The organism is Pandoraea pnomenusa (assembly GCF_000767615.3).
GTDB lineage: Bacteria > Pseudomonadota > Gammaproteobacteria > Burkholderiales > Burkholderiaceae > Pandoraea > Pandoraea pnomenusa.
On the sequence record NZ_CP009553.3, the window covers coordinates 230,687 to 288,357 of the forward strand.

At 66.1% G+C, this 57,671-nt stretch carries 48 protein-coding genes and 2 pseudogenes (2 of these 50 running past the window's edge); 28 read left to right on the forward strand and 22 right to left on the reverse strand.

Going from position 1 to position 57,671, the window contains the following annotated elements:
- The 5 genes in view from LV28_RS25085 to LV28_RS25105 are tightly spaced (at most 19 nt apart) and all read right to left on the reverse strand, a layout consistent with a single transcriptional unit that may run on beyond the window.
- Positions 1–25, reverse strand: partial view of an acetyltransferase gene (locus LV28_RS25085; RefSeq protein WP_038619210.1) — the 5' end (the start) only. 611 nt of this gene lie to the left of the window's left edge; the window shows 25 of its 636 coding nt (coding positions 1–25); its start codon is at positions 23–25; its stop codon lies off the left edge, out of view.
- Positions 25–786 carry an SDR family NAD(P)-dependent oxidoreductase gene (locus LV28_RS25090; RefSeq protein WP_174234936.1) on the reverse strand — a complete coding sequence of 254 codons (762 nt, stop codon included), beginning with the start codon at positions 784–786 and terminating at the stop codon, positions 25–27. Before LV28_RS25090 ends, LV28_RS25085 begins: the two co-directional genes overlap by 1 nt.
- Positions 779–1,837: a ketoacyl-ACP synthase III gene (locus LV28_RS25095; RefSeq protein ID WP_038619205.1), complete on the reverse strand. Its 1,059-nt coding sequence runs from the start codon at positions 1,835–1,837 to the stop codon at positions 779–781. Before LV28_RS25095 ends, LV28_RS25090 begins: the two co-directional genes overlap by 8 nt.
- Positions 1,834–2,055 carry an acyl carrier protein gene (locus LV28_RS25100; RefSeq protein WP_038621804.1) on the reverse strand — a complete coding sequence of 74 codons (222 nt, stop codon included), beginning with the start codon at positions 2,053–2,055 and terminating at the stop codon, positions 1,834–1,836. The genes LV28_RS25095 and LV28_RS25100 overlap by 4 nt, the downstream gene beginning before the upstream one ends.
- A gap of 19 nt (positions 2,056–2,074) precedes the next feature.
- Positions 2,075–3,094 (reverse strand): 3-oxoacyl-ACP synthase III family protein, encoded by a 1,020-nt coding sequence (locus LV28_RS25105; RefSeq protein WP_038619202.1) that lies wholly within the window; start codon positions 3,092–3,094, stop codon positions 2,075–2,077.
- Positions 3,095–3,529: 435 nt separating this feature from the next.
- On the opposite strand from LV28_RS25105, the pseudogene LV28_RS25110 reads away from it, so the two are divergent.
- The 5 genes and pseudogenes from LV28_RS25110 to LV28_RS25130 form a co-directional block, all read left to right on the forward strand.
- Positions 3,530–4,651, forward strand: a pseudogene (locus LV28_RS25110) (cytochrome c oxidase subunit II); the annotation flags it as partial.
- A 473-nt stretch (positions 4,652–5,124) separates the two neighbouring features.
- The gene (ctaD, locus tag LV28_RS25115) at positions 5,125–6,957 is read left to right on the forward strand and encodes a cytochrome c oxidase subunit I (RefSeq protein WP_038619198.1); all 1,833 of its coding nucleotides are present in this window, start codon (positions 5,125–5,127) and stop codon (positions 6,955–6,957) included.
- On the forward strand, positions 6,954–7,589 hold the full coding sequence (locus LV28_RS25120; protein ID WP_048806477.1) for a cytochrome c oxidase subunit 3: 636 nt from the start codon (positions 6,954–6,956) through the stop codon (positions 7,587–7,589). Before ctaD ends, LV28_RS25120 begins: the two co-directional genes overlap by 4 nt.
- Positions 7,590–7,641: 52 nt before the next feature.
- Complete coding sequence (locus LV28_RS25125) at positions 7,642–8,334, forward strand: heme-copper oxidase subunit III family protein (protein ID WP_023598470.1); 693 nt, start codon at positions 7,642–7,644, stop codon at positions 8,332–8,334.
- 8 nt (positions 8,335–8,342) lie between these two features.
- A complete protein-coding gene (locus LV28_RS25130) occupies positions 8,343–8,708 on the forward strand; it encodes a cytochrome C oxidase subunit IV family protein (RefSeq protein WP_038619195.1) in 366 nt (121 codons plus the stop codon).
- Positions 8,709–8,711: 3 nt separating this feature from the next.
- On the opposite strand, the gene LV28_RS25135 is transcribed toward LV28_RS25130, so the two are convergent.
- The gene (locus tag LV28_RS25135) at positions 8,712–9,644 is read right to left on the reverse strand and encodes a LysR family transcriptional regulator (protein ID WP_023598472.1); all 933 of its coding nucleotides are present in this window, start codon (positions 9,642–9,644) and stop codon (positions 8,712–8,714) included.
- A 219-nt stretch (positions 9,645–9,863) separates the two neighbouring features.
- Here LV28_RS25135 and LV28_RS25140 point away from each other — a divergent pair, with 219 nt between their 5' ends.
- From LV28_RS25140 to LV28_RS25185, 10 genes are all read left to right on the forward strand, one after another.
- On the forward strand, positions 9,864–10,670 hold the full coding sequence (locus LV28_RS25140) for a putative hydro-lyase (protein WP_025250144.1): 807 nt from the start codon (positions 9,864–9,866) through the stop codon (positions 10,668–10,670).
- 353 nt (positions 10,671–11,023) lie between these two features.
- A complete protein-coding gene (locus LV28_RS25145) occupies positions 11,024–12,349 on the forward strand; it encodes an MFS transporter (protein WP_023598474.1) in 1,326 nt (441 codons plus the stop codon).
- Positions 12,350–12,598: 249 nt separating this feature from the next.
- Complete coding sequence (locus LV28_RS25150; protein ID WP_038619189.1) at positions 12,599–16,261, forward strand: hydantoinase B/oxoprolinase family protein; 3,663 nt, start codon at positions 12,599–12,601, stop codon at positions 16,259–16,261.
- Positions 16,262–16,663: 402 nt separating this feature from the next.
- Positions 16,664–17,023, forward strand: a complete 360-nt coding sequence (locus tag LV28_RS49065; protein ID WP_031627493.1) for a hypothetical protein — start codon at positions 16,664–16,666, stop codon at positions 17,021–17,023.
- 11 nt (positions 17,024–17,034) lie between these two features.
- Complete coding sequence (locus LV28_RS25160; RefSeq protein ID WP_025250147.1) at positions 17,035–17,559, forward strand: hypothetical protein; 525 nt, start codon at positions 17,035–17,037, stop codon at positions 17,557–17,559.
- A 69-nt stretch (positions 17,560–17,628) separates the two neighbouring features.
- Positions 17,629–18,255, forward strand: coding sequence for a hypothetical protein (locus LV28_RS25165; protein ID WP_023598478.1), 627 nt, complete (start codon positions 17,629–17,631; stop codon positions 18,253–18,255).
- Positions 18,252–18,788: a type III secretion protein gene (locus LV28_RS25170; RefSeq protein WP_023598479.1), complete on the forward strand. Its 537-nt coding sequence runs from the start codon at positions 18,252–18,254 to the stop codon at positions 18,786–18,788. Before LV28_RS25165 ends, LV28_RS25170 begins: the two co-directional genes overlap by 4 nt.
- On the forward strand, positions 18,785–20,317 hold the full coding sequence (sctE, locus tag LV28_RS25175; protein WP_081326786.1) for a type III secretion system translocon subunit SseC family protein: 1,533 nt from the start codon (positions 18,785–18,787) through the stop codon (positions 20,315–20,317). The genes LV28_RS25170 and sctE overlap by 4 nt, the downstream gene beginning before the upstream one ends.
- A 71-nt stretch (positions 20,318–20,388) precedes the next feature.
- On the forward strand, positions 20,389–21,087 hold the full coding sequence (locus LV28_RS25180) for a hypothetical protein (RefSeq protein ID WP_038619183.1): 699 nt from the start codon (positions 20,389–20,391) through the stop codon (positions 21,085–21,087).
- A 113-nt stretch (positions 21,088–21,200) separates the two neighbouring features.
- The gene (locus tag LV28_RS25185; RefSeq protein ID WP_023598482.1) at positions 21,201–21,614 is read left to right on the forward strand and encodes a secretion protein; all 414 of its coding nucleotides are present in this window, start codon (positions 21,201–21,203) and stop codon (positions 21,612–21,614) included.
- 83 nt (positions 21,615–21,697) lie between these two features.
- Here the strand turns inward: LV28_RS25185 and LV28_RS25190 are convergent, their stop codons facing one another.
- The gene (locus LV28_RS25190) at positions 21,698–22,834 is read right to left on the reverse strand and encodes a methyl-accepting chemotaxis protein (protein WP_023598483.1); all 1,137 of its coding nucleotides are present in this window, start codon (positions 22,832–22,834) and stop codon (positions 21,698–21,700) included.
- Between the two features lie 242 nt (positions 22,835–23,076).
- Positions 23,077–24,552, reverse strand: coding sequence for an SLC13 family permease (locus tag LV28_RS25195; protein WP_038619180.1), 1,476 nt, complete (start codon positions 24,550–24,552; stop codon positions 23,077–23,079).
- Between the two features lie 265 nt (positions 24,553–24,817).
- Between LV28_RS25195 and LV28_RS25200 the strand changes: the two genes are divergently transcribed.
- On the forward strand, positions 24,818–25,630 hold the full coding sequence (locus LV28_RS25200; RefSeq protein WP_023598485.1) for an AraC family transcriptional regulator: 813 nt from the start codon (positions 24,818–24,820) through the stop codon (positions 25,628–25,630).
- Positions 25,627–25,980 carry a GIY-YIG nuclease family protein gene (locus LV28_RS25205; protein ID WP_081326787.1) on the forward strand — a complete coding sequence of 118 codons (354 nt, stop codon included), beginning with the start codon at positions 25,627–25,629 and terminating at the stop codon, positions 25,978–25,980. The genes LV28_RS25200 and LV28_RS25205 overlap by 4 nt, the downstream gene beginning before the upstream one ends.
- On the opposite strand, the gene LV28_RS25210 is transcribed toward LV28_RS25205, so the two are convergent.
- Positions 25,952–27,226 (reverse strand): serine hydrolase domain-containing protein, encoded by a 1,275-nt coding sequence (locus LV28_RS25210; protein WP_038619178.1) that lies wholly within the window; start codon positions 27,224–27,226, stop codon positions 25,952–25,954. The genes LV28_RS25205 and LV28_RS25210 overlap by 29 nt on opposite strands.
- 457 nt (positions 27,227–27,683) lie before the next feature.
- On the opposite strand from LV28_RS25210, the gene mprF reads away from it, so the two are divergent.
- The 3 genes from mprF to LV28_RS25225 all read left to right on the forward strand — a co-directional run bounded on the left by mprF (position 27,684) and on the right by LV28_RS25225 (position 33,605).
- Entirely contained in the window at positions 27,684–30,413 is a 2,730-nt protein-coding gene (gene mprF, locus LV28_RS25215; protein WP_231107040.1) for a bifunctional lysylphosphatidylglycerol flippase/synthetase MprF, read from the forward strand.
- Positions 30,410–32,140, forward strand: coding sequence for a virulence factor family protein (locus tag LV28_RS25220; protein ID WP_023598489.1), 1,731 nt, complete (start codon positions 30,410–30,412; stop codon positions 32,138–32,140). Before mprF ends, LV28_RS25220 begins: the two co-directional genes overlap by 4 nt.
- Positions 32,141–32,297: 157 nt before the next feature.
- The gene (locus LV28_RS25225; RefSeq protein ID WP_023598490.1) at positions 32,298–33,605 is read left to right on the forward strand and encodes a solute carrier family 23 protein; all 1,308 of its coding nucleotides are present in this window, start codon (positions 32,298–32,300) and stop codon (positions 33,603–33,605) included.
- Positions 33,606–33,869: 264 nt separating this feature from the next.
- On the opposite strand, the pseudogene LV28_RS25230 reads toward LV28_RS25225, so the two are convergent.
- Positions 33,870–34,742 (reverse strand): annotated as a pseudogene (locus LV28_RS25230) (LysR family transcriptional regulator); the annotation flags it as partial.
- A gap of 338 nt (positions 34,743–35,080) precedes the next feature.
- On the opposite strand from LV28_RS25230, the gene LV28_RS25235 reads away from it, so the two are divergent.
- From LV28_RS25235 to LV28_RS25245, 3 genes are all read left to right on the forward strand, one after another.
- Complete coding sequence (locus LV28_RS25235; RefSeq protein WP_023598492.1) at positions 35,081–36,751, forward strand: DEAD/DEAH box helicase; 1,671 nt, start codon at positions 35,081–35,083, stop codon at positions 36,749–36,751.
- Positions 36,752–36,952: 201 nt separating this feature from the next.
- Complete coding sequence (gene panS, locus LV28_RS25240) at positions 36,953–37,906, forward strand: ketopantoate/pantoate/pantothenate transporter PanS (RefSeq protein WP_023872535.1); 954 nt, start codon at positions 36,953–36,955, stop codon at positions 37,904–37,906.
- Positions 37,907–38,183: 277 nt separating this feature from the next.
- Positions 38,184–38,945 carry a peptidylprolyl isomerase gene (locus LV28_RS25245; protein ID WP_023598494.1) on the forward strand — a complete coding sequence of 254 codons (762 nt, stop codon included), beginning with the start codon at positions 38,184–38,186 and terminating at the stop codon, positions 38,943–38,945.
- Between the two features lie 96 nt (positions 38,946–39,041).
- Here LV28_RS25245 and LV28_RS25250 read toward each other — a convergent pair whose 3' ends face one another.
- Complete coding sequence (locus LV28_RS25250) at positions 39,042–39,848, reverse strand: class I SAM-dependent methyltransferase (protein ID WP_023598495.1); 807 nt, start codon at positions 39,846–39,848, stop codon at positions 39,042–39,044.
- A gap of 177 nt (positions 39,849–40,025) precedes the next feature.
- On the opposite strand from LV28_RS25250, the gene LV28_RS25255 reads away from it, so the two are divergent.
- Complete coding sequence (locus LV28_RS25255; protein ID WP_023872532.1) at positions 40,026–40,829, forward strand: helix-turn-helix transcriptional regulator; 804 nt, start codon at positions 40,026–40,028, stop codon at positions 40,827–40,829.
- Positions 40,830–40,852: 23 nt separating this feature from the next.
- Here LV28_RS25255 and crcB read toward each other — a convergent pair whose 3' ends face one another.
- Positions 40,853–41,251, reverse strand: a complete 399-nt coding sequence (gene crcB / locus LV28_RS25260) for a fluoride efflux transporter CrcB (protein ID WP_023598497.1) — start codon at positions 41,249–41,251, stop codon at positions 40,853–40,855.
- Positions 41,252–41,397: 146 nt separating this feature from the next.
- Entirely contained in the window at positions 41,398–42,087 is a 690-nt protein-coding gene (locus LV28_RS25265) for an orotate phosphoribosyltransferase (RefSeq protein WP_023598498.1), read from the reverse strand.
- A 353-nt stretch (positions 42,088–42,440) separates the two neighbouring features.
- On the opposite strand from LV28_RS25265, the gene LV28_RS25270 reads away from it, so the two are divergent.
- Together LV28_RS25270 and LV28_RS25275 are read left to right on the forward strand one after the other, a co-directional pair.
- Entirely contained in the window at positions 42,441–43,679 is a 1,239-nt protein-coding gene (locus LV28_RS25270) for an MFS transporter (protein WP_023598499.1), read from the forward strand.
- Positions 43,680–44,003: 324 nt separating this feature from the next.
- Complete coding sequence (locus LV28_RS25275) at positions 44,004–46,283, forward strand: NADP-dependent malic enzyme (RefSeq protein WP_038619175.1); 2,280 nt, start codon at positions 44,004–44,006, stop codon at positions 46,281–46,283.
- A gap of 165 nt (positions 46,284–46,448) precedes the next feature.
- On the opposite strand, the gene LV28_RS25280 is transcribed toward LV28_RS25275, so the two are convergent.
- Positions 46,449–50,015 (reverse strand): indolepyruvate ferredoxin oxidoreductase family protein, encoded by a 3,567-nt coding sequence (locus tag LV28_RS25280; RefSeq protein WP_038619172.1) that lies wholly within the window; start codon positions 50,013–50,015, stop codon positions 46,449–46,451.
- Positions 50,016–50,682: 667 nt separating this feature from the next.
- Here LV28_RS25280 and LV28_RS25285 point away from each other — a divergent pair.
- Positions 50,683–50,895 (forward strand): hypothetical protein, encoded by a 213-nt coding sequence (locus LV28_RS25285; RefSeq protein ID WP_023872528.1) that lies wholly within the window; start codon positions 50,683–50,685, stop codon positions 50,893–50,895.
- Between the two features lie 227 nt (positions 50,896–51,122).
- Entirely contained in the window at positions 51,123–51,611 is a 489-nt protein-coding gene (locus LV28_RS25290) for an Lrp/AsnC family transcriptional regulator (protein WP_023598503.1), read from the forward strand.
- Between the two features lie 93 nt (positions 51,612–51,704).
- Here LV28_RS25290 and LV28_RS25295 read toward each other — a convergent pair whose 3' ends face one another.
- From LV28_RS25295 to paaA, 8 genes are all read right to left on the reverse strand, one after another.
- Positions 51,705–52,361, reverse strand: coding sequence for a GNAT family N-acetyltransferase (locus LV28_RS25295; RefSeq protein ID WP_023598504.1), 657 nt, complete (start codon positions 52,359–52,361; stop codon positions 51,705–51,707).
- Between the two features lie 263 nt (positions 52,362–52,624).
- Positions 52,625–53,281, reverse strand: coding sequence for a TetR/AcrR family transcriptional regulator (locus tag LV28_RS25300; protein ID WP_023598505.1), 657 nt, complete (start codon positions 53,279–53,281; stop codon positions 52,625–52,627).
- Positions 53,282–53,290: 9 nt separating this feature from the next.
- Entirely contained in the window at positions 53,291–54,088 is a 798-nt protein-coding gene (locus LV28_RS25305; RefSeq protein WP_025250156.1) for a DUF1835 domain-containing protein, read from the reverse strand.
- A 278-nt stretch (positions 54,089–54,366) separates the two neighbouring features.
- Complete coding sequence (gene paaE, locus LV28_RS25310) at positions 54,367–55,455, reverse strand: 1,2-phenylacetyl-CoA epoxidase subunit PaaE (protein ID WP_023598507.1); 1,089 nt, start codon at positions 55,453–55,455, stop codon at positions 54,367–54,369.
- Between the two features lie 103 nt (positions 55,456–55,558).
- Positions 55,559–56,134: a 1,2-phenylacetyl-CoA epoxidase subunit PaaD gene (gene paaD / locus LV28_RS25315; RefSeq protein ID WP_038621784.1), complete on the reverse strand. Its 576-nt coding sequence runs from the start codon at positions 56,132–56,134 to the stop codon at positions 55,559–55,561.
- A gap of 34 nt (positions 56,135–56,168) precedes the next feature.
- Positions 56,169–56,972 (reverse strand): 1,2-phenylacetyl-CoA epoxidase subunit PaaC, encoded by an 804-nt coding sequence (gene paaC / locus LV28_RS25320; RefSeq protein WP_023598509.1) that lies wholly within the window; start codon positions 56,970–56,972, stop codon positions 56,169–56,171.
- 40 nt (positions 56,973–57,012) lie between these two features.
- The gene (paaB, locus tag LV28_RS25325) at positions 57,013–57,309 is read right to left on the reverse strand and encodes a 1,2-phenylacetyl-CoA epoxidase subunit PaaB (protein ID WP_023598510.1); all 297 of its coding nucleotides are present in this window, start codon (positions 57,307–57,309) and stop codon (positions 57,013–57,015) included.
- A 49-nt stretch (positions 57,310–57,358) separates the two neighbouring features.
- A protein-coding gene (gene paaA / locus LV28_RS25330) for a 1,2-phenylacetyl-CoA epoxidase subunit PaaA (protein ID WP_025250159.1) crosses the window boundary here: on the reverse strand, positions 57,359–57,671 show its 3' end. It continues 695 nt past the right edge of the window; the window shows 313 of its 1,008 coding nt (coding positions 696–1,008); the start codon falls outside the window, past its right edge; the stop codon is at positions 57,359–57,361.

Here is a 57,671-nt window from a genome sequence, read left to right on the forward strand (position 1 = left end):
CGCCCACGATGACGTATTGCTTCATCAGCGCACCGTAAACCCGCCGTCCACGACCATCGTGGTGCCGGTAATCCACCGTGCGGCAGGCGAAAGCAGGAAGGTCACCGCGTTGGCGAGATCGTCCGTCGTGCCGAATCCGAGCAGGTGCTTCTCTTCGTAAGCCTGCATGGCGGCCGGCGGGAGGCTCGATGCGAGACGGCCATGCATGGCCGTCTCGACGGCACCGCTCGCCACGCTGTTGACGCGAATCTTGCGCGGCGCCAGTTCGACGGCCAGCGAGCGAGCCAGTCCATCGATCGCCGCCTTGGACGCCGAGTAGGCCGTCATCCCTGCCTGACCGCGCAATCCGGCGGCCGACGACATGAGCACCAGCGAACCGCCATCGCGAATGACGTCTTTCATGGCCATGGCGCGGGCGATGCCGAATGCCGTATTGACGCTCGCGGCGAAGAGCTTGTCCAGGCTCGCCTGCTTCGTCATCTTGATCGGCAGGATCAGCTCCAGGCCCGCGGCGTGAAAGATGCCATCGACGCCGCCGGCGGCGACGGCGGCTTCCTTCACCTGTTGCGCGGCGGCGTCGGCGTCGGCAAAGGCGACCACGACGGCCTGGTGCTCGGCGCGTGTACCGAGCGAATTCACGCATTCCTGCGTGCGCGCTTCATCGCGACCCATGGCGACGATACGCGCCCCGCACGCCGCGAGCATCTGCGCCGTGGCTCGGCCGATGCCCGACGACGCGCCGGTCACCAGGAAGGTCTGGCCGGAGAGGGCCTGGGAATCAAAGATCATGGAACACCGTTTCGTTGCATGCGAGCGGGCCAACGCGCATCAGCGCGGAGCCCCACGAGTACCCGACGCCGAAGCCGGCCATCAGCAGTTGCTTCGGCTCGGCGAGCGCGTCGCGCAGGTGCGTGCTGAGCAACAGCGGAATCGATGCACAACTGGTATTGCCGTACTCGCCGATGTTGATGTGGAACTTCTCCGCCGGAATTTTCGACTTCCTCGCCAGGTGCTTCAACATGAACTCGTTGGCCTGGTGATAGAGGAACCCGTCGACGTCGTCGATCGTCTGTCCGGCGTATTGCAGCGTGTCCGCGACGAGGCCCGGAACGGATTTGAGCGTGAAATTGAAGATCTCGCCGCCGTCCATGTACAGGCAGGCCGGATCGCGGCCTTCGAGGCGAGGATCGTCCGGCAGCGTCGTGCGGAAGCCGCCCTGCGGGATGATGAGATTTTTGGCGCCCGCGCCGTCGGTGCCGATGACGAAGGTGCTGGCCTGCGCGCCCTCGTCGTGTTCGACGGCCGTGGCGGTGCCGGCGTCGCCGAACAGCATCGCAGTGGCGCGATCGTCGGGCGATACCGTACGGGTGATCGTGTCGCCGGCGAGCAGCAGCACGCGGCGTGCGCCGCCCGCGATCATCGTCGAGGCCAGCCACAGTCCATACGTGTACCCGGAGCATCCGAGATTCACGTCGAACGCGGCACATGCCTTGTCGAGACCGAGCTTGCCGTGCAACGCACAAGCGGTGGCCGGCAACCGGTAATCGGGCGTTTGCGAGACGAAAATCAGGGCGTCGACGCTGTCGAGCGCCCATCCCAGGCTCGACAGCAGCTTTTGCGCTGCATGGTGACAAAGGTCCGCGGCGGTGGTCTTGTCGTCCACCCAGTAACGCCGCTGAACTCCAATCATCTTGACGACGTCACGCACTGCATCGGCGCCGAAGCGCGCTTCGAACCCGTTGTTGTCGACTTCATTGCGCGGCAACACCGACACGACGCCGCGAATGGCGACGTTGCCGATGCGGTGTGCGCGACCGAACGTCAAGCGATTGTTCATGCCTTGGCCTTTTCAATCAGCGCCTCGATATCCGAGACCTTTTCACATTTGCCCAGGGCCGAGCCGTCGAGCGTCACATTGAAGATCTCGTCGACGATGGCAATGGTCGAGACGATCGCCAGCGAATCCCAGTTGTGGTCTGCCAGCGCCATATCCGGGCCTACGGTCGCGGGATCGATTTCCAGCACTTCTGCGAGTTCGGCGTAAAATTTTTCCACTTGTTGCACTCCCTTCAAATCAAAAATCAATAATGGTGCCGGCCCATGAGAGCCCCACGCCGAAACCGACCACCATGACGCGTCGGCGTCCGTCGGCTCGACGGGGCAGCGAGGTCAGGGCGATCGGGATCGTCGATGATACGGTATTGCCGTAGTGGCTCATGTGCACGACGAACTTCTCTGCCGGAATCTGGCACTTCTTGCGCAGGGTTTCCAGAATGAACGTGTTGGCCTGATGGAATACGACATGGTCAATGTCGTCCATGGTCAGTCCGGCCTTCTCGAGCAACCGGCGCACCGCATCGGGCACTGCGCGCAGCGTGAATGCCATGACGGCCCCGCCGTCCATGAACAGATGGTCGTCGGTGCGGGTGTTACCCGACTCGTCGCTGTACTCGGCCGCGCTGGCTTCGCTGCGCTCGGTGCGTGCGCCCCCCGTCTTGACGATCAGGTCTTTGGCGCCCTTGCCGTTCGTGCCGAAAATGAACGGACCAATCGCGTTGGCCCCACTGGCGTCGTGATCGTCGGCCTCGATGAGCGTGGCGGCCGCGCCGTCACCGAAAATGGTGCGTACGCTCTTGTCCTTCGGATGGATGAGCTTGGTATACGTATCCGCCGTCAGCAGCAGCACACGGCGCGCGTTGCCGGCCTCGATCAGCCCCTTGGCGAGCGAGAGGCCATAGACGAAACCCGAGCAGCCCAGGTTGAAGTCGAGCGCGCCGATGTCCTGACGCAGCCCCAGGCGTTCCTGCAGCACGCACGCCGTGGTCGGCAGGATGAAATCCGGCGATTGGGTGCACAGCAGCAGAAAATCGATCGACGCGCGATCGATATCGTGAGCGTCGAAAAGCTTTTCGGCTGCCGCAGCCGCCAGATCCGAGGCCGTCTCTCCCTCGGCTGAAATGCGGCGCTCGGCGATGCCTGTCTTGGCAAGGATCTTCTCCGCCGTCCACTCGGGGAATACTGCCGCCAAATCCTCGTTACTGATCACTTCTTCGGGGAAGTGGGTGGCAATGGCGGCAACTCTAGCTTTCGTCATCTTGTAGTCGTCAGTCGGACGTCGATATCCGTCTCAATGGCTGAATCCGCGTCAACGAAGCACGCTAATCACGACGGAACCGACGCCAGGGGTTGCGCAGTATGCCGCAAAAAAACGACATGGATAACCGCAATGTTGCGTCGCACGCGGCTATCGCCGTCGAAGCTCGCATTTTGCATGATCGACCCGGCGTACGCTCGTTCCGAACCGAAACAAATATTGAACCGGGTCAAGGAGATACGTGATTTCGCGCGAGCGTTCCCGGTGCCGGATATGACAGTGCACGGACTTCAAGATTCCGACCGCTGAAAACGGGGTCTCGCCGAAGTGACATTATAAACGACTGCTTAAAGGTCAGAAGGCGGCCGGCAACGCGCAAACCTTGACACCGCCGCATCGCGAACTAGCCTTCAAGACAAGTGCGTCACCGAGATCATGGCCCTCCCGATCCTCCTGATCGTCGTCGTCGTCGCCGCGCTCGCGTTTCATTTCTGGAGTCCGTGGTGGCTGACGCCGCTGGCGTCTAACTGGCGCCAGATGGACGATACCCTCACCCTTACGCTGGTGATCACCGGCGTGGCCTTCGTTGTCGTCAATCTTTTCGTCGCCTGGGCCATTTTCCGCTATCGCCACCGCGACGGGCACCGCGCCGCCTACGAGCCCCACAACCGCCGTCTCGAAATCTGGCTCATCGGCATTACGACCGTGGGCATCGCCGCCATGCTTGCGCCCGGACTTTTCGTCTACGCCAGACTCATCAGCCCGCCGGACGACGCGCGCGTGGTCGAAGTCGTCGGCCAGCAATGGCAGTGGCGCTTCCGACTGCCCGGCCCGGACGGACGTCTAGGCACATCCGACCCCAGCTACGTTACCGCCGACAACCCCCTCGGCCTGAATCCGAAAGACCCCGCGAACCAGGACAACCGCATCGTCGACGCGCCCGAGCTGCACCTGCTCGTCGGGCAACCGGTGAAATTGCTGCTGCGCGCCAAGGACGTCCTGCACGATTTCTACGTGCCACCGTTTCGCACCCGCATGAACATGGTGCCCGGCATGGTCACCCAGATGTGGCTCACGCCCACCCGCATCGGCCGGTTCGACATCCTCTGCGCCCAGTTGTGCGGCGTGGGCCACGCGAACATGCGCGGCGTGGTCGTGGTCGACGACAAACCGGCCTACGACGCCTGGGTGGCGAAGCTTCCCACGTTTGCCTCGTTGCAGGCGCGGCACGCCGGGGCGTCGTCGTCCGACCCACTGGCCGCACGGGGCAAGCTGCTGGCGCAGCAAAAGGGCTGCGCCGCGTGCCACACCGTCGACGGATCGCAAGGCGTCGGGCCGACCTGGCATGGGCTGTACGGCAAGACCGAAACGTTCCAGGACGGCACTTCGGCGCACGTCGACGATGCCTTTCTCGCCACCTTCATCCGCAACCCGACCGCGCGCGTGCCCAAGGGCTTTGCGCCGATCATGCCGAAAATCGACCTGACCGACGACGAACTCAAGGCGCTCGTGGCGTATATCCGGACCCTGGGCGCCGCCGCATCGGCCACGCCTGCCCCATCCGCCACGCCTGCCGCTTCAGTCACGCCGACCCAACCCGGCCCGACAGCAGTCCCGGCGGCCGCGCCGGCATCGGCGCCGTCCGCCGCCGTCGCGGCCGCGACGCTGCAACTCGCTCAGAACACGCTCCAGCCGCCGCGCCCGCCCGCGCAATATGCGCCGCTGACACCCGCCGCGCCACCCGGCCCGAACGGCACCTCGTCAGATCCAAGGCCGCCCGCGCGCCGTCAGGGGCAGGCGCCGGGGCTCGTGCTGCCGAACGACTCGCGCACCAACATGCCGCCGCTGGCGGTGCCTCCGGGCTCATCGGGCAATCCGTCGCCGCCGGGCCCCGCACGACCGGGCGTGCCGATGATTCGACCAACGCCCTAGACCGGTGCCACATCGCGGCAGGCATCATTTCGTCAGGCAAGTCAGAGGAACGGAACGCATCCGCAAAACACGCAGTACCCAGATCAGGGAGACGACTCATGACCGGCGATTCCGACAGCACGGCCCATGCCGGCGGTTATCACGGCGGCCCGCAAAGCTTCTGGACGAAATACGTCTGGAGCCAGGACCACAAGGTGATCGCGGTGCAGTACGCGTGTACCGCCATCGCCGTGGGACTGGTCGGACTGGTCCTGTCGAACCTCATGCGCATGCAGCTCGGCTTCCCCGGCAAGTTCTCGTTCATCGACGCGAATCATTATTATCAGTACGTCACCATGCACGGCATGATCATGGTGATCTACCTGCTCACAGCGCTGTTCCTCGGCGGCTTCGGCAACTACCTGATTCCGCTGATGGTCGGCGCGCGCGACATGGTTTTCCCGTTCCTGAACATGCTCAGCTACTGGGTCTACCTGCTGGCGGTCGTGGTGCTCATGGTGAGCTTCTTCGTGCCGGGCGGACCGACCGGCGCCGGCTGGACACTCTATCCGCCACAGGCGATTCTGCCCGGTACCCCCGGCGTCGAGTGGGGCATCGTGCTCATGCTGATCTCGCTGGCGATCTTCATCGTCGCGGCGACCATGGGCGGCCTGAACTACGTCACCACGGTTTTGCAGGCGCGTACCGAAGGCATGACGTTGCTGCGCATGCCGCTCACCGTGTGGGGCATCGTGATGGCGACGGTGCTCGCATTGCTGGCGTTTCCGGCGCTGTTCGTCTCGGCGGTGATGATGTTGCTGGACAAGACGTTGCATACGAGTTTCTTCATGCCGGCGCTCGTGTCGATGGGGCAGCCGCTCGCGTATCGCGGCGGCAGTCCGTTGCTGTTCCAGCATCTGTTCTGGTTCTTCGGGCATCCGGAGGTGTACATCGTGGCGCTGCCCGCCTTCGGCATCGTCTCGGACCTGATCAGCGTGCACGCGCGCAAGAACATCTTCGGCTATCGCATGATGGTCTGGGCGATTCTCGCCATCGGCGCGCTGTCGGTGGTGGTGTGGGCCCACCACATGTTCATCAGTGGCATGAATCCGTACTTCGGATTCTTCTTCGCGACCACCACGCTCATCATCGCGATTCCGACGGCCATCAAGGTCTACAACTGGGTGCTCACGCTATGGCGCGGCGACATCCATCTCACGGTGCCCATGCTGTTCGCCATCGGCTTCATCAGCACTTTCGTGATCGGTGGCCTCACGGGGCTGTTCCTCGGCAACGTCAGCGTGGACATGCCGCTGTCGAACACGTACTTCGTGGTCGCCCACTTCCACATGGTGATGGGGGTCTCGCCGCTGCTGGTGATCTTCGGGGGCATTTACCACTGGTATCCGCTCATCACGGGGCGTCGGCTGAACGACCGGCTCGGGCAGTGGCATTTCTGGATCACGTTCCTCGGCACTTACGCCATCTTTTTCCCGATGCACTACCTGGGCGTGCTCGGCATGCCGCGCCGCTACTACGAGTTTCGGAACTACAGCTTCATTCCCGATTCGGCGCACACCATGAACGCGTATATCTCGATCGCGGCGTTCGTGGTCGCGCTCGGGCAACTGTTGTTCCTGTTCAACCTCGCCTGGAGCGTGAGGCATGGCAAGCCCGCCGGGGCGAATCCATGGCGGGCCGCCTCGCTCGAATGGCAGACGCCCGACATGCCGCCCGTACACGGCAACTGGGGGCCCGTGCTGCCAACGGTCTATCGCTGGCCTTACGAGTACAGCGTGCCGGGCGACATCGACGATTTCGTGCCGCAGAATCTCGCCCCGGACCCGCGCCGCCCCGCCACGCTGGTGCAGGGCGATTCGGCGGCGCTGCACGGTGGCAAGGCGACGCCACCACCGCCGCCACCCGAGTCGCCCAAGGGAGCCACGCCATGAAACCCGTGCCCTCCTGGCCGTCCCTGCCGCCCGGCGGCGTGCCTATCGTGCAGCCCCGACGGCGTGCGCCGTCGCAGATCGCCCTGTGGGGGTTGATGGGGGTCATCGGGATGTTGTTCTCGCTGATGCTCGTGGCCTACGTGATGCGCATGAGTCAGGGCGACTGGCGTCCGCTGCCGCCTGTCAATGCGCTCTGGGTCAACACCGGCGTGCTCGCGGCCGCGTGCATCGTGATGCAGTCGTCGGCCTCGCAGGCGCGGCACGGCGAGCTGCGGCGATCGCGGCGCGACTGGGCGCTTGCCGGCGTGCTGGCGATCGCGTTCGTTGCCGGACAGCTCTGGGTCTGGCGCGACCTGACCGTGCGCCAGCTCGGTGTGGCGGGCAATCCCGCGAACAGTTTCTTCTTCCTGCTCACCGGCTTGCACGCGTTGCACCTGCTGGGAGGGCTGGCGGCCTGGGCGTGCCTGCTGCCGCACCGGCTCGCGCACGCGATGCGCGCGCGCCGACTGTCGTTGACGGCGCAGTACTGGCACTTCCTGTTCGTGCTCTGGGTGGTGCTGTTCGCGGCCGTGGTCAACCTCACGCCGGAGATCGCGCAGCGCCTGTGCGGCACCGGGGGCGTGAGCCCGTGAAGCACCGATCCGTCGTCGCCGGCGCAATTGTCCAGAGGCAAGGAGTCCGATCGTGAACACGCCATCGTCCGTCGCATCCTCCGCAGCCGAGCCGCCCGGCGGCTGGCGCGGCGTCGTCACCGACTGGTCGTCGGATCGCGCGACGTTCCGCGTACCGTGGGGCAAGGCGATGATGTGGATCTTCCTGCTCTCGGACACGTTCGTGTTCAGCAGCTTCCTGATCGGTTACATGACGGTGCGCATGTCGACCACCGCCCAATGGCCGAACCCGGCCGAGATCTTCGCGCTCGACGTGAACGGCCACCCCGTGCCGCTGCTGCTGATCGCCATCATGACCTTCACGCTCATCACCAGCAGCGGCACGATGGCGATGGCGGTCAATTACGCGTACCGGCGCGACCGCGACAAGACGGCCGCCTGCATGCTGGCCACGGCGTACATGGGCGTCGCGTTCGTCGGCATGCAGGCCTTCGAGTGGACGAACCTGATCGTGCATGAAGGCGTCCGCCCTTGGGGCAACGAGATGGGCGCGGCGCAGTTCGGCGCATGTTTCTTCATGATCACGGGCTTTCACGGGCTGCACGTGAGCGCCGGCGTCGTCTACCTGCTCACCGTGATGCGCAAGGTGCTCAACGGCACGCTGGAGCGCCGCGGCAATTATCAACTCGTCGAGATCGCCGGCCTCTACTGGCACTTCGTGGATCTGGTCTGGGTGTTCATCTTCGCGTTGTTCTATCTCTGGTAGGAGGAGCGATGCAAACCTCTGCGACATCGACTTCCACCGCGCCTCACGCGGCGACGTCCTCCGACGATCACGGCGCGCAGCAACACCCGGTCGGCATCTATCTCAAGGTGTGGGGGCTGCTGTTCGTGCTCTCCACGTTTTCGTATCTGGTGGACTACGCCAATCTGCAAGGCTATCTGCGCTGGGGGCTGATTCTCGCGCTCATGGTCGCGAAGGCCGGACTGATCGTGGCGGTGTTCATGCACATGCGCTGGGAGCGCCTCGCGCTCATCTACGCGATCCTGATTCCGCCGCTGGCGCTGCTGGTGTTGATGAGTCTGATGGCGGCGGAGGCCGACTACACGTTCCTCACGCGGCTCGCCCACTTCCGCTAGGCATCACAGCAATTCCACAAGGCGGCGGTCGCTGCGGGCACAGTATTCCGAGCAGGCCGTGCGCGCGGCCGTCGCCGCGCCGTGCACGAACAGCGGCGCGTCGGCGCGACGCGACATCGACACCACGATGGAGGGCGGCGCCGGCTGCAAGGGCAGCTCCACGACCTCGCCCCGCTTGATCAGGTCGTCGACGAATAGCCGCGGAATCGCCGCCACGCCAAATCCGTCCTTCACCAATTGCACGATCACGGCGATCGACGGCGAGCCAGTGATGCGCGTCTCGGAGAGCGCGACGCCGTGCACGCCCGCCAGTTTCGCCACGATGTCCTCCAGCGCCCGGTGCGGCGCGGTGCCGCGTCCGTAGGTCAGGATCGGGTGCTGCAGCACCTGCTTGGCCAGACCGCTGCGTACATTCGGGAACATGCCCGTGCGTGCGATCCAGTGCACCGGATAGTTGGCCAGCGCATCGCACACCACGCTGCTGTCGTCACTGCCTTCCACCCGAATGATGAGATCGAGTTCGTCGGCGATCAGTCGGCGCTGCAATTGCACCGAGACGTCGACGGTCAGCTCAACTTCCAGCGCGGGATAGTCGGCCGCGAGACGTCGCATGTAGTTCGGCAGCCAGCTATGGACGACCGTCTCGATCACGCCCAGCCTCAGGCGGCCGCGCAACGTGCTCTCGCCGGACGCCGCCGTTTGCAGGCGCCGCGCCGCTTCGACCACGGCCCGGGCATAGCCGAGCAGGTACTCCCCGTTCGGCGTGAGGCGGAACTCCCGGCTGTCGCGATCGACAAGCGCCGTCTTCAATTCCTCTTCCAGCGCCTTCAGACGCTGTGATATCGCCGCGGGCGTGGCATGCAGCGCGGCGGCCGTGGCGCGGAAGTTGCGCAGCTTGGCCAGCGTGACGAACGTTTCGAGAAATCGCGTGTTCATGAGATTCGGCCGGCCGGGAGGCTGCCCAAAACCGGCAATGAGACGATGAAAATAAATGCAACGAACCTCGGGAAAACCCGCGAAGTTGTTAAGAAATTCTATACAAAGGCGCGTAGAAAAACTCGTTAGCGACAACATTTTTTTCTTTCTATGCTTCACCCATCCGATGCCGTCACGGTGTCTTTCCTTCCCGCCGGAACCGCCATGAACCACCCAGCCATGCCGAACGACTTGCTTGCGCAACGCGAAACCCTCACGCCCTTCGAATTCCGCCAGGCCGTGCGCAGCGCGCAGTTTCGTGGACCGACGGCCGGTTACTGCGGCGACTTCGCGCAAGCCAATCTGGCTATCCTGCCGGTGGCGCATGCCCATGATTTCCTGCGTTTTTGCCAGAGCAATCCGAAGGCATGTCCGCTGCTCGGCGTGGGCGAGCCGGGGCAATGGCATGTGCCGGCGCTGGGCCGCGAAGTGGACATCCGCACCGACGTGCCGGGCTACAACATCTACCGGGACGGCAAGCTTGCCGAACAGGTCGACAATCTGGCCGAGTACTGGCAGAGCGACTTCGTGGTGTTCGCGATCGGCTGTTCGTTCTCGTTCGAGGACATGCTCGCCAAGGCGGGCATACCGCTGCGTCACGTGGAAGAGGGGCGCAACGTGCCGATGTACCGCACGACCATCGCGAATCAGCGCGCCGGGAAGTTCGGCGGCGAACTGGTCGTATCGATGCGCCCGATGAAGGGCGCCGATGCCATTCGCGCCGTGCAGATCACGAGCCGCTTCCCCGCGGTGCACGGCGCGCCGGTCCATATCGGCGACCCCCGCGAACTGGGCATCGCCGATCTCGACAAGCCCGAGTTCGGCGACGCGGTGACGATTCGCGAGGGCGAACTGCCCGTGTACTGGGCGTGTGGCGTCACGCCGCAAACGGCGCTCATGGGGGCGAAACTGCCGCTCGCGATCGCGCACCGTCCGGGCTACATGCTCATGACGGACATCCCGAACGCATCGCTGGCGGTCTTCTGACCCGGCCGCCAGCGCAGTGCGCCGCGGCGGACGTCGTTTCATCGCGGCGCCGCAGCAGGACGTAAGCGTTACCCGACCCCCGGCATCGGCGTCGGGCACTACGCAGCAGGCACTACGCAGCACGCATTACACAGCGAGCTTCACGCAGCGAGCACTACGTAGCAAGCATTACGCAGCACGCACTACAAGAGAACCGCGCCATGACGGACAGCGGCGGGCGAGTTGTCGCCCGTCGGTGACCTCGCACGCCTGTCGTCTCCCGCACGACACAGCGAACCGAGGACATCGGGCGACCCAAGCGCGGCCCAAGGGCACCACACGGCAAGTCAGGACATCACCGGAGTCTCATCCTCATGGAAAGCAAAACCCCTCTCGCGCCCCCCGTTTCCGGGACCCCCGCGACATCGTCGGAAACGGGCGGCAGCCTGTTCGGCTGGTATGGCGACGCCACGCCGCGTGAAAAGCGCGCGTTCTGGAGTTGCAAGGTCGGCTACATGCTCGACGGCATGGATACCCAAATGCTGAGCTTCGTGATTCCGACGCTCGTGGCGACGTGGGGCATCAGCCTGGCCGACGCGGGCTTCATCGGCACGCTCACGCTGCTCGCGTCCGCGCTTGGTGGTTGGGTCGCCGGCATTCTGTCGGATCGCATCGGCCGCGTGCGCACGTTGCAGCTTACGGTGCTGTGGTTCGCGGTGTTTACCGGCCTGTGCGGTCTCGCGCAGAGCTACCACCAGTTGCTCGCCGCCCGCGCATTGATGGGCTTCGGCTTCGGCGGGGAGTGGACGGCGGGCGCCGTGCTGATCGGCGAAGTCATTCGCGCTCGCGACCGGGGCAAGGCCGTTGGACTGGTGCAATCGGGCTGGGCCATCGGATGGGGCCTGACGGCCATTCTCTATGCCGTGCTGTTCTCGCTCATGCCCGCCGAACTCGCCTGGCGCGCGCTGTTCCTGATCGGCCTGCTGCCGGCCTTGCTCGTGCTCTTCATCCGTCGCTATGTGCAGGAACCCGAGGTCTACCAGAAGGAGAAGGCCAAGCAGTCGACGTCCGATGCCGGCCCCGGTCTGGCCGCGATCTTCAGCCCGGCACTGCTCTCGACGACGATCCGCGCGGCATTGCTCACGACCGGCGCGCAAGGTGGCTACTACGCCATCACCACGTGGCTGCCCACGTACCTGAAGACGGAGCGCCATCTCACGGTCATGGGCACCGGCGGCTACCTGGCGATGATCATCTTCGGGTCGTGGGTCGGCTACCTGGCGAGCTCGTATCTGACCGACCGGCTCGGGCGCAAACCAAACTTCATCCTGTTTGCCGTGGGCTCGATGGTGATCGCGTTCTCGTACACCTCGCTGCCGCTCACCGACAGCGCCATGTTCTGGCTCGGCTTCCCGTTGGGTTTCTTCGCCTCGGGCATTTTCAGCGGCATGGGCGCATTCCTCACGGAACTGTTCCCGACGCGAGTGCGCGGTTCCGGCCAGGGCTTCTGCTACAACGTCGGCCGTGCCGTCGGCGCGCTGTTTCCGTTCCTCATCGGCATGCTCTCGAAGCAATACGGCCTCGGCACGACGATCGGCATCTTCGCCGGGGTTGCCTACGGGGTGTTGATTCTCGCGGCGCTCACGCTGCCGGAGACGCGTGGCCGAGAACTCGAATCGGTCGAGGCGAGCCAGCCGTGATGAGGTAATGACGCGATGCCGCGGCGCGGCACGCAAGCATGATTCACCGCGGCAGCTTTCGCTGCCGCGCCTTTCCCAACCCATGACCTCCCGATCGCGAGATGGATGTGCGGCCGTGTCCGGCAATGTCGGATCCGCCCGCGCCGGGACACGTGCGCCCTGCGCCCGCCGCCGTACGGCCGGCCTTCGGCATCGCAGCGCACGTATTCGATTGCCCGTTGCCCTTTGTTTTGAATTGCGAGTGACCCCATGACGAACGTTCTCACGCCCTCCGCCCAAAACCGCGCGCCTGCGCATCAAACCGCCTCGCGATGGCAGTTCTGGATCGACCGCGGCGGCACCTTTACCGACATCGTCGCCCGGCGCCCGGATGGCACGCTCGTCACGCACAAACTCTTGTCCGAAAACCCGGAACAGTATCGCGACGCCGCCGTGGCGGGCATTCGCCATCTGCTGGACCTGGCCCCCGGCGAGCCGATCACGCCCGAGCGCGTCGACATGGTGAAGATGGGCACGACCGTGGCGACCAATGCGTTGCTCGAACGCAAGGGCGAGCCGCTCGCGCTGGTCACGACGCGGGGCTTTCGTGATGCGCTGCGCATCGCTTATCAGAACCGGCCACGGCTGTTCGATCTCGACATCGCACTGCCCGAGGCGCTTTACGCCGAGGTCGTGGAGGTCGACGAACGCGTGGGCGCCCATGGCGAGGTCGTGCGCGAACTGGATCTCGCATCGGCACGCGAAGCGCTGCAGCGCGTGCATGCGCAGGGCATTCGTTCGCTCGCCATCGTGCTGATGCACGGCTACCGTTACACGGCGCACGAGAAGGCGCTCGCCGCGCTGGCGCGCGACATCGGCTTCACCCAGGTCTCGGCTTCGCACGAGGTGTCGCCGCTCATGAAGCTCGTCTCGCGCGGCGACACGACGGTCGTCGACGCGTATCTCTCGCCGATTCTTCGGCGCTACGTGGAACAGGTCGCGCAGGAAATGCCGGGGGTGAACCTCCAGTTCATGCAAAGCAGCGGCGGACTCACGCGCGCCGACAACTTCCAGGGCAAGGACGCCATCCTGTCCGGCCCGGCGGGCGGCATCGTCGGCATGGTGCGCGCATCGAGCGCGGCGGGGTTCGAACGGGTGATCGGCTTCGACATGGGCGGCACGTCCACTGACGTCTCGCACTACAACGGCGAATTCGAGCGTGTTTTCGAGACGCAGGTCGCGGGCGTGCGCATGCGTGCGCCGATGATGAGCATCCATACGGTGGCCGCGGGCGGCGGCTCCGTGCTGTCGTTCGACGGCACGCGCCTGCGCGTGGGGCCCGACTCGGCCGGCGCGAATCCGGGGCCGGCGGCCTACCGTCGCGGCGGCCCACTCACGGTGACCGACTGCAACGTCATGCTCGGCAAGATTCAGCCCGCGCATTTCCCGAAGGTGTTCGGTCCGCGCGCCGACGAGGCGCTGGATCGCGATGTCGTCGTGGCGAAGTTCACCGCCCTGGCCGCCGAGATCGAGCAGGCCACCGGGCGCCGCCAGACGCCGGAGGCCCTCGCCGAAGGCTTCCTCGAAATCGCGATCGGCAGCATGGCGAACGCCATCAAGAAAATCTCGGTGCAACGCGGTCACGACGTGAGCCGCTATGTGCTGACGACGTTTGGTGGCGCGGGCGGTCAGCACGCCTGCGGGGTGGCCGACGCCCTGGGCATGACGAAGGTTTTCGCGCATCCGCTCGCCGGTGTGCTGTCGGCTTACGGCATGGGGCTCGCCGATCAGACAGCGATGCGCGAGCGCATGATCGAGGCACCGCTCTCGGACGATGGCATGGCCGCACTCGAGGACGCCCTCGGCGCGCTCGCCGACGACGCAGTGAACGCGTTGCTCTCGCAGGGCGTGCCAACCTCGCGCATCGAGACGGTGCGCCGCGTGCACGTGCGCTACGCAGGCACGGACTCGGCGATTGCCGTGCCGTTCGGCGACGTCGTGCAAATGCGCTCGGCGTTCGAGGCGGCTTATCGTCAGCGCTACTCATTCCTGATGGACGGTGCGGCACTGATCGTCGAAGTCGCCTCGGTAGAGGCCATCGGACGCTCGGACGCCCCCGTCGACATTGCGCCGCTCGACACCCGTTCGTCGGGCGCACCGCAGCCGGTGGATCATGTCCGGCTCTACGCGGGCGGCGAGTGGCGCGAGGCGGCGCTGTTCGCCCGCGACACGCTCCTGGCGGGCGATATCGTCGACGGCCCCGCCATCGTGGCGGAGAAGAGCGGCACGACCGTGGTCGAGCCGGGCTGGCAGGCGCAAATGACCTCGCAGGGCAACCTCGTGCTCACGCGCGTGGTGCCACGCGCATCGCAACGGGGGCTTGGCACGCAGGCCGATCCGGTGCGCCTCGAAATCTTCAACAACCTGTTCATGTCGATCGCTGAGCAGATGGGGCTGCGTCTGCAGAACACGGCGTATTCGGTCAACATCAAGGAACGCCTGGACTTCTCGTGCGCGCTTTTCGACCGACACGGCAACCTCATTGCCAATGCACCGCACATGCCGGTGCATCTTGGATCGATGGGCGAGAGTATCAAGACGGTCATCGAAGGCAATCGCGGCAAAATGCGCGACGGCGACGTCTTCATGCTCAACGATCCGTATCACGGCGGCACACACCTGCCGGACGTCACCGTGATTACGCCCGTGTTCGTGAACGACGACGCACAGGGCGCGGCCGAGCCGCTGTTCTACGTGGGCTCGCGGGGGCATCACGCCGACATCGGCGGCATCACCCCGGGGTCGATGCCGCCCGATTCGACGCACGTCGAGGAAGAGGGCGTGCTGATCGACAACTGGCAACTGGTCGCCGCTGGCGAACTGCGCGACCGCGAGACGCGCGCACTGCTCGCCGGCGCCCGCTACCCGGCACGCAACATCGATCAGAACATGGCGGACCTGCGCGCACAGGTGGCGGCCAACCAGAAGGGCGTGGACGAGCTGCGCCGCATGGTGGGCGAGTTCGGACGCGACGTCGTGCTGGCCTACATGGGACACGTGCAGGACAACGCGGAGGCCGCCGTGCGACGCGTGATCGGCGCGCTCTCCGACGGGCAATATCGATATGCGCTCGACAACGGCGCCGAGATCCACGTGGCGATTCGCGTGGATCGGGCAACGCAGAGCGCGACGATCGACTTCACAGGCACCTCGGCACAGTTGCCGAACAACTTCAACGCGCCGCGCGCCGTTTGCATGGCCGCCGTGCTGTACGTCTTCCGCACGCTGGTCGATGACGACATTCCCCTGAACGCCGGTTGCCTGAAGCCACTGACGGTGATCGTGCCGCAGGGGTCCATGCTCAATCCCGTTTATCCGGCGGCGGTGGTGTCGGGCAACGTGGAAACGTCATCGGCCATCACCAACGCACTTTACGGTGCGCTGGGACGGGTTGCGTCGAGTCAGGGAACGATGAACAACTTCACGTTCGGCAACGAGACATACCAGTATTACGAAACCATCGCGGGCGGCAGCGGGGCCGGTGACGGCTTCCACGGCGCCGACGCCGTGCAGACCCACATGACGAATTCGCGACTGACGGACCCGGAGGTGCTGGAGTGGCGCTATCCCGTGCGTCTGGAGAGCCACAGGATTCGCGTGGGGTCGGGCGGCAAGGGCCGCTGGCACGGCGGCAACGGCGCCGTACGCCGCATCCGGTTCCTCACACCGATGACGGCGTCGATCCTCTCGAACAACCGCGTGCATGCGCCGTTCGGTGCCCAGGGCGGCGCGGTGGGGGCGCTGGGTGCGAACTACGTCGAACGCGTAGACGGGACGCGCGAGCCGTTGGCACATATCGGGCGTACGCAGATGCGGCCTGGCGATATCTTCGTCGTCGAAACGCCGGGCGGCGGCGGCTTCGGCGCGGCGTGAGCGCGCCGGCGCAAGCGCGGTAGACGGTGCGCATCGTGCAACGCGATGCGCGCGGTCTCGCCAACGCCGGAAATTCCGGGAGCTATGGGAAACGGATGAAGCGTGGCCGGTTCCCGGAAGGATTGACGGGCTTTGCAAAGGTGCCCGTGAGGGACCTCCGTACGATGCCGCTGTCGTGAATGACGACAGTTACGCACGGAGGTTTCCTCAATGTCCGCATCGTCGCAGCACTCCCATGCCGGATCGCGCATCCCGCCGCGCTCCGATTCCCCGCCTGCCGTTGCCGCCGGCGCGAAGTCCCTGCCGGCTCCTGCCGCATCGTCGCTGTCTTCCGACCCCGCGTCTTCCGGGGCTTCCTCGTCTTCATCTTCGTCTTCATCTTCGTCCTCGTTTTCGTCCTCAGTGAGCGCCTCGACGCCTTCGACGCAAGACGCGTTGCGCATTCAGTACGAACGTCTGTGCGGCGAGATGCAGATGGCCGGCCGCCGTCTGCAACGTCAGATGCAGGACTATCAGGCCGCGCTCGCCGAGATACGCGAGCTCGAGCAGGACGGCTCGCCACAGGCGCGCGCGAAGCTCGCGCGACTGGATGCCCTGCTCGACAGCGAGTCATTCCAGCGCGAGGAGCGCGAGATCGGCCGCATGGCCGCCTCGCTTGCGAATGCCATCGAGCGTTTGCGCGCCCAGATGCCCGCGTCGTTGAGCGCATCCGCGGATCGCTCCCCCGGCCGTCCGGCGGCAAAGTATCGCGCATGCGTCTGAGGAGCGAACTCATGATCTATCGCATCGTCAGTAGCACTGCCGCGCCAGGCGGCGACATTTCGGATGCGTTCGCGCCCCCTTCCTCCGCAAGCGACAACCCGTTGCTGCAAACGATGGCGCGCGCGAGCGACCAGATGGAGCGCCTTCGCACCCAGGTGGACCAGTGGATGGCGTCGACCCGCGCCCGCATGGCCGATGCGAGCCAGGCGCGCCAGTGGATCGCGACGCTCGACCGGATGCATCGACGGCTTGTTCGCGACGGCGCGCTCGAACCGCTGCCAGATGCCCTGCGCGATTTCGCTGTACGCCAGGGGTTGCTGTCGTCGTCGCAGGCGTCGAGTGGCTTCGACGCCTCGAGCGTGCGCTCCCTGAAGACCTCGTTGACGTCCATGGTGTCCGGTGCGAGCGAGTCGAGCACTGTCGAGCAGATCGAGCTCCGGCAGTTTCTGTCGAGCTACGAAAACGCGTTGACACTGAACAACGCCGTGATCGCGAAACTGCGCGACATCATGGGCAAGATCGTCGCCAGTCTCTGACACCGGGTGTCGGGGCGCGAACGCCATGCGCTACCCATTCCGATTTTTTCTCACGCCAGGGATTTCCTCATGATCAATATCGACCCGACCCGTCAAGCTCATGGTGCTGCGGTATCGTTCGCATCTCCTGCCACCCCGTCGTTCTCCGCCGGCCGAGCCATCGACATCCATTCCCTGCTGCTGGCGCATGCGGCCACGCTGATGCAGGCCAGCGGCAGCGACGCCAAGGAGAAGATCGACCTCATGCGCTCGCGCCAGTCGCACGGCCGCCAGGCGCGGGACGTCGCGAACCAGATCGAAACGCTCATCAACCAGCTCGGCACCGATACATCGAAGACCACGAAGGTCGGCGACGGCATTCGCGAATTCTTCGACACGCACGACCTGTTGATCACGGTGGACGACAGCGGCACGAAGAAGACGTTGCAGGCCTGGGAGTCGCGTGCGAAGAAGTTTGGCGAAGCCGGCTACGCCGGTCCCGCAGGGGCCTCGGGCGACTACCGTGCCGATCATCTGCGCGCGTTGAAGGCCGCCGCCGAGAGCCGCAGCGAGGAGGCGACCGACAGCCGCACGATCGAGCAGATCGAGATCAACAAGTTCCTGCAGGAATACAACGGCGTTTCCACGCTCGCCAACACGATCATCAGCTCGCGAGGCCAGCAGCTCAACCAGATCAACGGATCGATGCGTTCATGAGCGCGAAGTCGGGAACGTTGGCCACACCTTTGCCGACCACGCCCGAGGTGTCGGCGCATCTGTCCGCCGAGATCGAGGCGATCTTCGCCCGCTTCTTTTCGCGAGGCGGGGCACTGCGCATGCTCGCCGATATCGACGTGTCCGATCTGATGCGCGTGCGTGCGCATGCGCGTCATCGCTTCTCGCAAGGCCACATCGCCGCGGCCCAGCGCGTGTATTTCCTGCTCGCCACGCTCGACCAGTGGTCGTTCGACGACTGGTTCGGCCTCGGCCTCTGCTATCAGCGCCTGGGCCACCACGAGCAGGCGCTGCCGTGCTTCGCCAAGGCCGGCGTGATCCGTGCAGCCGATCCGCGCGCCCCGTATCTCGCCGGCGTCAGCTACGAGGGCGCGGGCAATGTCGATTTCGCCCTGAAGGCGTATCGCGCGACGCAACGTCTGTGTGGCGATCTTCCGCAGCACCGGGCCCTGGCGCGCTCGGCGAGCGCCCGGTGCGATGCCCTGTCCAACGCCTCATCCAAAGGAAACCCATGATCACGATAGGTGCCGCAGTCGCGAACTCCCGCACGACATGGCTCGCCGACGCACCGGGTTGCGCTTCCCCTCCCGCGTTGCCTTCCGGCCTGACGGCCCCCTTGGCGCCGGGCTCGATGCCCGATGCCGGCGGGACCTCGCGCCGCCCGCACGGCCGCGGCGACTGGCTCGGGCCGGAAGATTTCCTGCCCGACGCGCCCGCGGGCGTCGACTGGCACGACGCCGATGACGCATTCGCCCGCGTGCTGCAACGTCTGCATCTGATGAGCGGGGCGTTGGCGGCCAACGGCGTGCGACCCGATGGGCAGTTCGGCGTGACCGACCTGGAGAGCGTGGAGACGTTGGACCCGTCGACGCTCGTGATGGTCGCGTCGATGATCGCCATGCAAGCCCTGGGGGACACCGCTAAGTCAACGCAGACGGCGTTGGCGCTGCTGGCCGAACGTCAGGAGAAGCTGCGTCAGGAGGACATTCAGAAGTTTCGCGAGCAGATGGACGCCATGACCGCGGACGCCGACAAGGCGCGCAAGGGCGGCGTGTTCGGCGCGATCTTCGACTGGATCACGGCGGCGATCGATCTCGTCGTGGGCGTTGTCAAGGTCGTGACCGGCGTATTGACGATGAATCCGCTGATGATCGCCGGCGGCATCGCCGACGTGGGAGCCGGCATCGCGGGCATTGGCTCGGCGGTCTGCAAGACGATGGCATTGATCGATCCGAAGCACGCGGAATACTACGAGCAGGAAGCCGCGAAATGGGGGCATGCGCAGATGGCGTTTCAGGCGCTGGGCATGGTTGTCGGATTCGGGACGTCTGTGCGCGGCTTTCTCGCCTCGCGATCCGTGACGAAAGCGGCCACGCGCGCGTTCAAGGGCGGGGCGGGCGAGGCACTGACGCAGGCCGTCAAGGCAGGCGACGATGCCGCCGTGAGCGCGATCCGCGCACGCGTGGTCTCCGAGGTGTCGTACCAGGTCGGCATGGAAGTCGGCAAGCGCGTTGGCCGGTCGCTCGCGCAATGTGGCACACGTACCGCACGGCAACTCGCGCGGCGTGGGTTCAATCGCATGGCCGAGCAGTTCACGCAGCAGATGGTCGAACAGATGGTGTCGCGCGCCTTCGACAACGTCGTCAAATCGACGGCAAAGCAGGTGGCGAAGGGCGTCGCGGTGAGGGCGGCCGACGTGACCAGGGCGTTCGGCAGTCAGGCAGCGTCGCAGGGTCGCCGGGCCATCCTGCGCGGCATGTGGTCGCTCTCGGCGGTGCTGCGCGGCGCGATGGTGGCCGGACGCGACATTACCGCGGGCGCCATCGGCATCCAGCGCGCGAAGTTGCAGCGCGAGGCGCGTGACCTGCAGGTCGAGACGACCTGGCTCCAGTTCCTCATGGAGATGAACGGCGACGACAAGCGACGTCTTGCCCAACGCATGCAGGCGTTGTCCGCGCAGCAGGGCGACGCGGCGCAGACGGCGAGCGAAGCCGTCGCGAGCACCGGCGCGCTGCGCATTCGCATAGCGGCGTCGATGGCCTGAGCGGCGCGACGTTCGCATTCCTTGATTCGTGACGCGCACCGCGCCGCGTCATGCCCTTGCGGGAGATGAAGATGATCGATATGACGATACGAGAGGACTGGTACCCCCGACGCGACCCACGCGACCCGCGCGATCCACGCGGCGCTTCCGACGCCAGGCCTGCGGCAGCGGGGGCGCCATCGGCGGCTGCGAAGCGCCCGGTGGCGCCAGGCGTGGTGACGCGGGGCAACGCGACGGACGGCCTGGTGACGCTGATGCGGCTCGTGAAACTGATGATGGAAATTCGCACGGGCGAGCGCAACACCGATCAGTCGTACCGCTCGCGCCACGACGTACTGACGTTCTCGCGCGGTGTGGCGGCGCGCGACGAAAAGTATCGCGCCAACCGGAAGCACTACGACGCGGCCATGACATCGGCGGGCGGATCGCTGTTCTCGGGGGCATTGTCGTTGGGCGGTAGCATGGTGAGCGCGCGTTACGGCATGCGCGACAGGCTGGAAATCGGGCAGGCCTTCGGCAGCGTGGTGAGCGGCGCGGGGCAGTTCGGCAAGCCGGCGTTCGAATTCGCCGCGGCCGATCTGTCGAACCGCGGACGGGACAACGACGTGGTGGGAGAGTTCGCCACCACGCTGACTGACGAGACGCGCCGTACCAACGACCGTCTGCGTCAGCGCATCGAGGCGGCAAGCGCCGAGTTGCGAGACGTCTCCCGGCAACTTTTCGGCATGGCCGGCCAGCATCTGGGCAAGCTGTACGAAGCCATCCGCTGATCCGGCATTCGCCGCGAGCCTTCGATCCCGGCGTGGCTGTCGTCGGCCACGCCGGTTCCGACCCGATCGTGACCCAGGCGCGGTTCCCACGCCGCCTCACTCTTCCTACCACCATGTCAGTCTGCGAGCGCGCCGTTGCGGCATTCTTCAGAACCCACCGTTTCACGGCGCGCACGGAGGTCTGCGAGCGCACGCGTATCGTGCTCGGTCACCGTGTCGAAAACGGCGAACTGTCGCTTTGTCACCGTCTCGACAAGGTGGCGGCAGGCTTCGTGCTGACGATCACCGACTTCCGGCTCGACGAACGGGCGGCGTCCGGCGAGCACGCCGTACGCCGCTTCTGTCAATTGATTCGCACGCTGCTGCGCACAGTGCCGCACGTCTGCTACGTGCGCGGCATGATCTTCCCCGGCGTGAGCGACGCACGCCTGCGCACGATACGGCTGCGCCTCGGGGCGGTCCTCGAGCGCGAAGGCGCAGTCTGGCGCGAGGAAGACGGCGACCGCTGGCTCGTGTTCTGCCGCTGACGCCGTCCGTTGCGCTTCCCGGTGCGCTACCCGCTACGCATCCCGGCAAACGCTCACAGCCGCACCGCTTCGCTGGCCCGCGATCACGCGGCAATGGCATTCGCCGTCGCGACCTGAGCGGCTGAAGGCACCGCGCTGGTGCGCTCCATGCCCGATGCGGCGCTTTCGGGCCGTTGTTGCACCACGCCATACCATCCCAGTCCCTCATACGTTTCGTAGCCTGGCGTCAGCGCGTAGCCGATCATTCCGTCACCGTCCGCATGGTAGAACCCGCTCGACGCCGCGTTCGCTCCGGTCGCGCCGCGCTGGCGCCGCAGCGCGAAGCGCTCCAGCAATACGCCTTCGCCGTCGGACGATGCCAGCACCCGATGCTCGGCGTCGAGCAACAGGCAGCGCGTGACGGCCCGCTCATGGGGCAGGAGCGGCACGCCTTGCACCACGGCCCTGGCCTGCGGCGCCCAGTCGAAGAAGATACCCAGCGCGCCGATGGGGCGGCCATGTGTTTCGCCATCCTCACGAATTGCCGTCGCGTAGGTCGCGACTTCGGCGTTGTGAAGCAGCTTGGCGCGCCGCACATCGAACGCGGCGTAATCGGCGCCGCTGGGCGTGCGCATCGCGGCGAGGAACCATGGGTGACGCGAGGCGTCGGCGCCGATGACGCCGGGGTAGCGGTCGGGACGCCCGTTCGCGACGATGCGCCCCGACGCGTCGGCCACCCACAGGTCGAGGTAGACGGTGTAGCTGTCGAGAATCACGCCGAGCCGCTGGCAGGCGTGGCGCACGGCCTGCGGCGACGGCGCGCCGAGCACGTCGACGAGGGCGGCGTCGGTGGCCCACCAGCGCACGTCGCACGAGCGCTCGTACAGGTTGCGATCGATGATCTCGATCATGTGATGGGCGAGATCCGTCAGGCGCTGCCCGCGATGCTGCTCGAGCTGCCCGATCATGCTGTCGCCCAGCGCCGAGAGTTCGGCAAGCGACCCGGCCAGTTCCGACGTCAGCGTCTGCGCGATGTCCGTGATGCGTTCCGAGACATGCTTGACTTCGTTCGCCACCACGGCAAAGCCGCGGCCGGCATCGCCCGCGCGAGCGGCTTCGATGAGCGCATTGAGCGCCAGGTACTTCGTTTCGCGTGTGATGTGCTCGATGGTCGCGATCTTGTCGTCGGCGACATGCTTGACGGAATGTGCCAGCTCGACAATTCTCTCGGGTGCTGCCATGGTCGATCTCCCAAACGTGCGCTGCGTTGGCGCCGGCTGAGTGCCTGGCGAATCGAGGAAGGTCGCCAGGGCGAATCGGGCCGGCCGGAGCCGGTTCCGTGGCGAACCGGCATGAGACGAACGCGGGCACTACCGCATCGACGTCTTCGGGACAGCGTCGTGAGGGGGGAAAGATGCGGTGGCCGCAGTCTTGCGACATGCAAGCTGCGTGCCACCTTGTGCGCCGGACGATCGGAAGCGGCTCAGGGAAGCATGCCGAGCACGCGCCACCAGAGGTAGTCCAGGGGGAACAGCACCACGAGCGTGATGAGCGTCATGACGACGGTCAGCCGTGTGCCGTCGCGCATGCCGACACCGCCCAGATGCATCGCGATCATCATCGGCGGACTCTGATACGGCAACAGCACCGTCGAGAACACCGGCACTTGCAACATCAACACGGTATACAGCGGCAATCCACTGGCGGTGGACAGCTGTCCCGCGAGCGGGGTGAGCACGGCGGGCAGGCCGGGCAGCGTGGCGACCAGACCGATCGCCGCGCCGATCGCGATCAGCCAGGCGGCATTGATGGCTGGCGTGCCAGGCGTCATGCCCACGGCGTCGAGACACAGGCGCGCGACCTTCTCGCCCAGTCCGGTGTCCGCGACGACCGCGCCGACACCGAGAAAGCCCGCCACATAGATGAGCGGCGTGATGTGCATCTGCTCGGTGAAGGTCTTCGGCGTGACGATATGAATCGCGGGCAGCAGGCAGATGATCGCGGCGGCGACCGATATCCACGCCGGGGAGATGCCGTGCCACGCGTCGGTCGCGAAGCCCGCCAGCGCGAGCGCGAGAAGCATCGACAGGCGTCGGGCGTCCGTTGTGAGCGGTGCGGGCGCGGCGGACGACGTGTTGGTGAGTGGCCCGTCGTCCGGAAACAGCCGGCAAATGACCCACACGAGAATGACGGCCTTGAGTGCGCCCAGCACCGGGAAGTGCAGCAACAGATAGGGCGCGTAATGCAGCTTCACGCCGTAGAACGAATCCGCCGCGCCCATCAGCACGCTGTTCGGAATGTTTGCCGGCAGGATGGTCGTCGGCGGCATATAGCTCGCGGCGGCCACCATCATCACGAGACCGGTGCGCCCGCGACGCCCCTCCGTCAGCCCGACCCGGTCCGCGAGCGCCAGCACGATGGGGATGAGCAGCAGAATACGTCCGGTCGTGGAAGGCATCACGAACGCCAGGCCGACACACGCCACCATCACCGAGGCGACGTAACGCGCGTAAGTCGGCCGCCTGAGCGAGAACAGCGTGGCGGCGATCCGCGACCCCAGACCGGTGGTGCGCACGGCGAGCCCCGTGACCGCACCGCCGAAGACCAACCACCACGCCGCCGAGTGAAACCCCGCGAAGATGACTTCCGGCTTGGCGACATGCAGCAGCACGGCGAGCAGGAAAAACGTCAGCGTGGTGATCGGTTCCGGGAACAGTCCGAAAGCCCATGCGCCGATCGTGAAAAGTACCAGTACCGCGGCTTGCGACGCCGTTGGGGACAGGCCCAGCGTCGTGCTGCCGTGGCTTGCCGCCCACAGCGCGAGCGCGAGCAGGGCGTAGACGGCGTAACCGGCGAGCGCGCGCAGGCGGGCGCGCAGGCGCTCGCGGCGCAGCGTTTGCGCCGCGTGGGACGCCTGCGGCAGCGAATCGGGCGAGGCCGGTGGGGTGGAGTCGGTCATGGCGCTTGTCGTTGTGATGATGGGCCAATGGCGCGCCGTGAGGGCGTCGGGCGCGCGCTGCGAGTGTCAAGTGTCGGCACTGCCGACGCACTGCCGATGATACGGGCTTTGCGCGCAACGTCGTTCCGTGGCGTGGTGCGTCGTCGGAATGCGGCCGGACTACAATAAGTGCCGGCCGGGAATGTCACTCGATGATTCGGGTGGCAGCCGACGTCCCACTCTAGCCGTTGACCGATTCTGCATCAGGACAAATACCATCGCGAACATGCCACGCACCGCGACGGCGCCTGTCGCGCGCCCCAACTTCGTGCCCATGCCCCGTACGGCGCCGAGCGCCGTGACGCCCGTCGTCGCACACCTGCGCACGCCGCCGCCCGACGCGCTCATCGAGCCGCATCGCCACGAATGGGGGCAATTGATCTGTCCTCAGCGCGGCGGCCTGCGCATCACGGCCGGCGAGACCAGCCTGATCGTGCCCGTCTTTCGCGCGGCATGGGTGCCGGCCGGCATGTCGCACGAAGTCGCCGTGCTGGGCGAGGCGCAGTTTTACGCGGTGTACATGATGTCGGAAGTCTCGCCGTTGCCTGCCGAGCGGTGTCTCGTGCTCGACGTCTCCCCTTTGCTGCGCGATCTGGCGGCAGCCATGGCCGGGGGGATGGCGTCGGACGACCCTCGGCACGGACTCGTCACATCGCTGTTGCTCGAAGAATTGCGGGTGGCGCCCACGGCGTCGCTCGACCTGCGCATGCCGGACGACCGGCGCCTTCGACCGTTGTGCCAGGGGCTGATGGAGCGCCCGGAGGATGATCGTTCGCTCGCCCAATGGGCCGAAGACGTCGGGGCGTCGGAGCGTACCCTCGCGCGCCTTTTCAGCACGGAACTGGGCACGAGTTTCGGTGTATGGCGCCAGCGGGTGCGCATCGCGCGCGCGGTCGACTGGATGTCGCGCGGTGTGCCCGTGGCGACGGTCGCATCGCGTCTGGGCTATGCGAACCCCGCGGCGTTCTCCGCGATGTTCCGCCGGGCGTTGGGGGTCTCGCCGCGCGACTTTACGCGGGTGGAGCGCGCGAAGCTATGAGCGAGGCCACACCCGGGGCGCCGAAGCCCTGGTTTCTCTACCTGCTGGAATGCGCCGGCGGACGCATCTACACCGGCATTACCGTCGACGTCGATGCGCGCTATGCGGCGCATGTGTCCGGCAAGGGCGCGCGCTTTACCCGCGCGTATCCGCCCTCGCGCATTCTCATGTCGTTGACGTTCGCCGATCGGTCGGCGGCCTCGCGCGCGGAGCACCGCGTGAAACAATTGAGCGCGTCGCAAAAGCGCGGGCTGATCGCCGGCACTTACACGTGCGACTTCGGTGGGGAAGTCGATTCCCCGGCCAACGCGCCTGCCGACCTTACGGCACCAGGCGCGCCCGCCGAATGATGCGGCGCACCTCGCGCTGGAGCGCTCCGAACTGACCGCGTGAGGGAATCGGCGACACCACGAGCGCCCAACTGTCCCCGGGCACGTTCTTCTCGACCACCGTGTAATACGTCGCCTGTGTGCGGAAGAAGTCGGCGATGCCGTCGTGACTGATGCGATAGCTGCGTTCTCCGGCGCGAGGCAGCAGGAACACGCCGAGCGTGTAATACACGTCGCGGTCGGCGTTCACCGGCCCGGACTGCCTGTCGAGCAGCAACGTGCGCAACGTCTGCTCCGTGAGCAGGCTCGGGCGACGTATGTCGAACACGCGCCACACCTTGAGCAGGGCTCCCGTCGACATTTGCCATCCCGCGAACGGCGCGAGCAGACGCCAGTTGTCGGGCAACTGCGCGTCGGTAATGCCCAGCGGCCCGAAGATGCGCGTTTCGCAGAAGTCCTTGTACGCTTGCCCGGAGACGGCTTCGATCACCATGCCGAGCAACAGGTATGAGACGTTGGAGTAGACGAAGTCGGACTTGCCCGTGGAGTGACCGGCTTCGCCGGCGTCGAGATACTTGAAAAAGTCGGCGCTGCCACCCACGCGCCGGATTGCCAGTCCGCTGAACAGACCGTTGACGGGATCGTTGAAGCCGTTCGTCGGCAGGCCGGCGCGATGCGCGAGCAGGCGACGCACCGTGAGCTCGCGCAGCGACGGATCGAGCGGCTTGCCGTGCTGTTTCGAATAGGCGTCGAGCAAATCGCCGAGCTTCGCATCGAGCGAGAGCTTGCCCTCCTGGACGAGCAGGGCGATGCCGATGGCCGTGACCGACTTGGACAGGCTGGCGACCGGCAGGAGGGCGCCGACGTCGTCATCCGCCGTGGCGGCTTCGAGCGCGACGCCGGTATCCGACTCGGTGCGCAACCATACATGCGACAGGTTGAAGCGCTCCTTGAGTTGCGCGACGCCCTGCGCGAGGGTCGACTGCCCGATCGGCACCGCCGGTCGGATGGGCTTGGCCGGGCCGGAGGCCGGCAGCGCCACGACCACGCTGTTCTGACTCGCGGCCGGCGCGGACGAGGCGCCTTGCGAAAGCGCCGGTGTCGCGCTCGACAGGAAGACGGCGCTCAGCAGGACACGCAGGACGCCCCGGCGTACGGACGCGGCGGACAGTCCCGTGGCGCACAGCGCGGCATGCGTGTTCTCGCGCCATGTCCGCCACGTGGTCAAACGTGCCCCTGCCGGACGGCTGTGCCGTTCGACGTACATTATTTCACCCCCCGCGCACGATACTTCGAACCGCGAATCGACTCTCTTCGGAGTCGGAATGGTTCGGTGTGCGCACGTGCCGCTTCGCGGCGTTGTCGGCATTCGAAGTTTAGGAAAAACTTCGTCTAACTGGCTAACAAAAGCCTCGCATTTTACATTAAGTTGCATATATCAAACATAAACTTCCATAGCCTCGCGCAATCGGCCCGGCGCGGGACCGTGTGACGCGGGTCGCGCGGCGGCGGGCGCGTGCATTGCGCCGTGGCGATTCCCTCGAATCCCGAGGGATCGGTCGCCGCCGCAGTCGCGACGAGGCCTGTCGGCAGGGCGGACGATGGTGTCGGCGGCACTGGAACAAGACCTGACACGCATCGCGGTGTAAGCTATCGTCCAGACAGCCACCCCGGGGGCGGCGTCCCGAAGCAGACGCCGTACCGGCCGCAGGATCCACCGATAGATGACTGAACCCTCCCACGCGCGCCCGAGCCGGCCCGCCGAAGCGCCTTCCACCGAGGTCCAGGCGATGGGCGCCGCCGGTGCCGCCGGCGTTGCCGTCGACGGCGTATCCGAACCGCTTGCCCCCGCGCCGGGGGCCGTAGAGGCCACCTGGCTTGCATTGCCCGCCCAGCTGCGCTGGTTGCGACGCGTTCCATGGAGTACCGTCCGGCCGTGGCTGATCGTGGCCGGCGTGGCGCTGCTCGGCCTGTTCGTCTTCGACGCACTGCACCACATGTTGCGGCACGTGCATTACGACGACATCGTCGCCGCCATCCACAACACCCCTGTGACGCGCCTGGTGCTCGCCATGCTGGCAACGCTGGCGAGTTATGCCGCGCTCACCGGTTACGACATCTCCGGCTTGCGCTTCGCCGGGGCGACGGTGCGGCGCTCGACGGTGGTGCTGACTTCGTTCATCGCCTACGCCCTGGGGAACTCCGTGGGCCTCGGCGTGCTGACCGGCGGCACGGTGCGCATGCGCATGTACGCGGCCGCCGGGATCGACACCTCGAAGGTGGCGCAGGCGGTGGCATTCAACGCGGGCGCGTTCGGGCTGGGCATGACGGTGTTCGGCTCGCTCGGCATGCTGTGGGGCGCGTCGCGTGTGTCGGCGCTGGTGCCGATTCCCGCAGGGTTGTTGCAACTGGTCGCCGTGCTGCTGCTTGCCGGGTCCGCCGCGTTTCTCGCGATGTGCGCGCGCCATCGCACCGTCTCGCTGTTCGGCCGCTGGCCCATTCCGCTGCCGCCGCTGCGTCTGGCGTTGCGCCAGTTATTGATCTCCGCCGCCGACCTGGGCATGGCCGCCGCCGCATTGTGGTGCCTGCTGCCCGCGGGTGTGGTCGATCTGCCGACCTTCGTCGTCTTCTACGCGATTGCCATGGCCCTTGGGGTGCTCAGCCACGTCCCCGGCGGCGTGGGGGTGTTCGAGGCCGTGATTCTGCTCGCGACGAACGGCCATGCGCCGATCAGTCAGGTGGCGGGCGCGCTGGTGCTCTATCGGGGCATCTATTACCTGCTGCCGCTCATGCTCGCGGCATGCCTGCTCGCCGGATTCGAACTCCGGCAGGGGCCGGCCGCGCCGATCGGCCGCGCCGCCGTGCGGCTCTTTCCCGGCCTGCTGGCGGCACTGACGCTCGTCGCCGGGGTCATGCTGCTGATCTCCGGCGTGACGCCGGCCACGCGCGAGGCGGAAGACTTCCTGCGCCGCCATGTGCCGCTGTTCCTGGTCGAGGTGTCGCACCTGCTCGGCAGCGTGGCGGGGCTGTGCATGCTGTTTCTGGCGCGCGGACTGTTGCACCGGCTCGACGCCGCCTGGTGGGGTTCGCTCGCGTTGACGGTCATCGCCGCCGTGCTGGCGATTCCGAAGGGGATCGCACTGTCGGAATGCTTCGTGCTGGCGGTGCTGGCCACGTTGCTGCTCGTCTCGCGCAAGCAGTTCGACCGTCGCTCGTCGCTCTTCACACAGACGTTCGAGCCGGGATGGATCATCGCGGTGCTCTCGGTGCTGGGCGCCTGTACCTGGCTCATGTTCATGTCCTACCGGCGCGTGGGCTACGCGAACCAATTGTGGTGGCAGTTCACGTTCGGCGGTGACGCACCTCGTTCGATGCGTGCGCTGATGGTGGTGGCCGTGATCGGGCTCGGGCTGTCGCTGTGGCAACTGCTGCGTCAGTCGCCCGGCGCCATCGTGCCCGCGAGCGAAGACGAACTCGCGCGTGCGCGCGCCGTCATCCGCAAGCAGCCGGCCGCGGACGCCTGCCTGGCGCTCATGGGTGACAAGAGCTTCCTGTTCTCGCCGTCGGGCAACGCCTTCATCATGTACGCGAAGCATCGTCGCTCATGGGTGTCGCTCTCGGACCCGGTGGGCGATCAGAAGGAGTGGCCCGAGCTGATCTGGCGCTTCATCGAACTGGCCGACGCGCACGGTGGGCGGGCGGCGTTTTACAAGACGCGTCCGCAGGCGCTGCCGCTGTACATCGACGCGGGCCTGCGCGCCTACAAGCTCGGCGAAGAGGCGTTCGTTTCGCTGCCGGAGTTCGGCCTGCAGGGCTCGCGCCGTGCGAATCTGCGCCATGGGGTCGCGCGCGGCGAGCGCGAAGGTCTCACGCTGGAGATCGTGCCGCCGGAAGCCGTGGCGCCGTATCTGGAAGAAATGCGACGGGTGTCGAACGCCTGGCTCGCACGCCAGCACACGCGCGAAAAGGGCTTCTCGCTTGGTGCGTTCACCGAGGCGTATGTGTCGCGCCAGCCGGTCGCGCTGGTGCGACGTGAATCGCGCCTCGTGGCATTTGCCACGCTGATGTGCCCGGATGTGCAGCGCATCGAGGCGAGCATCGACCTGATGCGCCAGGTGCCCGACGCGCCGCCGGGCACCATGGACTTCCTGTTCGCGAAGCTGATGCTGCATTTCAAGGATCAGGGGTATCAGCGCTTCGGGCTGGGCATGGCGCCGATGTCCGGCATGGAGACGCATCAACTCGCGCCCCGCTGGCATCGCTTCGGGCGCATGATGTTTGCGCATGGCGCACGCTTCTACAACTTCCGTGGGCTGCGCAGTTTCAAGGACAAATTCGATCCGCAGTGGGAGGCGCGCTATCTGATGACGCCGGGCGGCATCGCGCCGATGCTCACGCTCGCCGACGTGGCGGCGCTCGTGGGAGGCGGCTGGAAAGGGATGATTACGAAATGACGGGGAAGACGATGGCGACGCATGGCAGCGCAGACAGCAGGTACGCGGGCCGGCATCGTTTCGGGAAGACGGGTGTCGCCCGTCTGGCGCGGCATCTCGCGGCGGGCGTGCTGGGGTGGTCGGCGGCGATGGCACCGGTTACCGCGCGGGCGCAGACGGCGCCCCTGGCGCCGGAGCATCGCCCCAATCTGCTTCGCCCCGCGCCGAAGGCGGGGCCGGCCGCGCAGCCGCCTGCGGCGGCTTCGAGCGTGCCCTCGCCGGTGATGCCGCAGGCTGCGGCCGCCGCCGCGGGGGCGGCGGCCTTCCGTGGCGCGGGCAACGCCACGCCGGAAATCATGACCCACGGGCGCTTCGAGAACGTGCCGATCTTCCGGCCGGACGGCGAGCCGAATGCCACCGTGCTGTTCTTCTCGGACGATGACGGCTGGACGCCGCGTGCCGAACGCATGGCCCGCGCGCTCGCGGAAACCGGCGCGTTGGTGGCGGGCATCGACACCGCGCGCCTGATGGCGAACTACACGAAGGACGACATCGCGTGCGTCTACGCCGCGGGCGATCTCGACAACTTCGGCCGCTGGGTCGAGGCGGCCGTGAAGCTGCCGGGCTACACGCCGCCGATTCTCGTGGGCGACGGCGTGGGCGGCACGTTCGCGTACGCCATGCTCGCGCAGGCGGGCAGCGACACGTTCTCGGGCGCGCTGTCCGTCGACTTCTGCCCGGTGCTGCCGATGTCGCGGCCGCTATGCCAGGGCGAAGGCGTGCATTTCGGACGCGGCGTCACGCACACCGCCGGAGGCGCGCCCATGAGGCTGCTGCCCGCTCCGGTGATGAGCGCGCCGTGGCTGGCGATGGGCGGCCCGGCAGGCGGGCCGTACGCGCGCGCGCCGCGGTGCCCCGACCACGTGGCGCAGGCGTTCGCCGCGCGCACGCCCAATGCGAACTGGCTCGTGGGCGGCCTGGCCGGCAGCCTTGGCGCGATGGACACCTCGGGCACGACGCCGACGCCGGTGCTCGCCGACTGGGTGACGCAATACAAGAACGCCTTTCGCCGGCTGAACGCGCATCACGTGGCCGGCACGGCCCGCCCGCCCGCGGCCGTGGCGGACCTGCCGGTGATCGAAGTGCCTGCCACCGGCAAGCCCGACGCGAACCTGGCCGACACCTTCGCCATTCTCCTGTCGGGCGACGGCGGCTGGGCGGGACTCGATCGCGACGTGGCGGGCGCGCTCTCGGCGCACGGCATTCCGGTGGTGGGCGTCGATTCGCTGCGCTATTTCTGGTCGGCGCGTACCCCCGCATCGGGGGCGCTCGACATCGACCGTCTCATGCGCTTCTATCAAACGCGCTGGAACAAGAAGCGCGTGATCCTCGTGGGGTATTCGCAAGGCGCCGACGTGCTGCCGTTCATGGTCAACCGGTTGCCGCCGGGCGGGCGCGAGCGCGTGGCGCTGCTCGTACTCATGGGGCTCGGGCAGAAAGCCGACTTCGAATTCCGCATGACCAACTGGGTCATGTCGAGCCAGAACGGCCTGCCGATCCGCCCGGAAGTCGAACGCCTGCCCGACGGCATGGCGATGTGCATCTATGGCGCCGACGAGGACGACAGCAACTGCCCCGGACTCGATCCCCGGCGCGTTCAGGTCGTGAAGATGCCGGGCGGACACCATTTCGACGGCAACTACACGGCGCTGGCCGACAAGATTCTCCAGGGCGTCGCGCGCCGCTGACACCGGCGCCGGCGTCGCGGCTTTGCGCCTTGCCTTCCGTGCGGGCGCTCCGTACACTTCGCCCAGTTTTCCGTCACCCCGCAGCGCGGCCGCGCGCGGGGCGGGCGAGCCGCGCGTACGGCACAGAACGACACGACAATCACAGGAGAGGATCGATATGGCAGAGGGTTACTTCCCGCAGTGGCGGCAACAGGACACGGCGTCGGGACGCGTGATCGCCCCCGACGAGCGTCTGCCCTGGCCCCAGACCATCGCCATGGGCGTTCAGCACGTCGTCGCCATGTTCGGCTCGACAGTGCTCGCCCCGCTGCTCATGGGCTTCGACCCGAACCTCGCGATCTTCATGTCGGGTATCGGCACGTTGCTGTTCTTCGTGCTCGTAGGCGGGCGCGTGCCGAGCTATCTCGGTTCGAGCTTCGCCTTCATCGGCCTGGTCATCTCGGTGACGGGGTACGCCGGCAGTGGCCCGAACATGAATGTTCCGGTGGCGCTCGGCGGCATCATCGCGTGCGGTGTGCTGTACGCGATCATCGGTCTGATCGTGATGGCGGTGGGCACGCGCTGGATCGAGGCGCTCATGCCGCCGGTCGTCACGGGGGCCGTGGTGGCGGTGATCGGCCTGAACCTGGCGCCGGTGGCGGTCAAGGGCGTTTCGGCCACGAACTTCGATACCTGGATGGCGCTCGCGACGGTGCTGTGCGTGGGGCTGGTGGCCGTGTTCGCGCGCGGCATGGTGCAGCGTCTGTTGATTCTGGTGGGGCTGCTGCTCGCGTACGTGCTCTACGCCGTGCTGACCAACGGCATGGGCCTTGGCAAGCCGATCGACTTCTCCGTCGTGGCCAATGCCGCGTGGTTCGGCATGCCGCATTTCGCTGCCCCCGTGTTCAAGCCGGAGGCGATGGTGCTGCTCGCACCCATCGCCATCATTCTGGTGGCCGAGAATCTGGGGCACATCAAGGCCGTGAGCGCGATGACCGGCCAGAACCTCGACCGCTACATGGGCCGCGCCTTCCTCGGCGACGGGCTCGCGACGATCGTCTCGGGCAGCGTGGGCGGCACGGGCGTGACCACGTACGCCGAGAACATCGGCGTGATGGCCGTCACGAAGATCTATTCGACGCTGGTGTTCGCCGTGGCGGCGGTGATCGCCCTGGTGCTGGGCTTCTCGCCGAAGTTCGGCGCGATCATCCAGACGATCCCGGGCCCGGTGCTCGGCGGTGTGTCGATTGTCGTGTTCGGTCTGATCACGGTGGCCGGCGCGCGCATCTGGGTGCAGAACAAGGTCGACTTTTCGGATAACCGCAACCTGATCGTGGCGGCGGTCACGCTGGTGCTCGGCGCCGGTGACTTCACGCTGAAGTTCGGGGCGTTCTCGCTCGGCGGCATCGGTTGCGCCACGTTCGGCGCCATCATCCTGTACGCGCTGCTGCGCGGACGCGGCAAGTCGACGCCGGCGGCCATGTAACGGGCTAACGGGCGGCACCCGCGACGCGGCCCCCACGGCACGACGATTACGTCGTGCCGTTTTTTTTTATGCCGATGGCGATGTTCGGGTTGCCGGAGGCGTTCGCATCCCGCACACCGTGCGTTTGATGGGTGTCGCATGCTTCGTGAGTGTCGGGCGTGTCGGGCGTGTCGGGCGTGTCGGGCGTGTCGGGCGTGTCGGGCGTGCCGGGCGTGCCGGGCGTGCCGGGCGTGTCGAAGGGGGGCCGGTGTCTGCACCCGGCGCCTGAAGATGCTCGAGCAACTGGCGTGCATGGACGGGCAGGGCGTCGCGCTCGCGCACGCACAGCACCAGCGTGCGCAGCGCCCACGGGTCGCACAGCGGCACGATGCCGATGCCCAGCGTGGCGCAGCGGCGCGCGGCGTTGAGCGGCACGATGCCCAGCGCGGCGCCGGCCGCCACGGCGCGACACAGACTGTCGAAGTCGCGCAGGCGCAGGCGGTAGCGCAAGGGGCGTCCGGCCTGCTTCGCATGGCCGTCGAGATGCTCGGCCAATGCGCTTGGCTCCGGCAGGCCGATGAATTCCTCGTCGAGCACGTCAATGAAGTTGAGTGCTTGCCGTGTGGCCAGCGCGTGGCCCGGCGGCGTGACGACGACCAGCCGGTCCTGACGGAAGGGCACGGTCTCGAGGCCGGTGAGCTCTATCCAGTCGGAGACCACGCCGACGTCCGCCGCGCCCTCGAGCACGGCTTGCACGACCGCCGGGCTGGTCTGCTCGCGCAGCGAGATTTCCACGTTCGGATGGTTGGCGAGAAAGGCCCCGAGCAAGTCGGGCAGGAATTCCGACATGGCGACCGTGTTGGAGGCGATGCGCACGTTGCCCTTGAGACCCGCGGCGTATTCGCCCAGCTCGCCGCGCATCTGCTCGATCTGCGCGAGCACGCGGCGAGCGTGGGCGAGCAGGGCGCGTCCGGCAGGCGAGGGAATCACCCCCTGCCGATGGCGCTCGAACAACGCCACGCCCAGCGTCTCCTCCAGCCCCCGGATGCGAGCGCTGGCGGAAGCGAGCGTGAGATGGGCGCGCTCGGCGCCGCCCGTGATACTGCCGGCATCGGCCACCAGCAGGCACAAACGCAAATCGGTCAGGTCGAATCGCACGGTAGGGGCGTTGGCGCAACGGCGGTTGGGGCAATGACGTGAGTGTAGCGGCTCGCGCATGTCCGGGGTGCGGGCAGGCGTTTCTCCGGCGCTCACTGACTTGCGGATGGCCGCATGGTAAACTACGTGCTTTCAAGACACGGCCGTACCCGCGACGGCCTCGCCCGCCAAGCCACTTGTTTCTCATTCCCCGGCGGGTCGTCTTGCCGGCGTCTTCAGGCGCGTCGCCCACATGAGCGTGACGCCCGTTGCACGCCCGACGCGGGCATTCCATCAAGAACAAACAACATCGATACGCGCGGGGACACACATCGTGGAGTCCGCGCATTGGTCTATATATGTCTTTTGAAAAGCTCGGCCTGTCGGCCGACATCCTGCGTGCGGTCGCCGACCTCGGCTATACCCACCCGACTCCGATTCAACTGCAAGCGATTCCGGCCGTCCTGCAAGGCGGCGATCTCCTCGCCGGCGCCCAGACCGGCACCGGCAAAACCGCCGGCTTCACGCTGCCCATCCTGCAAATGCTCTCGGCGCGCGCGCGTCCGGCGGCGGCCAACGGCAAGCGCCCGGTGCGCGCGCTCGTGCTGACCCCCACGCGCGAGCTGGCGGCCCAGGTCGAGGAGAGCGTGACCCAATACGGCAAGTATCTGCGTCTCACGTCGATGACCGTGTTCGGCGGTGTGTCGATGGTGCCGCAGGTCAAGCAGCTCGCGCGCGGCGTCGACATTCTCGTTGCCACGCCGGGACGTCTGCTCGACCACATGCAGCAAAAAACGGTGGACCTGTCGGGCGTGGAGATTCTCGTGCTCGACGAAGCCGACCGCATGCTCGACATGGGCTTCATCCGCGACATCCGGCGCGTGCTGGCGGCGCTGCCGACCAAACGTCAGAACCTGCTGTTCTCGGCCACGTTCTCCGACGAGATAAAGCAACTGGCCGACGGCCTGCTCAAGTCGCCGGCGCTGATCGAGGTCGCGCGCCGCAACACGACGGCCGAGACGGTCGAGCAGAAAATCCACCCGGTCGATCGCGATCGCAAGCGCGAACTGCTCGAGCATCTCGTGCGCGAGCACAACTGGTTCCAGGTGCTCGTGTTCACGCGCACCAAGCACGGTGCCAACCGCCTGGCCGAACAACTCACGAAGGGCGGCATTCCGGCGCTGGCGATCCACGGCAACAAGAGCCAGGGCGCCCGCACGCGCGCGCTGGCCGAGTTCAAGAGCGGCACGCTCCAGGTGCTGGTCGCCACCGACATCGCCGCGCGCGGGATCGACATCGACCAACTGCCGCACGTGGTGAACTTCGACTTGCCGGAAGTCGCGGAAGACTATGTGCACCGTATCGGCCGCACCGGTCGCGCAGGGGCGAATGGCGAAGCCGTGTCGCTCGTCTGCGTGGACGAACATCAACTGCTCACGCAGATCGAACGTCTCATCAAACGGACCATCGAGCGCGAGGTGATTCCAGGCTTCGAGCCGGACCCGCATGCGGTGGCGCAGCCGATTCGCAAGAATCAGAACGGTGGCCGAGGCGCCGGCGGCGGACGCGCCGCTCGCAACGGCGATGACGGCCGAGGCCAGCGTGAAGCGCGTGAGCCTCGCGAGCCGCGCGAACCGCGAGATGCGCAACGCGGCACACGCCAGGGCGGTGAGCCGAAGGCGCGTCGAGACGGCGGGCGAAATGAGCGCGGCGGTCGCGGTGGCAACGGCAACGGCGGCGGTGGCAGCAGCATCAACGTCGGCAATGTGGGCCAGGCGACGCCGCAGCGCCAGCAGGCACCGAAGCGCCAGGGCGACGCACAACGCGGCGTGGCGCAAGGTTCGGGCGCCGCACGGCAAGGCCAGGACGGCCGGCAGCAGCGCGGCCGTGGCACGCCGGGCCCGCAAGGCGCGGTGCGCGGTCAGGGCGGCGGCGCCGAGCGCGGCGATTTCGCCCAGCGCGGTCCGCGTCCCGCACGTCGCGACGGCGCGGGCGGTGCGCTGCTGATGGGCAAACCGAAGCGCGACTGAGCGGCTTCGGCGCACACGCGTCAACCGGATACGGCGTCGAGGCGTCGTATCCGAACGACACCGGAAAGGCCGTCTGCGCAAAATAAGTAAAATATTAAGCTTTTGCGCCCGGCGGCCCGGGCAAGCGACGAGCGCGGCGGCAAGCACCGGCGATGCCTCTTCGCCGATGCCCGCACCGCCTTCCCGTTCTCCGAGGATTTCATGATCGCCCGTGTTACCCGGCTGTTCCCGCTTTGGGCTCTGTTGCTGTCTGTTTTCGCTTTCCTTTCGCCGGGCAGTTTCTCCGGCGTCACGCCGCACGTCACGGCACTGCTGACCGTGGTGATGTTCGCGATGGGCGTCACGCTCACGTTCGACGATTTCAAGCGCGTATTCACGCGACCCGCGCCGATCGTGGCGGGCGTGGTGCTGCACTACCTCGTAATGCCGCTGGCCGCATGGGTCATCGCGCGCGTGCTGCATATGCCGCCGGACCTGACGGCCGGCATGGTGCTCGTGGGCAGCGTGGCGAGCGGCACGGCCTCGAACGTCATGATCTATCTTGCACGGGGCGACGTGGCACTGTCGGTGACCATCAGCGCCATGTCCACGCTCGTGGGCGTGTTCGCCACGCCGCTGCTCACGCGGTTGTATGTCGATGCGTCGATCGCCGTGGACGTCGAGGGCATGTTGCTGTCGATTCTTCAGATCGTGGCGCTGCCGATCGGCGCGGGCCTGATCATCAATCGCTACTTCGGACGCGTGGTGCGCGCCGTCGAGGGCTATCTTCCGCTCGTTTCGATGGTTGCGATCGTACTGATCATCGGCGCGGTGGTGGGGGCGAACCAGGGCAACATTGCCACGGTGGGGCCGCTGGTGATGCTCGGTGTCGTGCTGCATAACGGTCTGGGCCTGCTCGGCGGTTACTGGGGCGGACGTCTGCTCGGTTTCGACGAGTCGATCTGCCGCACGCTCGCCATCGAGGTGGGCATGCAGAACTCGGGCCTCGCGGCGACGCTCGGCAAGCTTTACTTCACGCCTCTCGCGGCGCTGCCCGGCGCGCTGTTCTCGGTCTGGCACAACTTGTCGGGGTCGCTGCTCGCGGGCTACTGGCGCGGCCGGCCGACCGGCACCGCCAACGACGTGCAAGCACCCGCCACGCGCCCGCTTCACTGAGCGCTCACGGCGCCGCACACCGATTGTGTGCGGCGCGCAACGGCTGCGCGCTTCGGTCCTGCCCGCATTTGCCTTTCTGTCGCGCATCGCCTAAAACTTCGATATACCGTTCGCGGCGGCGAGAGATTCCGCGTCACGGCGCCCGGCCGTGCTCCCTTTCCCCCGCTCGCCCACTGGGCGTATTCCGACGAGGCCCTCCCAGGCAACGAGGCAACGTGCGAGAGGCACGACGACCGCCTGCGGCCGGGCGACAGACCATGTTTTGTGGGAGTCCGTCATGTCTTTGTGTGTCAACGGGATTGTCATCGACGCGCGCCGCGTTGCCGATGAGATCGATCGGCATCGTGACGCGGCCGATCCGCAACTGGCCGCGCGCCACGCGCTCGTGAGCCGGGAACTGTTGCGGCAGCGCGCGCGGGATCTGCGGCTGCTGGACACGGCCGACGGGGCCAATGTCAGTGACGACGCCGTGATCGACGCGCTCTTCACGCGCGACGTGCAGGTGCGGCGTCCGACCGAAGCGGAGTGCCGCGCTTACTTTCACGCGCACGCAGGACAGTTCCGCGTGGGCGACAAGGTGCAGGTGAGTCACATTCTCTTCGCCATGTCGGCGGGTGTGCCGCTCTCGCGCACGCTGGAGCGCGCGCAGTCGGCACTCGATGAAGTACTGGCCGAACCAGCCTCGTTCGCGTCGGTCGCGCAGCGCATGTCGGATTGTCCTTCGGCGCGCGAGGGCGGCAGCCTGGGCGTGCTCACGCGGGGCAGCGGCGTTCCCGAGTTGGAGCTGGTGTTGTTCTGCGGCGATCGGTTGGGCGTGGTGCCGAGACTTGTCAACACGCGTTACGGCTTTCATGTGTTGCGTATCGAGCGACGGATCAAGGGACGCATGCCGCCGTTCGAGCGCGTGGCCGATCGCATCGCGGCGCAGCTATACGAGCAGGCCCGTGCGCGCGCATTGCGCCATTACGTGGCGTTGCTCGCGGGCGCGGCGCAGATCAGCGGTGCGAACGACGACGAAGGGCCCATGCGCGTGCAGTAGCGTTGTTGTCGTGCCGCCAAAACGAAAGGGCGCCCCGGAAGGTGATTCGGGGGCGCCCTTTTTCACGGAGGCCGGCACGAGCGTGCCGGTCGGGCATCAGCCGACGATCAGCTCGAGCGTGAGCGTGTCGAGCGTGAACGAGCCGTCGTCCTGAATCCGGAAGTGACGGCGAACGTTATCGGCCATTGCCGCCTGAAGTGCGCGGATGGCCACTTGCATCGGCGCGGGCGTGCGCATGCGCGTCGTCCAGGTCGTGAAGTCGAGGTCGAGCGCGCGCGGCGTGAGCGACGCCACCGAGAAGCCCGCGCCGGCAGCCATCGTCAGCCACTCGCTCGTGGCGTAGTCGCGCACGTGCGAGGTGTCGCGCAAGACCTCGACGGCCTGCAGATAGGTGTCGAGCAACGGCTGGCCCGTGGACGCCACATCGCAGATCACCACACGTCCGCCCGGTTTGAGCACGCGGCGCATCTCGCGCAATGCGGCGCCGACGTCAGCCCAGTGGTGCGCGCTGTACCGACTGAACACGAGGTCGAACGAGGCGTCCGGAAAGGGCAGCGATTCGGCGGCGCCGAGTTGCGTATCGATGTTCGTCATGCCGCGCTTTGCAGCTTCCGTCGAGACCACGCCGAGCATGTCGGCCGACAGGTCATAGGCCACCACGCGCGCCACATGCGGCGCGGTGAAGAAGCTCACGTGGCCCGCGCCGCACCCCAGGTCGAGCACCTGGGCGTTCGGATGCGCGCGGGCGATCGCGGCAAGCTGTTCGAGATCGGCGCCTTGCGCGTGGTTGGCGCTCGTGAGATACGCGCTCGCCTGCGGGCCGAACTGGCCGGTCACCACGGCGTTGTGGGAATCGTGTGTCGTTGCCGATGCCTTGTCGGCAGGGCGGGCGGTCTCGCTCATGGGGATCTCCTGGATGGTGGGGGCGGGCGGACTGTCGCGACAAGCGCTTGCGCGACATCCATGAGTCTCACGATAATGGGTCGTCGATACCGGTACAAGTTGCTCGTTTATCCTGGTATGAAAACTAATACCCTCTCTCCCGCCCCGCATTTGCCATCGTCCGACACGTCGGGGACGGTGTCCAGCCAGCCCGCCGACGCGGCTCGCGCGCGTCGCGCGCTCGGCGACTTCCTGCGCGCGCATCGCGAGCGTCTCACGCCCGCCGCAGTTGGATTGCCACCGATGGGACGCCGCCGCACGCCGGGTCTGCGGCGCGAGGAGGTGGCCCAGTTATGCGGGCTGTCGGCCACCTGGTACACCTGGATCGAGCAGGCGCGCGAAGTGTCGATCTCGGCGGGGGCACTGGCCGCCGTGGCGGGCGCGTTACGGCTGTCGCGCGCCGAGCGGGCGTATCTGTTCGATCTGGCGGGGCGCCGCGATCCGGAGCGCGGCGCCGAGCCATTGCCGCATCATGCTACGGCGCAGGTACAGGCCGCCGTGGGCGCGGTGGCAGCTCCCGCCTACGCGCTTGACCGGTGTTGGGACGTGCTCGCGTGGAACGATGCAGCCGCCGATATCTTTCGCGGATGGCTCGATGCGAACGGGGCACCGGGCACGAAGAACCTGCTGCGCTACATCTTTCTCGACGAAGCGGCGCCCACGCTGATTCAGGACTGGGAGCGACGCGCGCGCCGTGTGGTGGCGGAGTTTCGCGCCGAATGCAGCGCCTATCTCGACGATCCCCCCGTGCGCGCGCTCACCGATGCCCTGCAGCGAGAGAGCCCGCGATTCGCCGCGCTCTGGTCGCAGCAGGACGTCGTCGAGCGCGAGGGCGGCCGGCGCGGTTTCCGTCACCCGGTGCGAGGCGACATCGATTTCGCGCAGGTGACGTTCCGGCTGTCGGGGCATGACGACGTCAAGCTGGTGATGCTGCTGCCCTGAGTGCCGCACCGCACCGCACCGGCTTACATGCCCGGGCGGAACCACTGCACGAGCAGGGTGGCGGTGGCCATGCCGAACAGCGTCATGACGAGCGAGCCGCCCACGTGGACGAGCACGATCATCGATGCCCAGCCCATCTGGCCTTCGCGCAATAGCGTGGTGACTTCGGCGGAAAAGGTGGAGAAGGTGGTCAGGCCGCCGAGAAACCCCGTCACGACGAACAGGCGCCATTCGACCGGTATCGATGGAACGTGGCTGAAGAAGGCGACCGCCACGCCGATGAGATAGCCGCCGCCCAGGTTGGCCGTGAGGGTGCCCAGGGGCAGGGTGGGCAGGAGGTAGTTCAGATGTGCGCTCAGCGTCCAGCGCAGCAGTGCGCCGAGGGCTGCGCCGACACTCACGGCGACGACCGAAGCAAACATGGGTGACTCCCCGTGCAGAATTCACGCGGATGGATCGCGCGGATAACCGTAGATGTCCGCGGATAACAAAACGGCCGGCCTTTTCAGGCCGGCCGCTCTCGCCTCTCAAGCGAATACTACACGTACCGAACGACTTCGCGAACGACTCAGTCCTTCGGGAACGCCGTGGCGCCACCGTGCGCGCCCGACCACTCGGCCGGCGCGTGCAGGAATTTCTCGACTTCGTCGAGCGTCTTCGTGTCGAAGTGGTTGTGTTGCTTGGCCACGCGCAGCACGTCCCACCACGTGGCGAGCGAGTGCAGCTGGACATCGATGTCCTTGAGCACCTGACGGCTCTCCGGGAAGATGTCGTAGTGGAAGATCACGAACACGTGATTGACCTTCGCACCGGCTTCGCGCAGCGCCTTGCAGAAGTTGATCTTGCTGCGGCCGTCGGTCGTGAGGTCTTCCACGAGCAGCACGCGCGAACCTTCCGGCAGGTCGCCTTCGATCTGCGCGTTGCGGCCGAAACCCTTCGGCTTCTTGCGCACGTACTGCATCGGCAGCATCAGCTTGTCGGCGATCCAGGCGGCAAATGGAATGCCCGCGGTTTCGCCACCGGCGACCGTGTCGAACTGCTCGCAGCCCACGTCCTGAATGATCACGGCCTCGGCGAAGTCCATCAGCGTACGGCGCACGCGCGGGTACGAGATCAGCTTGCGGCAGTCGGTGTAGACCGGGCTGGCCCAGCCCGAGGTGAAGATATACGGCTTCTCGGCGTTGAAATGCACCGCGCCCACTTCGAGCAGGATCTTGGCGGTGATGTCGGAAATCGCCTGGCGGTCGATGCCAATCATGATGCGGTTCCTTAGCGTGGCTGCCCGCCGTGTGGCGTGCGGCCAGGAGTCGTGGAGGAGTCAGCGGGGTGACGCGGCGCGCGGGCGCTGCGGCAGGACGCCGTCTGAGGCGGCGGGTCGTCGGGCCTTGCGGCGAACGACCGGCGCTTAAACGCGAATTATGCCACAAGTTTCAGCAAATGCATGGGCAATTATGCACTGAGCGTATATTTTCGATAGGCGATCTACGCACAGTATTCCCGCACGGCGCATATGAAAATGGGCGTCCGACAGATGTGTCCAAAAAAAGAGACAGTTGCCGAGCCTTTATGACAGGCATACACTCACGCCGAAAATTCAGACCGGACGTGACCATGCCCAACGATTCCTCGCCCTCGCTTGCCGTGCCCGCCGCGCCGCAAGACGCCTCTTACGCCAACCGCGCCCTCTGGGCCTCCGCCATCGGCTACGCCATGGACGGTTTCGATCTGCTGATCCTCGGCTTCATCCTGCCGGCGATTGCCGCCGATCTGGCACTTTCCACGGCGCAGTCGGGCTCGCTCGTCACGTGGACGCTGGTTGGTGCGGTCTTCGGCGGTATCGCCTTCGGCATGCTCTCCGATCGCTACGGCCGCGTGCGCGTGCTGTCGTGGACGATTCTGCTCTTCGCGGTGTTCACCGGCCTGTGCTCGCTCGCGCAGGGCTATTGGGATCTGCTCGCTTACCGCACGATTGCCGGCATCGGCCTGGGCGGGGAGTTCGGCATCGGCATGGCGCTCGCGGCGGAAGCCTGCCCGCCGGCGCGGCGCGCCAGGGCGTCGTCGTTCGTGGGGCTGGGCTGGCAGGCGGGCGTGCTCGCGGCCGCGCTGCTCACGCCGGTGTTGCTGCCGGTCATCGGGTGGCGTGGCATGTTCGCCGTCGGCCTGCTGCCGGCGGTCGTGTCGTTCATCATGCGCCGCACGCTCGGCGAGCCGGAAATGTTCCTCGCGCAGCAGCAAAAGCCGCGCGAGCACGCACCGCTCAAGCTGCTGGTCAAGGACGGTGCCACGACCCGCGCCAGCTTCGGCGTGGCGATCCTGTGCTCGGTGCAGAACTTCGGCTACTACGGCCTGATGATCTGGATGCCGTCGTACCTGTCGAAGACCTTCGGCTATTCGCTGACCAAGTCGGCCATGTGGACCGCCGTGACGGTGCTCGGCATGGCGTTCGGCATCTGGTTGTTCGGCCGCCTGGCCGATCGCGTGGGGCGCCGTCCGACGTTCATTGGCTACCAGATCGGCGCCGTGGTGATGGTATTCGTCTACGCGCAGTTGCAGTCTCAGTTCGCACTGCTGATCGGTGGCGCGGTGATGGGCCTGTTCGTGAATGGCATGATCGGCGGCTACGGTGCGCTGATCTCCGAGCTGTATCCGACGGCCGCGCGCGCCACCGCGCAAAACGTGCTGTTCAACATCGGCCGCGCGGTCGGCGGGTTCGGCCCGCTCACCGTGGGCGCCCTGGCGGCGGCCTATTCGTTCAAGATCGCGCTCGTGTTCCTGGCCGCCATCTACGTTCTCGACATCTTCGCCACGCTGTTCCTGATTCCGGAACGTCGCGGCGAAGCCCTGCAGTAAGCCCGCGGCGGCGGTCATGCCGCACGCGCGCCATGCTGCGCGTGCAGCATCGGGCTTCAGGCGCAAGGTGTACACTTTGCGTCCTGCGATGCGTCCGGCGCATCGCAAGTCCCACGGTCCGACGTGCGCGCGAGCGCGTCGCCTCGGATCGGGGAAGTGGTGGTCATCACGCCACCGCGCCGTGAAGAACCCCGTCGACGACACAATCGCCGAATCCCTCCGGTTGGCTCTTCCCCCGCCGTGATCCGTCAAAAGACGGCCGCGCCCGCACGCAGCCCATGCGCGGCGCAGGCCCGGCCGTCGTAAGTCCTTAGGTATCGAGATATGGATGAACAACTGAAACAAAGCGCCCTGGCGTACCACGAGAATCCGCGTCCGGGCAAGATCTCGGTGACGCCGACCAAGCCCCTGTCGAACCAGATCGATCTGTCGCTGGCCTATTCTCCGGGTGTGGCCTATGCGTGCGAAGCGATTGCGGAAGACCCCCTGGCCGCTAACCGCTACACCTCGCGCAGCAACCTCGTGGGCGTGATCACCAACGGTACGGCCGTGCTCGGTCTGGGCAACATCGGCCCGCTCGCCGCCAAGCCGGTGATGGAAGGCAAGGGCTGCCTGTTCAAGAAGTTCGCCGGCATCGATGTGTTCGACATCGAACTCGCGGAGCACGATCCGGACAAGCTGGTCGAGGCCATCGCCATGCTCGAGCCCACGCTCGGCGGGATCAACCTCGAAGACATCAAGGCGCCCGAGTGCTTCTACATCGAGAAGAAGCTGCGCGAGCGCATGAAGATCCCCGTCTTCCACGACGACCAGCACGGCACCGCCATCATCGCCTCGGCCGCCATTCTCAACGGCCTGAAGGTCGTGGGCAAGGACATCGGCAAGGTGAAGCTGGTCTGCTCGGGCGCCGGCGCTGCCGCCATCGCCTGTCTGGACCTGCTCGTGAACCTCGGTCTGAAGAAAGAGAACATCCTGGTTCTCGACTCCAAGGGCGTGATTCACACTGGCCGCGACAAGCTCGACGAGAGCAAGGCGCGCTACGCGGTGGCGACCGACGCCCGCACGCTCGCCGACGCCAGCAATGGCGCCGACGTCTTCCTCGGTTGCTCGACGGCCGGCGTGCTCACCGCCGACATGGTCAAGACCATGGGCACGAAGCCGTTGATTCTCGCGCTCGCCAACCCCGAGCCGGAAATCCGCCCGGAAATCGCCAAGGCCGCGCGTCCGGACTGCATCGTGGCGACCGGCCGTTCGGACTATCCGAACCAGGTCAACAACGTACTGTGCTTCCCGTTCATCTTCCGCGGCGCGCTCGACGTTGCCGCGACCACCATCACGGAGGAGATGAAGCTCGCCACGGTGCGGGCCATCGCCGAGCTGGCGCAGGAAGAAGAACAGAGCGAAGAAGTGGCGCGCGCCTATGAAGGCCAGTCCCTCGAGTTCGGCCCGGACTACATCATTCCGAAGCCGTTCGATCCGCGCCTGATCATGAAGATCGCGCCGGCCGTCGCGCAAGCCGCCATGGACTCGGGCGTGGCCACGCGTCCGATCGAGGACATGGACGCCTATCGCGAGCAACTCGGCACCACCGTGTACCGCACCGGCTTCATCATGCGCCCGGTGTTCGCCGCCGCGCGCGCACGCTTCGGCAGCGACGCCGCACGCATCGTGTTCGCCGAGGGCGAAGATGAGCGCGTGCTGCGTGCCGCCCAGTTCGTGCTGACCGAGCGCATCGCCCGGCCGATCATCATCGGTCGTCCGGCCGTGGTCGAAATGCGTCTGCAGAAGATCGGCTCGAAGCTCAAGCCGGGCGTCGACTTCGAGATCGTGAATCCGGAAGACGATGCGCGCTATCAGCGTTGCTGGCAGGAGTATCACAACCTTGGCGCGCGTCACGGCGTGACGCCAGAGGTCGCCAAGGCCGCCATGCGCAAGGACAACACGCTCATCGGTGCGATCCTCGTGCGTCTGGGCGAAGCCGACGGCATGATCTGCGGCATGATCGATACGTATCACCGTCATCTCGACGTCGTCGATCAGGTGCTCGGCCGCGCGGCCGGCGTGGAGAACTACGCCGCCATGAACCTGTTGATGCTCGAGAAGCGCAACCTGTTCATCAGCGATACGTACGTGAACGAAGTGCCGACCTCGGAACAGCTTGCCGAGATGACCGTGCTCGCGGCCAAGGAAATCGAGCGCTTCGGCATCGCGCCGAAGGTGGCGCTGCTCTCGAACTCGAACTTCGGCAGTGTGAAGTCGGCGTCGGCACAGCGCATGGCGCGCGCCTGCGAGCTGCTCGCCGAGCGCGCCCCGCAACTGGAAGTGGATGGCGAAATGCACGGCGACGCCGCGCTGTCGGAAACGGTGCGTCGCGCCGCCTACCCGGCGTCGCGCCTGGCCGGCGAGGCGAACCTGCTCGTCATGCCGAACGTGGAAGCGGCGAACATCACGTACAACCTGCTCAAGATGACGGGCGGCGAAGGCGTGACGGTCGGCCCGTTCCTGCTCGGCTGTGCCAAGCCGGTTCACATCCTGACGCCGGCCGCCACGGTGCGTCGCATCATCAACATGACGGCCGTGGCCGCGGCGAACGTCACGCGCTGAGTGCGTTGCGCCGGGGGACGGACGGCGTGCCGGTGTCAGTGCCGGCGCCCCGTCCGGTCGCCAGGAAAAAATCCCGCCGAACGCTCGCGCGCCGGCGGGATTTTCATTGGACTGCCGGATTCGCGTCCGGCGCCCCTCAGGACATCACGTCGCGCAATCTGGTCATCACGCGGCCACGCGATGCGCGTCGCCATCGCGGAACTGCGCGAGCAACTTCGTCCACTTGATGCGCGTGGCGGCAAGGCTTTGCGCCTTGACGTGCCCATACCCGCGAATCTCCTGCGGCAACTCGGCGAGCTGAACGGCCAGCGTCAGGTTCTGCTCGTTCAGTCGCGACACCAGTTCGTTGACCAGCGTCTCGTACTCGCCGATCAATGCACGCTCCATGCGACGTTCCTCGGTGCGGCCGAAGATGTCGAATGCGCCGCCACGCAGCCCCTTGAACTTCGCGAGCACGCCGAACGCCTTCATCATCCAGGCGCCATACGTCTGCTTGATGAGGTGCCCCTTGTCGTCGTGCTTCGCGAGCGACGGCGGCGCGAGATGGAAGCGCAACGTGAAGTCGCCTTCGAACTGCTCGTTGATCTTCTTCATGAACGCCGGATCGGTGTACAGGCGCGCGACTTCGTACTCGTCCTTGTACGCCATGAGCTTGTACAGCGCGCGGGCCACCGCTTCGGTCAGCGGCATCTGCGCGCCTTCCTGCGTGAGCGGTGTCTCCGCCGCGCGGACACGGTCCACCGTCTGCTTGAAACGCTCGGCGTAGGCGCGATCCTGATACGACACGAGCTGGTCGTAGCGGCGCTGGATCAGCATGTCCAGTGCGCGCGGCGTGTGCAGCGTGATCAGCTTGCCGCCGGCTGCCGACGATTCCGGCGTTTCGCCTTGCTGCGCGAGCTTGCGCACCGCGGCGAGATCGTGCGCGGCGCGACGGCCCCACTCGAACGCCTGCTTGTTCTTCTCGATGGCCACGCCGTTCAGTTCGATGGCGCGCGTGAGTGCCGCGTAGGAGAGCGGTACCCATCCCTTTTGCCATGCGTACCCGAGCACGAACGGGTTCGTGTAGATGGTGTCGCCGAGCAGTCGCAATGCGAGGTGGTTGGCGTCGACAAAGTCCACGCCGTCGCCGGCCGCGGCGCGAATGTCGTGCTCGGTGCTCGAGCCGGGGAAGCGCCAGTTGGGATTGCGGATGAACTCGGCGGTCGGGGTGTGCGCGCTGTTCACGACGACGTTCGTCACGCCGTACTGCACGCGCGAGAGCGTGTCGTCGCTGGCCGTGGTGATGGCGTCGCACCCGATCACCACGCGTGCGTCGCCCATGGCGATGCGCGTCGCGTGGATGTCCTCCGGTTGCAGCGCGATCTGCACGTGGCTCGTCACGGCACCGCCCTTTTGCGCGAGACCGGTCACATCGAGCGTGGTGACGCCCTTGTTCTCCAGATGCGCGGCCATGCCGAGCAGCCCGCCGATCGTGACCACGCCCGTGCCGCCCACGCCCGTGACGAGAATGCCGTACGGACGCGAAATGTTCGGCAGCACCGGTTCCGGCAACGGCGGCAGGCCGCTGCTGTCGACCTGCGCGGTCCTGGGCTTGCGCAACTGACCGCCTTCGACCGTCACGAAGCTCGGGCAGAAGCCGTTCACGCACGAGTAGTCCTTGTTGCACGTCGACTGGTTGATCTGGCGTTTCGTGCCGAACTCGGTCTCGAGCGGTTCGACCGACAGGCAGTTCGACTTCACCGAGCAGTCGCCGCAACCTTCGCAGACCGCTTCGTTGATGACCACGCGCTTGGCCGGATCGGGGTACGTGCCGCGCTTGCGACGGCGGCGCTTCTCGGTGGCGCACGTCTGGTCGTAGATCAGGATGGACGTGCCCTTGACCAGACGCAGCTCGCGCTGCACGCGGTCGAGTTCGCTGCGGTGATGGATCGGCACGTCACCCACGAGCTTCACGCCCTCGTATTTCTCGGGCTCGTCGGTGACGATCACGATCTTCGCGGCGCCTTCGGCATCGACCTGTGCCACGATCTGCGGCACGGAGAGCGTGCCGTCGACCGGCTGCCCGCCGGTCATCGCGACGGCGTCGTTGTACAGGATCTTGTAGGTGATGTTGACCTTCGACGAGATCGCCGCGCGTATCGCCAGCAGGCCGGAGTGGAAGTACGTACCGTCGCCCAGGTTCGCGAAGATGTGCTCGTCGCAGGAGAATGGCGCCTGGCCGATCCAGGGCACCCCCTCGCCGCCCATCTGCGAGAAGGTGTCGGTCTTGCGGTCCATCCACACCGTCATGTAGTGACAACCGATGCCGGCGATCGCACGCGAACCCTCGGGCACGTTGGTCGACGTGTTGTGCGGGCACCCCGAGCAGAACCACGGCTTGCGCTCGACGGCCACGCGCGGCTTGGCCAGCGCCTGCTCCTTGGCCTCGATCACGCGCAGGCGCGTGGCGATGCGCTCGCGCACGTCGCTCGGCAGCTCGAACTTCTCCAGACGCGTGGCAATGGCCTTGGCGATCAGCGCGGGCGAAAGTTCGTAGTGCGCGGGCAGCAACCAGTTGGCCATCGGCACCGACCATTCGCCGCCGGCGCCGTCCTTCTCGTCGAACTTGCCGTATACGCGCGGACGCACGTCGTCGCGCCAGTTGTACAGCTCTTCCTTGATCTGGTATTCGAGGATCTGGCGCTTCTCCTCGACCACCAGGATTTCCTGCAGCCCCTGCGCGAATGCGCGCGCACCCTGCGCTTCGAGCGGCCACACGCAGCCCACCTTGTAAAGACGAATGCCGATGCGTTGACACGTGGCTTCGTCGAGCCCGAGGTCGGCAAGCGCCTGACACACGTCGAGGTACGCCTTGCCCCCGGTCATGATGCCGAAGCGCGCATTGGGCGAGTCGATCATCACGCGGTCGAGCTTGTTGGCGCGCACATAGGCCAGGCCGGCGTACCACTTATAGTCGATCATGCGCGCTTCCTGCACCAGCGGCGGATCGGGCCAGCGGATGTTCAGCCCGTCGGGCGGCATGATGAAATCGTCGGGCAGTCGCACGTCGACGTTGTGCGGATCGATCATCACCGACGCCGACGATTCGACGACGTCCGTCACGCACTTCATGGCAACCCACAGGCCGGAGTAACGGCTCATCGCCCAGCCGTGCAGGCCGTAGTCGAGATACTCCTGCACGTTCGACGGATACAGCACGGGGATGCCGGCGGCCTTGAAAACGTGCTCCGACTGGTGGGCGAGGGTGGAGGATTTGGCGGCGTGGTCGTCGCCTGCGAGTACCAGCACACCGCCGTGCTTCGACGAGCCGGCCGAGTTGCCGTGCTTGAACACGTCCATCGAGCGGTCGACGCCGGGGCCTTTGCCGTACCACATGGAGAACACGCCATCGAACTTGGCGGGGTACAGATTGACCTGTTGCGAACCCCAGACCGACGTGGCGGCGAGATCTTCGTTCAGGCCGGGCTGGAAGACGATGTTATGTCCGGCGAGATGCTGCTTCGCCTTCCACAGCGACAGGTCCAGACCGCCCAGCGGCGAGCCGCGATAGCCCGAGATGAAACCTGCGGTATTGAGCCCGGCAGCGGCGTCGCGCGCCTGCTGCAACATCGGTAGTCGAACCAGGGCCTGAATGCCGCTCATGTAAGCGCGACCGCGCTCGAGCGTGTACTTGTCGTCGAGCGTGACCGATTCCAGCGCGGCCAGCAAACTCGGGTTGACGGGGGCGTTCATGGGGTGTGCTCCTCACTCTCACTGATTTTGGGATCGCCAAAACTTCTTTGCCCCCCCGCTCTCGTGAAGCAGGACGGCAGCGGTGATTGCCGGCCTCTGTATTTTTGCTTTCCCGAGTGCTCACCTCTGTGATGCCACCCGGTGGGCAGGGCCTTTTTCGTGATGCTGATGCCAGTCGGACTTATGGTAGCACCGGCGTCATGGCATTGCCTGACGGTGAAGGTGACGTCGCATAGGTTGCCGCTTGGGGCAGTACCACGCGCATTATGACGTTTACGTAAACGTAAAACGGTTGGCGTAAACCCTCGTCGGTCGACAGCGTCGCCACGCCCTCCCGGAACCGACAGGTGCGGCATTGCGTCTCTCCGCGATTTTGGGAATTTCACTCAAAATGATGCCAATGTGTCGCGAATGTGTCGGCTACCGTGCGTTTGTCAGCGACTTCCGACACATGGGTAACAACGTGTAACGGTTCGGGGCGAAGGGGAACGGCGCAGGCAGAATGCCACCTAATGCCTTACCTGACGCGCTGTCGATTCGTTCGGTCCGTTGTGGACGATTTCGGCTTGGCTCGATGGCGTTCCTCCGATGGACCTGGCCCGTCAGGTACGTTCTTTGCGCACACGTCGTGCGCTTGCAATAAAGCGATACGCAAGAAGGAGTCACTGTGAATCAACGAAACATCGCCAAATTCCTGCTGGTTTCCGCTTCGTTCCTGACCCTGGAAGTGAGCGTCGCCCGTGCCGATGAACTGGCACGCGACAAGACGGCCGAACCGACCCCGGTGAGTTCCACCGTGAGTTCTCCCGTTACGCCGCAGCGTTACGAAGGCCCGCTCGACCAGCGCACGATCGATCCGCGCGAATTCCAGCGCCGCTGATGCGGCCTGAACAACGTTGAGCGCGCCGCCACAAGGCGGCACGCTCTGCCCCCTCCGGGCGCCACCTCGCAAGGTCGGCGCCCTTTCTTTTTCCTCTTTTTTTCCCGATACCGGCATCGGCGTCTTCTCTGTAATCTCTTGTAATGGGAGTGAGAGGGTTAGTATTTTCAAAATATTCATAATCTACGCAATAATATTGCGCAGATGACGAAAATAGTGGGGGAGAAGTGTCAAAATTGGAACTCGACAAGATCGATCGCCGAATTCTGGCCTTGCTGCAAGGCAATGGCCGGCTATCCAATCTCGAGATCGCCGAACAGGTCCGCCTGTCGCCGAGCCCATGCCTGAGGCGCATTCGCCGGCTCGAGGAAGCCGGCGTCATTCGCGGGTATGTCGCGCTGCTCGAGCCCACGCGTCTCGGCCTTGGGCTGCTCGCCTACGTGAACGTGCGCCTGGACAAGCGGCATCCGGGCGACGGGCAGGGAGGGTCGGTGATCGAGCACTTCCGCAACGTGGTCGATTCCTGGACCGAAGTCGTCGGCTGTTATGCGATGGCGGGCGACATGGATTATCTGCTGCGCGTGCATGTGCGGGACATGGCGCACTTTTCCCGCTTCATGCAGACGAATCTGCTTGTGCACCCGAGCGTGGTCGACGTAAAGACGAGCTTCGTGCTCGACCAGCTCAAGGAAACGACAGCGCTGCCGCTACCGTGACAAGACGCGTCTCGCCATTGTGACGGGAACAAAAAAACCCGGCCATCCAGCCGGGTTTTCTTTTTTGCCGCGTCGAATCGGGCAGGCCGCGGTTCAGGCGGCGCGCTGATTCGGCAGCAGAGCGCCGAACAGGCGACGCACATTGCGAAGCTGGCGCTTGATGGCGTAGTCGAAGGCGGCGACTTGTTCCTGCATCATCTCCGAGAGCATCGATTGCGTGTCGGCCGGCGGCAGGCTCAGGTAGCCGTCCGCTTCGCCGTACGCGAAATTGATCTGCATGCCGGCCTTTTTCGCGATACGCATCATGCGGGCGTTTCGCGACAGGCAGTGCATGTAAAGCGTGTCGACGCGCTTGTTACGGCAGTGGATGGCAGCCCGCTCGAAAAGTCGCGAGCCGATGCCGCGACCGCGAGCGGATTCGAGTACCGAGACGCCGAACTCCGCGACGCGACCGTTCTTGCCTTCCGGCAACTGGGCAACATGGGCCACGGCAACGAGCGCCAGATGGTCGTCGTAGACGCCGAAAACACTGTCGCGAGCAAAGTCGAGGCTGGCAACGTAGCGCGTGATGATGTCGTCGGAGACGGCCTGGCCGAAGCGCAGCAGGCGGTCTTCTTCGCCGAGCGCCAGGAAATGGCGCTGGAGACGGTGAATATCGCCGGACGTCAATTCACGAATCAGCACGCTCGACCGCTCGTTGGCGGCAACCGTCGCGCGTGCGACGTCGGGCGTGTGGTTCGGGGCAGTCATGGCGTATTCCTTGAGTATTCTTTAGTGCGTCGACTGGATTGTGCGACGCAAAAGAATTATACCCGAACGGCTAGGTAAAAACCCTAGGAATCGTGCGATGCCGTTGGAGGAAAACGCCTAAGTCGCTGAAGAGTGGCGTCTTTTCTGGGTTTGTGTGGCGGCACCTTCGACCGCGAGGTTGTTGCGAGGCAACAAAAAAGGGCGGAAATCCCGCCCTTTTTTGTGAGTGTGTGCTCACCTCATTTTCGAGAGCGGCTTCGGCGTCACGTTCTCGTGGGCAGCACGGCAGCAGGAATGGCGGCCTCGATGCCATCCGGCAGCGGAGTGGCGAGACCGTGCTCGAGCACGGCGATGACTTCGTTGGCGAAATCGCGGTAACGCATGCGTCCACCCGGCTTGAGCCATGTGAACGTCCAGTTGATCATGCCGAACAGCATCATCGTGAGCGCCGTCTGGTTGTGCCTGGCCACCCGATCGGGGAACGCTCGCGCGAGCTGGCGTGCGAAGGCGGCCACCACATCGCGTTGCCGGTTCAGCACGATCTCCCGTTGCTCGTCGTTGAGGAACTTCACGTCGTTGAGCAGCGCGATGTGCCGCGTCTGCGACGTTTCGTACTCATCGAGGAAAGCGCGAATCAGCTCATGGAACGTGTCGCGCTCGGAGAGACCGCGGCGCTGGCCGAGCGCCTCGACCTCGGTGACGATGAGCATCAGCCGCTTGGTGTAGCGCTCGAGCAGATCGAACAGAATGGCGTCCTTGCTCGCGTAGTAATGATAGAGGCGGGCCTTCGACGTGCCGCACGCGGCGGCCAACTCGGACATCGAGGTGCTCGGGTAGCTCGCGCGGGCGAACGCCTCGGCCGCGACATCGAGAATCTGTTCGCGCTGCGATTCGTGATCGGGCGCTTTGGTACGTGCCATAAACGGGGGTTACTCCAGTCGTAGATCGCACGCGGCGGCAGCTGTCGTGTCGCCGCGCAATGCGAGCCGGCCTGCCGCACCGAGCTCGCGGCAGCGCCACAGCAGAAAACTGTCGGTCGCAAAAAAACCTTCGATGCGGGGCATGGTCTCGCCGAGAAAGGCCGCCATCGGGGTCCAGGCAACGGGCGCCAGGGTCAGCAACTGATCGTCGATCTCGGCGAACGTTGCGCCCTCGAATGTGTTGTGCACCCAGCGACGCACTTGCGTATTCACCTGCTTGAGCGCGCGCCATTCGAGCGAAAGGCGGCCGATGCGCAGCAGCGAGATCGGGGCGATGCGCGCGAACCGTTCGGCGAGCACGTCCGGGGCGTACATGCCCACGCTGGTGCGCCGCTCAGGGCCTTGCGCCGTGCCCGGGCCGCTCAGATCGGCACTGCGCAGCACGATTTCGTTGAGTCGGGCGGGCGTGTTTCGCAGCATGAACGATACGCGGCGAAGCACAAGCTGATCCGACGCACTGTCGCCATGCCAGCACACCACGGCACTTTCCGTGGGGCCGCCTTCGGCCAGGCGCTGCAGCGACGCCAGTTCCTCGCGCAACTCGCTGGCGTAATCCCGGTTCGCCGACGGCATCACCCGCTGCCAGAACGCCGCGCGCTGACGCTCGTTCTCGTCGATCTCGCGCAACGGACCGACGGCCAGGTCGTCTCGCAGGACAAGCACGGGGTCGGCGCGGTGCGCCAGCGCCATTGCCGCGCGCAACTGCTGCGCGGCAATATCGCCACAGACGACATGGATGGTATTCATGCCCGGTAGTTTACGGTATTCCCGCAACCTCGGGTTGACGCTCCCGTCATGACGGCAATCACAGGCAATAGCAGGCGATAACAGACAATCACCGCGCGGAACCGGATCATTCGCGGGACTTCGACCCGGCGGATGCGACGGTGCCGCGGTGTTGCCTCAGTATCGCCCCCGCGTTCGCGCGCCGCGGCAATCCGCGTCACACGGGGCCTAGGCTTCGACGGGGCGCGGTCGGCGGCCGTGGCCGCCCGCCATCCGCGCCACCGCCGGGTCCTCGCCGATCAGCGCTCGTCGTAGCTGACCACGACGCGCTCGGTGAGCGGGCGGGCCTGGCACGTCAGCACGAAGCCTTGCTCGACTTCGTAGTCTTCCAGCGTGTAGTTCTTGTCCATGGCGACTTCGCCTTCGAGCACCTTGGCGCGGCACGTGCAGCACACGCCGCCCTTGCAGGCGTACGGCAGCGACAGGCCGGCGGCCAGGCCGGTATCGAGGATGCTCTGGCCCTCGTACGGCTGGCGCAGACGACGCTCCTTGCCGTCCATCACCACGACCAGCTCGGCCATCGGCGTATCGTCGGTGATCACGACCGGCTTCACGCCGGCTTGGGGCGAGGGCACGCCGAAGCGTTCGACATGGATCTTTTCCTTGGCAACGCCCGCGGCGGCCAGCGCGGCCTCGGCGGCGTCCATCATCGGCCCCGGACCGCAAATGAAGGCTTCATCGATGCTCGACGGTGAAATGAGCGTCTCGAGGAAAGCGGCGCACTTGTCCTGATCCAGCAGGCCGTTGAACAACTCGACTTCCTGTGCTTCGTCCGAGAGCACGTGATACAGGCGCAGACGGCCGAGATACGTGTTCTTCAGATCCTCGAGGGCTTCGGCGAACATGATCGCGGGTACCGAGCGGTTGCCGTAGACCAGCGTGAACTGGCTGTTCGGCTCGGTGGCCAGCGTGGTCTTGATGAGCGCGAGCATCGGCGTGATGCCAGACCCGCCGGCGAAGCCCACGTAATGCTTGGCCTGCTCGGCCGACAAACGGGTGAAGAAGCGGCCGTCCGGCGTCATCACGTCGATTTGCTGGCCCGGCTTCAGTTGATCGTTGGCGAAGTTCGAAAACTTGCCGCCCGGCACGCGTTTGATGCCCACCCGCAGCTCGCCCGTGGCCTCGTAGTCGGGCACGCCAACGCAGATTGAGTAGGAACGACGGGCTTCTTCGCCGTCGATCTCGGTCTTGAGCGTGAGGAACTGGCCTTGCGTGAAGCGATACGCGTCGCGCAGCGCCTCGGGCACCGTGAAGGCGATGGAGATGGCGTCGGCGGTCTCGGGACGGATTTCGCGAATGGTCAGCGAATGGAATTGCGGTGTCGTCATCGTGGGCTTCCTTACCGTCCGGGCGCGGGTGGCGACAATCGAAGTGTCGGCATCGTTACGCGCGAAGCGGGATCAGTCGGGTCAATCGGATCAATCGGGTCAATCAGTAGGGCTTGAAGTAGTCGAACGGCTCCCGGCAAGCGCGGCAACGGTAATGTGCCTTGCAGGCGGTCGAGCCGAAGGCCGAGACCACTTCCGTGTCGTGCGACCCGCAGTGGGGGCACGGCACACCGTCTTTCGGTCGGCCGTAGAACGTGATCTTGCGCGGGGCGTCCGCGGCCACCGCATGCGCCCCCGTGGGGGGAGCGATGCCGTAGCCGCGCAGTTTTTCGCGCGCTGCGGGGCTGATCCAGTCCGTCGTCCATGCGGGGGCGAGCACGGTCGTGATGCGCCACGGGCCGAGACCCGCGCGCGTCATGGCCGCCTCGATGTCCTCGGCGATCTGCTGCATCGCCGGGCATCCCGAGTAGGTGGGCGTGATCACGATCTCGAAGGCCGTGTCGCCGGCGTCGTTGGTCACGACGCGCACATCGCGCAGAATGCCGAGTTCCCGAATCGACACGACCGGGATCTCCGGGTCGGGCACCGATTCGAGCGTTTGCCATGCGAGCGCCAGCGACGCTTCCGATGCCGGCGTCAGCACGTCGGGCGCAACGGGGGGCGTAAGCGGCAGGGTCATGGTCGTATCCGTCAGCATGATGTGCGCGCGTGGCTTACCAGCTCGCGCCGGGGTGCTGGCGTGCCAGTCCCTGCATCTCGCCGAGCAGGTAGCTCATGTGCTCGGAGTGACGGCCGAACTTGCCCGTGCTCTCGAACGCACCATCGACCGGGGCGCTGAGCGTGGCTTCGGCGAGCGCGTCGTTCACCGTGGTTTGCCAGGCGTCCTTGAGCTCGGCCATCGCCACGCCGGTACCGGCGGCGGCCACGGCTTCCTCGAGCGGGTCGCGCTTGAAGATTTCGTTCATGTACGGCACGAGGTAGTCGAGCGCGTCCTGCGCGCGGCGATGCGATTCCTCGGTGCCATCGCCGAAGCGCACGAGCCAGTCGCGCGCGTGATGCAGATGGTAGTGCGCTTCCTTGACCGACTTCGCGGCGATGGCGGCGAGTTCGGCGTCGTTCGAACCGGCGAGCGCTTGCCACACTTCGACCATGAGGGCCGAGTAGAGGAAGTTGCGCACGATGGTCACGGCGTAGTCGCGCTCGGCGGCGGTCGTGCCGGCCGTCGGGCCGTAATGGGGCAGCTCGACGAGCGTCCAGTTGCGGAAGGCGAATTCATCGCGCCAGAAGGCGTAGTCGTCCTCCTGCTTGGCGATGCCGGTAAGTTCCGCTTCGACCTTGGCGGCGTGCTGATACAGCATGCGTGCCTGACCGATGAGATCGAGGCTCAGGTTGGTGAGCGCGATGTCTTCTTCCAGCACGGGGCCGTGACCGCACCATTCCGCATTGCGCTGACCGAGGATCAGCGCGTTGTCGGCGAGGCGCAGCAAGTAGGACAGGTGTTCCTGCGTCGGTTTCATGTTCTGGGGTCTCGCATGGGGCGCGCGGGCGCGCCGCCGCTTACATGTGGTTCACTTCTTCCGGCAACTGGTAGAAGGTCGGATGGCGGTAGATCTTGTCGGCGGCCGGGTCGAACAGTTCGCCCTTGTCTTCCGGCGCGGACGCGGTGATGGCGGCCGACGGCACGACCCAGATGCTCACGCCTTCCTGGCGGCGGGTGTAGACGTCGCGCGCCATGCGCAGCGCCATCTCGGCGTCGGCGGCGTGCAGGCTGCCGCTGTGCTTGTGCTCGAGGCCCATCTTGCTGCGCACGAACACTTCCCAGAGGGGCCATTCCTTGTTGCTTGCTTGCGTCATGATCGTTCCTGATGTCTTGTGAGGGCTGCGTGGCTTGGGTGCGAGCCGCTCACGCGGCCTGCTTCTCGGCGCGGCGGCGCTGCTTTGCGGCGTGTGCCAGGGCGGCTTCGCGTACCCAGGCGCCTTTTTCGTGGGCGGCCACGCGGGTGCCGACACGTTCCTTGTTGCACGGGCCGTCGCCGCCGACCACGCGCCAGAATTCGGCCCAGTCGATCTCGCCGTAGTCGTGCGCCTTGCGCGCCTCGTTCCACTTCAGATCCGGGTCGGGGAAGGTCACGCCGAGCACACGGGCCTGTTCGACGGCGGCGTCGACGAATTTCTGGCGCAGATCGTCGTTCGAGATGCGCTTGATGCCCCACTTC

Bases quoted from the DNA above. Each gene is read 5' to 3' on its own strand.
- LV28_RS25140 (WP_025250144.1), top strand. From the start codon at position 9,864: ATGCCGAACGACTTGCTTGCGCAACGCGAAACCCTCACGCCCTTCGAA.
- LV28_RS25210 (WP_038619178.1), bottom strand. From the start codon at position 27,226: ATGTACGTCGAACGGCACAGCCGTCCGGCAGGGGCACGTTTGACCACG.
- LV28_RS25135 (WP_023598472.1), bottom strand. From the start codon at position 9,644: ATGAACACGCGATTTCTCGAAACGTTCGTCACGCTGGCCAAGCTGCGC.
- paaE (WP_023598507.1), bottom strand. From the start codon at position 55,455: ATGACGACACCGCAATTCCATTCGCTGACCATTCGCGAAATCCGTCCC.
- LV28_RS25195 (WP_038619180.1), bottom strand. From the start codon at position 24,552: ATGACCGACTCCACCCCACCGGCCTCGCCCGATTCGCTGCCGCAGGCG.
- LV28_RS25250 (WP_023598495.1), bottom strand. From the start codon at position 39,848: ATGAGCGAGACCGCCCGCCCTGCCGACAAGGCATCGGCAACGACACAC.
- LV28_RS25235 (WP_023598492.1), top strand. From the start codon at position 35,081: ATGTCTTTTGAAAAGCTCGGCCTGTCGGCCGACATCCTGCGTGCGGTC.
- LV28_RS25280 (WP_038619172.1), bottom strand. From the start codon at position 50,015: ATGAACGCCCCCGTCAACCCGAGTTTGCTGGCCGCGCTGGAATCGGTC.
- paaB (WP_023598510.1), bottom strand. From the start codon at position 57,309: ATGACGCAAGCAAGCAACAAGGAATGGCCCCTCTGGGAAGTGTTCGTG.
- LV28_RS25295 (WP_023598504.1), bottom strand. From the start codon at position 52,361: ATGACTGCCCCGAACCACACGCCCGACGTCGCACGCGCGACGGTTGCC.
- LV28_RS25220 (WP_023598489.1), top strand. From the start codon at position 30,410: ATGACGGGGAAGACGATGGCGACGCATGGCAGCGCAGACAGCAGGTAC.
- LV28_RS25275 (WP_038619175.1), top strand. From the start codon at position 44,004: ATGGATGAACAACTGAAACAAAGCGCCCTGGCGTACCACGAGAATCCG.
- LV28_RS25200 (WP_023598485.1), top strand. From the start codon at position 24,818: ATGCCACGCACCGCGACGGCGCCTGTCGCGCGCCCCAACTTCGTGCCC.
- panS (WP_023872535.1), top strand. From the start codon at position 36,953: ATGATCGCCCGTGTTACCCGGCTGTTCCCGCTTTGGGCTCTGTTGCTG.
- paaD (WP_038621784.1), bottom strand. From the start codon at position 56,134: ATGACCCTGCCGCTTACGCCCCCCGTTGCGCCCGACGTGCTGACGCCG.
- paaC (WP_023598509.1), bottom strand. From the start codon at position 56,972: ATGAAACCGACGCAGGAACACCTGTCCTACTTGCTGCGCCTCGCCGAC.
- LV28_RS25205 (WP_081326787.1), top strand. From the start codon at position 25,627: ATGAGCGAGGCCACACCCGGGGCGCCGAAGCCCTGGTTTCTCTACCTG.
- mprF (WP_231107040.1), top strand. From the start codon at position 27,684: ATGACTGAACCCTCCCACGCGCGCCCGAGCCGGCCCGCCGAAGCGCCT.
- sctE (WP_081326786.1), top strand. From the start codon at position 18,785: ATGATCACGATAGGTGCCGCAGTCGCGAACTCCCGCACGACATGGCTC.
- LV28_RS25160 (WP_025250147.1), top strand. From the start codon at position 17,035: ATGATCTATCGCATCGTCAGTAGCACTGCCGCGCCAGGCGGCGACATT.
- LV28_RS25190 (WP_023598483.1), bottom strand. From the start codon at position 22,834: ATGGCAGCACCCGAGAGAATTGTCGAGCTGGCACATTCCGTCAAGCAT.
- ctaD (WP_038619198.1), top strand. From the start codon at position 5,125: ATGACCGGCGATTCCGACAGCACGGCCCATGCCGGCGGTTATCACGGC.
- LV28_RS25130 (WP_038619195.1), top strand. From the start codon at position 8,343: ATGCAAACCTCTGCGACATCGACTTCCACCGCGCCTCACGCGGCGACG.
- LV28_RS25095 (WP_038619205.1), bottom strand. From the start codon at position 1,837: ATGAACAATCGCTTGACGTTCGGTCGCGCACACCGCATCGGCAACGTC.
- LV28_RS25165 (WP_023598478.1), top strand. From the start codon at position 17,629: ATGATCAATATCGACCCGACCCGTCAAGCTCATGGTGCTGCGGTATCG.
- LV28_RS25180 (WP_038619183.1), top strand. From the start codon at position 20,389: ATGATCGATATGACGATACGAGAGGACTGGTACCCCCGACGCGACCCA.
- LV28_RS25105 (WP_038619202.1), bottom strand. From the start codon at position 3,094: ATGACGAAAGCTAGAGTTGCCGCCATTGCCACCCACTTCCCCGAAGAA.
- LV28_RS25225 (WP_023598490.1), top strand. From the start codon at position 32,298: ATGGCAGAGGGTTACTTCCCGCAGTGGCGGCAACAGGACACGGCGTCG.
- LV28_RS25170 (WP_023598479.1), top strand. From the start codon at position 18,252: ATGAGCGCGAAGTCGGGAACGTTGGCCACACCTTTGCCGACCACGCCC.
- LV28_RS25150 (WP_038619189.1), top strand. From the start codon at position 12,599: ATGACGAACGTTCTCACGCCCTCCGCCCAAAACCGCGCGCCTGCGCAT.
- crcB (WP_023598497.1), bottom strand. From the start codon at position 41,251: ATGTTTGCTTCGGTCGTCGCCGTGAGTGTCGGCGCAGCCCTCGGCGCA.
- LV28_RS25305 (WP_025250156.1), bottom strand. From the start codon at position 54,088: ATGAATACCATCCATGTCGTCTGTGGCGATATTGCCGCGCAGCAGTTG.
- LV28_RS25120 (WP_048806477.1), top strand. From the start codon at position 6,954: ATGAAACCCGTGCCCTCCTGGCCGTCCCTGCCGCCCGGCGGCGTGCCT.
- LV28_RS25270 (WP_023598499.1), top strand. From the start codon at position 42,441: ATGCCCAACGATTCCTCGCCCTCGCTTGCCGTGCCCGCCGCGCCGCAA.
- LV28_RS25245 (WP_023598494.1), top strand. From the start codon at position 38,184: ATGTCTTTGTGTGTCAACGGGATTGTCATCGACGCGCGCCGCGTTGCC.
- LV28_RS25185 (WP_023598482.1), top strand. From the start codon at position 21,201: ATGTCAGTCTGCGAGCGCGCCGTTGCGGCATTCTTCAGAACCCACCGT.
- LV28_RS25145 (WP_023598474.1), top strand. From the start codon at position 11,024: ATGGAAAGCAAAACCCCTCTCGCGCCCCCCGTTTCCGGGACCCCCGCG.
- LV28_RS25265 (WP_023598498.1), bottom strand. From the start codon at position 42,087: ATGATTGGCATCGACCGCCAGGCGATTTCCGACATCACCGCCAAGATC.
- LV28_RS25300 (WP_023598505.1), bottom strand. From the start codon at position 53,281: ATGGCACGTACCAAAGCGCCCGATCACGAATCGCAGCGCGAACAGATT.